The 53,644-nt window shown below is 69.8% G+C and carries 62 protein-coding genes, 1 other RNA gene and 1 riboswitch (1 of these 64 cut by a window edge); of the genes, 37 read left to right on the top strand and 26 right to left on the bottom strand.

Annotated features, from left to right (window positions below; genetic code table 11):
• From kynB to ACFVDI_RS16710, 5 genes are all read right to left on the bottom strand, one after another.
• Window positions 1–442 carry the 5' portion of an arylformamidase gene (gene kynB / locus ACFVDI_RS16730; protein WP_378906930.1) on the bottom strand. The gene continues 197 nt to the left of window position 1, outside the view, so the window shows 442 of its 639 coding nt (coding positions 1–442); it begins with the start codon at window positions 440–442; its stop codon lies beyond the left edge, outside the window.
• A 105-nt stretch (window positions 443–547) separates the two neighbouring features.
• Window positions 548–1,363 carry an alpha/beta fold hydrolase gene (locus ACFVDI_RS16725; RefSeq protein ID WP_378906928.1) on the bottom strand — a complete coding sequence of 272 codons (816 nt, stop codon included), beginning with the start codon at window positions 1,361–1,363 and terminating at the stop codon, window positions 548–550.
• Between the two features lie 38 nt (window positions 1,364–1,401).
• Window positions 1,402–2,676, bottom strand: a complete 1,275-nt coding sequence (locus ACFVDI_RS16720) for an RNA polymerase sigma factor (RefSeq protein ID WP_378906926.1) — start codon at window positions 2,674–2,676, stop codon at window positions 1,402–1,404.
• Window positions 2,673–3,032 (bottom strand): YciI family protein, encoded by a 360-nt coding sequence (locus ACFVDI_RS16715; RefSeq protein WP_378906924.1) that lies wholly within the window; start codon window positions 3,030–3,032, stop codon window positions 2,673–2,675. Before ACFVDI_RS16715 ends, ACFVDI_RS16720 begins: the two co-directional genes overlap by 4 nt.
• A 111-nt stretch (window positions 3,033–3,143) precedes the next feature.
• Complete coding sequence (locus tag ACFVDI_RS16710) at window positions 3,144–3,986, bottom strand: Ku protein (protein ID WP_378906922.1); 843 nt, start codon at window positions 3,984–3,986, stop codon at window positions 3,144–3,146.
• 121 nt (window positions 3,987–4,107) lie between these two features.
• On the opposite strand from ACFVDI_RS16710, the gene ACFVDI_RS16705 reads away from it, so the two are divergent.
• The 6 genes from ACFVDI_RS16705 to ACFVDI_RS16680 all read left to right on the top strand — a co-directional run bounded on the left by ACFVDI_RS16705 (window position 4,108) and on the right by ACFVDI_RS16680 (window position 9,998).
• Entirely contained in the window at window positions 4,108–5,088 is a 981-nt protein-coding gene (locus ACFVDI_RS16705; protein ID WP_378906920.1) for a DNA ligase, read from the top strand.
• Window positions 5,088–6,005: a non-homologous end-joining DNA ligase gene (gene ligD / locus ACFVDI_RS16700; RefSeq protein ID WP_378906918.1), complete on the top strand. Its 918-nt coding sequence runs from the start codon at window positions 5,088–5,090 to the stop codon at window positions 6,003–6,005. Before ACFVDI_RS16705 ends, ligD begins: the two co-directional genes overlap by 1 nt.
• Before the next feature lie 14 nt (window positions 6,006–6,019).
• Window positions 6,020–6,700: a response regulator transcription factor gene (locus ACFVDI_RS16695; protein ID WP_040755281.1), complete on the top strand. Its 681-nt coding sequence runs from the start codon at window positions 6,020–6,022 to the stop codon at window positions 6,698–6,700.
• A gap of 241 nt (window positions 6,701–6,941) precedes the next feature.
• Window positions 6,942–7,113: riboswitch (cyclic di-AMP (ydaO/yuaA leader) on the top strand.
• Window positions 7,114–7,118: 5 nt separating this feature from the next.
• Window positions 7,119–7,979, top strand: coding sequence for a C40 family peptidase (locus ACFVDI_RS16690; protein ID WP_378906916.1), 861 nt, complete (start codon window positions 7,119–7,121; stop codon window positions 7,977–7,979).
• Between the two features lie 152 nt (window positions 7,980–8,131).
• Entirely contained in the window at window positions 8,132–9,250 is a 1,119-nt protein-coding gene (prfB, locus tag ACFVDI_RS16685; RefSeq protein ID WP_008358700.1) for a peptide chain release factor 2, read from the top strand.
• A 4-nt stretch (window positions 9,251–9,254) separates the two neighbouring features.
• Window positions 9,255–9,998 carry an alpha/beta fold hydrolase gene (locus ACFVDI_RS16680; protein WP_378906913.1) on the top strand — a complete coding sequence of 248 codons (744 nt, stop codon included), beginning with the start codon at window positions 9,255–9,257 and terminating at the stop codon, window positions 9,996–9,998.
• Window positions 9,999–10,165: 167 nt separating this feature from the next.
• On the opposite strand, the gene ACFVDI_RS16675 is transcribed toward ACFVDI_RS16680, so the two are convergent.
• Window positions 10,166–10,783 carry a hypothetical protein gene (locus ACFVDI_RS16675; protein ID WP_378906911.1) on the bottom strand — a complete coding sequence of 206 codons (618 nt, stop codon included), beginning with the start codon at window positions 10,781–10,783 and terminating at the stop codon, window positions 10,166–10,168.
• A 74-nt stretch (window positions 10,784–10,857) separates the two neighbouring features.
• Here ACFVDI_RS16675 and ftsE point away from each other — a divergent pair, with 74 nt between their 5' ends.
• The 12 genes from ftsE to ACFVDI_RS16615 all read left to right on the top strand — a co-directional run bounded on the left by ftsE (window position 10,858) and on the right by ACFVDI_RS16615 (window position 21,642).
• A complete protein-coding gene (gene ftsE / locus ACFVDI_RS16670) occupies window positions 10,858–11,547 on the top strand; it encodes a cell division ATP-binding protein FtsE (RefSeq protein ID WP_189118118.1) in 690 nt (229 codons plus the stop codon).
• A 71-nt stretch (window positions 11,548–11,618) separates the two neighbouring features.
• The gene (gene ftsX / locus ACFVDI_RS16665) at window positions 11,619–12,527 is read left to right on the top strand and encodes a permease-like cell division protein FtsX (protein ID WP_378906909.1); all 909 of its coding nucleotides are present in this window, start codon (window positions 11,619–11,621) and stop codon (window positions 12,525–12,527) included.
• Between the two features lie 55 nt (window positions 12,528–12,582).
• The gene (locus tag ACFVDI_RS16660; RefSeq protein WP_378906907.1) at window positions 12,583–13,848 is read left to right on the top strand and encodes a peptidoglycan DD-metalloendopeptidase family protein; all 1,266 of its coding nucleotides are present in this window, start codon (window positions 12,583–12,585) and stop codon (window positions 13,846–13,848) included.
• 61 nt (window positions 13,849–13,909) lie between these two features.
• Window positions 13,910–14,389 carry an SsrA-binding protein SmpB gene (smpB, locus tag ACFVDI_RS16655; protein ID WP_045549823.1) on the top strand — a complete coding sequence of 160 codons (480 nt, stop codon included), beginning with the start codon at window positions 13,910–13,912 and terminating at the stop codon, window positions 14,387–14,389.
• 73 nt (window positions 14,390–14,462) lie between these two features.
• Window positions 14,463–14,833, top strand: a transfer-messenger RNA (tmRNA) gene (ssrA, locus tag ACFVDI_RS16650).
• Between the two features lie 306 nt (window positions 14,834–15,139).
• On the top strand, window positions 15,140–16,021 hold the full coding sequence (locus ACFVDI_RS16645) for a phenylalanine 4-monooxygenase (RefSeq protein WP_378906906.1): 882 nt from the start codon (window positions 15,140–15,142) through the stop codon (window positions 16,019–16,021).
• A gap of 36 nt (window positions 16,022–16,057) precedes the next feature.
• Complete coding sequence (locus tag ACFVDI_RS16640) at window positions 16,058–16,885, top strand: hypothetical protein (RefSeq protein WP_378906905.1); 828 nt, start codon at window positions 16,058–16,060, stop codon at window positions 16,883–16,885.
• A gap of 79 nt (window positions 16,886–16,964) precedes the next feature.
• Complete coding sequence (locus ACFVDI_RS16635; RefSeq protein WP_378906904.1) at window positions 16,965–17,372, top strand: HIT family protein; 408 nt, start codon at window positions 16,965–16,967, stop codon at window positions 17,370–17,372.
• Window positions 17,373–17,476: 104 nt separating this feature from the next.
• On the top strand, window positions 17,477–18,388 hold the full coding sequence (locus ACFVDI_RS16630) for a glycerophosphodiester phosphodiesterase (protein ID WP_378906903.1): 912 nt from the start codon (window positions 17,477–17,479) through the stop codon (window positions 18,386–18,388).
• Window positions 18,389–18,486: 98 nt separating this feature from the next.
• A complete protein-coding gene (locus tag ACFVDI_RS16625; RefSeq protein WP_378906902.1) occupies window positions 18,487–19,641 on the top strand; it encodes a glycerophosphodiester phosphodiesterase in 1,155 nt (384 codons plus the stop codon).
• A gap of 90 nt (window positions 19,642–19,731) precedes the next feature.
• Window positions 19,732–20,499: an SDR family NAD(P)-dependent oxidoreductase gene (locus ACFVDI_RS16620; protein ID WP_378906900.1), complete on the top strand. Its 768-nt coding sequence runs from the start codon at window positions 19,732–19,734 to the stop codon at window positions 20,497–20,499.
• Between the two features lie 99 nt (window positions 20,500–20,598).
• On the top strand, window positions 20,599–21,642 hold the full coding sequence (locus ACFVDI_RS16615) for a DUF3048 domain-containing protein (RefSeq protein WP_378906898.1): 1,044 nt from the start codon (window positions 20,599–20,601) through the stop codon (window positions 21,640–21,642).
• Window positions 21,643–21,655: 13 nt separating this feature from the next.
• Here the strand turns inward: ACFVDI_RS16615 and ACFVDI_RS16610 are convergent, their stop codons facing one another.
• On the bottom strand, window positions 21,656–22,345 hold the full coding sequence (locus ACFVDI_RS16610) for a TetR/AcrR family transcriptional regulator (RefSeq protein ID WP_378906896.1): 690 nt from the start codon (window positions 22,343–22,345) through the stop codon (window positions 21,656–21,658).
• A 125-nt stretch (window positions 22,346–22,470) separates the two neighbouring features.
• Between ACFVDI_RS16610 and ACFVDI_RS16605 the strand changes: the two genes are divergently transcribed.
• The 5 genes from ACFVDI_RS16605 (at window position 22,471) to ACFVDI_RS16585 (ending at window position 26,851) form a co-directional block, all read left to right on the top strand.
• Complete coding sequence (locus ACFVDI_RS16605; protein ID WP_378906894.1) at window positions 22,471–23,001, top strand: hypothetical protein; 531 nt, start codon at window positions 22,471–22,473, stop codon at window positions 22,999–23,001.
• 156 nt (window positions 23,002–23,157) lie between these two features.
• Window positions 23,158–23,724, top strand: coding sequence for a YqgE/AlgH family protein (locus tag ACFVDI_RS16600; protein WP_378906892.1), 567 nt, complete (start codon window positions 23,158–23,160; stop codon window positions 23,722–23,724).
• Window positions 23,725–23,745: 21 nt separating this feature from the next.
• Window positions 23,746–24,024, top strand: coding sequence for a DUF3039 domain-containing protein (locus ACFVDI_RS16595; protein ID WP_008358664.1), 279 nt, complete (start codon window positions 23,746–23,748; stop codon window positions 24,022–24,024).
• A gap of 79 nt (window positions 24,025–24,103) precedes the next feature.
• Window positions 24,104–25,885 carry a DEAD/DEAH box helicase gene (locus tag ACFVDI_RS16590; protein WP_378906890.1) on the top strand — a complete coding sequence of 594 codons (1,782 nt, stop codon included), beginning with the start codon at window positions 24,104–24,106 and terminating at the stop codon, window positions 25,883–25,885.
• Window positions 25,886–26,119: 234 nt separating this feature from the next.
• Entirely contained in the window at window positions 26,120–26,851 is a 732-nt protein-coding gene (locus ACFVDI_RS16585) for a copper homeostasis protein CutC (protein WP_378906888.1), read from the top strand.
• Here the strand turns inward: ACFVDI_RS16585 and ACFVDI_RS16580 are convergent.
• Window positions 26,848–27,351, bottom strand: coding sequence for a MarR family winged helix-turn-helix transcriptional regulator (locus tag ACFVDI_RS16580; protein ID WP_378906886.1), 504 nt, complete (start codon window positions 27,349–27,351; stop codon window positions 26,848–26,850). The genes ACFVDI_RS16585 and ACFVDI_RS16580 overlap by 4 nt on opposite strands.
• A 57-nt stretch (window positions 27,352–27,408) precedes the next feature.
• Between ACFVDI_RS16580 and ACFVDI_RS16575 the strand changes: the two genes are divergently transcribed.
• Window positions 27,409–27,948, top strand: coding sequence for a DUF1697 domain-containing protein (locus ACFVDI_RS16575; RefSeq protein ID WP_378906884.1), 540 nt, complete (start codon window positions 27,409–27,411; stop codon window positions 27,946–27,948).
• Between the two features lie 35 nt (window positions 27,949–27,983).
• On the opposite strand, the gene ACFVDI_RS16570 is transcribed toward ACFVDI_RS16575, so the two are convergent.
• From ACFVDI_RS16570 to ACFVDI_RS16550, 5 genes are all read right to left on the bottom strand, one after another.
• The gene (locus ACFVDI_RS16570) at window positions 27,984–28,727 is read right to left on the bottom strand and encodes a LuxR C-terminal-related transcriptional regulator (RefSeq protein ID WP_378906882.1); all 744 of its coding nucleotides are present in this window, start codon (window positions 28,725–28,727) and stop codon (window positions 27,984–27,986) included.
• Window positions 28,724–28,951: a hypothetical protein gene (locus ACFVDI_RS16565; protein ID WP_378906880.1), complete on the bottom strand. Its 228-nt coding sequence runs from the start codon at window positions 28,949–28,951 to the stop codon at window positions 28,724–28,726. Before ACFVDI_RS16565 ends, ACFVDI_RS16570 begins: the two co-directional genes overlap by 4 nt.
• Before the next feature lie 268 nt (window positions 28,952–29,219).
• Window positions 29,220–30,059 (bottom strand): SDR family oxidoreductase, encoded by an 840-nt coding sequence (locus ACFVDI_RS16560; RefSeq protein WP_378906878.1) that lies wholly within the window; start codon window positions 30,057–30,059, stop codon window positions 29,220–29,222.
• Window positions 30,056–31,537 (bottom strand): flavin-containing monooxygenase, encoded by a 1,482-nt coding sequence (locus ACFVDI_RS16555; protein ID WP_378906876.1) that lies wholly within the window; start codon window positions 31,535–31,537, stop codon window positions 30,056–30,058. The genes ACFVDI_RS16560 and ACFVDI_RS16555 overlap by 4 nt, the downstream gene beginning before the upstream one ends.
• Window positions 31,534–32,484: a patatin-like phospholipase family protein gene (locus ACFVDI_RS16550; protein WP_378906874.1), complete on the bottom strand. Its 951-nt coding sequence runs from the start codon at window positions 32,482–32,484 to the stop codon at window positions 31,534–31,536. Before ACFVDI_RS16550 ends, ACFVDI_RS16555 begins: the two co-directional genes overlap by 4 nt.
• Before the next feature lie 60 nt (window positions 32,485–32,544).
• On the opposite strand from ACFVDI_RS16550, the gene ACFVDI_RS16545 reads away from it, so the two are divergent.
• Entirely contained in the window at window positions 32,545–33,144 is a 600-nt protein-coding gene (locus ACFVDI_RS16545) for a TetR/AcrR family transcriptional regulator (RefSeq protein ID WP_378906872.1), read from the top strand.
• 8 nt (window positions 33,145–33,152) lie between these two features.
• Here the strand turns inward: ACFVDI_RS16545 and ACFVDI_RS16540 are convergent, their stop codons facing one another.
• The 3 genes from ACFVDI_RS16540 to ACFVDI_RS16530 all read right to left on the bottom strand — a co-directional run bounded on the left by ACFVDI_RS16540 (window position 33,153) and on the right by ACFVDI_RS16530 (window position 36,448).
• The gene (locus ACFVDI_RS16540) at window positions 33,153–34,397 is read right to left on the bottom strand and encodes an MFS transporter (RefSeq protein WP_378906870.1); all 1,245 of its coding nucleotides are present in this window, start codon (window positions 34,395–34,397) and stop codon (window positions 33,153–33,155) included.
• A gap of 55 nt (window positions 34,398–34,452) precedes the next feature.
• Window positions 34,453–35,028 carry an isochorismatase family protein gene (locus ACFVDI_RS16535; RefSeq protein WP_378906868.1) on the bottom strand — a complete coding sequence of 192 codons (576 nt, stop codon included), beginning with the start codon at window positions 35,026–35,028 and terminating at the stop codon, window positions 34,453–34,455.
• A 127-nt stretch (window positions 35,029–35,155) separates the two neighbouring features.
• Window positions 35,156–36,448 (bottom strand): nicotinate phosphoribosyltransferase, encoded by a 1,293-nt coding sequence (locus ACFVDI_RS16530; protein ID WP_378906866.1) that lies wholly within the window; start codon window positions 36,446–36,448, stop codon window positions 35,156–35,158.
• Between the two features lie 26 nt (window positions 36,449–36,474).
• Here ACFVDI_RS16530 and clpS point away from each other — a divergent pair, with 26 nt between their 5' ends.
• The 4 genes from clpS to ACFVDI_RS16510 all read left to right on the top strand — a co-directional run bounded on the left by clpS (window position 36,475) and on the right by ACFVDI_RS16510 (window position 38,199).
• Window positions 36,475–36,768 (top strand): ATP-dependent Clp protease adapter ClpS, encoded by a 294-nt coding sequence (gene clpS / locus ACFVDI_RS16525; RefSeq protein WP_378906864.1) that lies wholly within the window; start codon window positions 36,475–36,477, stop codon window positions 36,766–36,768.
• Complete coding sequence (locus tag ACFVDI_RS16520) at window positions 36,768–37,358, top strand: DUF2017 domain-containing protein (RefSeq protein ID WP_328531927.1); 591 nt, start codon at window positions 36,768–36,770, stop codon at window positions 37,356–37,358. The genes clpS and ACFVDI_RS16520 overlap by 1 nt, the downstream gene beginning before the upstream one ends.
• Window positions 37,359–37,462: 104 nt before the next feature.
• On the top strand, window positions 37,463–37,891 hold the full coding sequence (locus tag ACFVDI_RS16515) for a M67 family metallopeptidase (protein ID WP_328531926.1): 429 nt from the start codon (window positions 37,463–37,465) through the stop codon (window positions 37,889–37,891).
• Window positions 37,892–37,923: 32 nt separating this feature from the next.
• The gene (locus ACFVDI_RS16510) at window positions 37,924–38,199 is read left to right on the top strand and encodes a MoaD family protein (RefSeq protein ID WP_008358635.1); all 276 of its coding nucleotides are present in this window, start codon (window positions 37,924–37,926) and stop codon (window positions 38,197–38,199) included.
• 4 nt (window positions 38,200–38,203) lie between these two features.
• Here ACFVDI_RS16510 and ACFVDI_RS16505 read toward each other — a convergent pair whose 3' ends face one another.
• Genes ACFVDI_RS16505 through ACFVDI_RS16490 form a run of 4 tightly spaced genes read right to left on the bottom strand, consistent with a single transcriptional unit; the run spans window position 38,204 to window position 41,733 of the window.
• Complete coding sequence (locus tag ACFVDI_RS16505; protein ID WP_378906861.1) at window positions 38,204–38,833, bottom strand: response regulator; 630 nt, start codon at window positions 38,831–38,833, stop codon at window positions 38,204–38,206.
• A complete protein-coding gene (locus tag ACFVDI_RS16500; protein WP_378906859.1) occupies window positions 38,830–40,044 on the bottom strand; it encodes a sensor histidine kinase in 1,215 nt (404 codons plus the stop codon). Before ACFVDI_RS16500 ends, ACFVDI_RS16505 begins: the two co-directional genes overlap by 4 nt.
• A 13-nt stretch (window positions 40,045–40,057) precedes the next feature.
• Window positions 40,058–40,801 carry an ABC transporter permease gene (locus ACFVDI_RS16495; RefSeq protein ID WP_378906857.1) on the bottom strand — a complete coding sequence of 248 codons (744 nt, stop codon included), beginning with the start codon at window positions 40,799–40,801 and terminating at the stop codon, window positions 40,058–40,060.
• Window positions 40,798–41,733 carry an ABC transporter ATP-binding protein gene (locus tag ACFVDI_RS16490; RefSeq protein ID WP_378906855.1) on the bottom strand — a complete coding sequence of 312 codons (936 nt, stop codon included), beginning with the start codon at window positions 41,731–41,733 and terminating at the stop codon, window positions 40,798–40,800. The genes ACFVDI_RS16495 and ACFVDI_RS16490 overlap by 4 nt, the downstream gene beginning before the upstream one ends.
• Before the next feature lie 90 nt (window positions 41,734–41,823).
• Between ACFVDI_RS16490 and ACFVDI_RS16485 the strand changes: the two genes are divergently transcribed.
• Window positions 41,824–42,771, top strand: coding sequence for a PLP-dependent cysteine synthase family protein (locus tag ACFVDI_RS16485; protein ID WP_378906853.1), 948 nt, complete (start codon window positions 41,824–41,826; stop codon window positions 42,769–42,771).
• 108 nt (window positions 42,772–42,879) lie between these two features.
• On the opposite strand, the gene ACFVDI_RS16480 is transcribed toward ACFVDI_RS16485, so the two are convergent.
• From ACFVDI_RS16480 to ACFVDI_RS16465, 4 genes are all read right to left on the bottom strand, one after another.
• Window positions 42,880–43,224, bottom strand: coding sequence for a hypothetical protein (locus ACFVDI_RS16480; RefSeq protein ID WP_378906851.1), 345 nt, complete (start codon window positions 43,222–43,224; stop codon window positions 42,880–42,882).
• Between the two features lie 45 nt (window positions 43,225–43,269).
• Window positions 43,270–44,487 (bottom strand): FAD-dependent monooxygenase, encoded by a 1,218-nt coding sequence (locus tag ACFVDI_RS16475; RefSeq protein ID WP_378906849.1) that lies wholly within the window; start codon window positions 44,485–44,487, stop codon window positions 43,270–43,272.
• Window positions 44,488–44,561: 74 nt separating this feature from the next.
• Window positions 44,562–45,581 (bottom strand): alkaline phosphatase family protein, encoded by a 1,020-nt coding sequence (locus ACFVDI_RS16470; RefSeq protein WP_378906847.1) that lies wholly within the window; start codon window positions 45,579–45,581, stop codon window positions 44,562–44,564.
• Window positions 45,582–45,623: 42 nt separating this feature from the next.
• The gene (locus ACFVDI_RS16465; protein ID WP_378906845.1) at window positions 45,624–45,764 is read right to left on the bottom strand and encodes a hypothetical protein; all 141 of its coding nucleotides are present in this window, start codon (window positions 45,762–45,764) and stop codon (window positions 45,624–45,626) included.
• A gap of 118 nt (window positions 45,765–45,882) precedes the next feature.
• Here ACFVDI_RS16465 and murI point away from each other — a divergent pair, with 118 nt between their 5' ends.
• Window positions 45,883–46,740, top strand: coding sequence for a glutamate racemase (gene murI / locus ACFVDI_RS16460; RefSeq protein ID WP_378906843.1), 858 nt, complete (start codon window positions 45,883–45,885; stop codon window positions 46,738–46,740).
• A complete protein-coding gene (locus ACFVDI_RS16455) occupies window positions 46,737–47,507 on the top strand; it encodes an MBL fold metallo-hydrolase (protein ID WP_378906841.1) in 771 nt (256 codons plus the stop codon). The genes murI and ACFVDI_RS16455 overlap by 4 nt, the downstream gene beginning before the upstream one ends.
• A 97-nt stretch (window positions 47,508–47,604) precedes the next feature.
• On the opposite strand, the gene ACFVDI_RS16450 is transcribed toward ACFVDI_RS16455, so the two are convergent.
• Window positions 47,605–48,291 carry a response regulator gene (locus ACFVDI_RS16450; RefSeq protein ID WP_378906839.1) on the bottom strand — a complete coding sequence of 229 codons (687 nt, stop codon included), beginning with the start codon at window positions 48,289–48,291 and terminating at the stop codon, window positions 47,605–47,607.
• Window positions 48,288–49,451, bottom strand: coding sequence for a sensor histidine kinase (locus ACFVDI_RS16445; protein ID WP_378906837.1), 1,164 nt, complete (start codon window positions 49,449–49,451; stop codon window positions 48,288–48,290). The genes ACFVDI_RS16450 and ACFVDI_RS16445 overlap by 4 nt, the downstream gene beginning before the upstream one ends.
• Before the next feature lie 133 nt (window positions 49,452–49,584).
• Here ACFVDI_RS16445 and ACFVDI_RS16440 point away from each other — a divergent pair, with 133 nt between their 5' ends.
• The 5 genes from ACFVDI_RS16440 (at window position 49,585) to rdgB (ending at window position 53,524) form a co-directional block, all read left to right on the top strand.
• Window positions 49,585–50,514, top strand: a complete 930-nt coding sequence (locus tag ACFVDI_RS16440) for an ABC transporter ATP-binding protein (RefSeq protein ID WP_378906835.1) — start codon at window positions 49,585–49,587, stop codon at window positions 50,512–50,514.
• Complete coding sequence (locus tag ACFVDI_RS16435) at window positions 50,511–51,350, top strand: hypothetical protein (protein ID WP_378906833.1); 840 nt, start codon at window positions 50,511–50,513, stop codon at window positions 51,348–51,350. The genes ACFVDI_RS16440 and ACFVDI_RS16435 overlap by 4 nt, the downstream gene beginning before the upstream one ends.
• 73 nt (window positions 51,351–51,423) lie before the next feature.
• A complete protein-coding gene (locus ACFVDI_RS16430) occupies window positions 51,424–52,203 on the top strand; it encodes an SGNH/GDSL hydrolase family protein (RefSeq protein WP_378906831.1) in 780 nt (259 codons plus the stop codon).
• Window positions 52,204–52,212: 9 nt separating this feature from the next.
• Window positions 52,213–52,920 carry a ribonuclease PH gene (rph, locus tag ACFVDI_RS16425; protein WP_378906829.1) on the top strand — a complete coding sequence of 236 codons (708 nt, stop codon included), beginning with the start codon at window positions 52,213–52,215 and terminating at the stop codon, window positions 52,918–52,920.
• Window positions 52,910–53,524, top strand: a complete 615-nt coding sequence (gene rdgB / locus ACFVDI_RS16420; protein WP_378906827.1) for an RdgB/HAM1 family non-canonical purine NTP pyrophosphatase — start codon at window positions 52,910–52,912, stop codon at window positions 53,522–53,524. Before rph ends, rdgB begins: the two co-directional genes overlap by 11 nt.
• The last annotated feature ends 120 nt before the right edge of the window (window positions 53,525–53,644 follow it).

The following is a 53,644-nucleotide window of genomic DNA, read 5'->3' as shown; positions in this document are numbered from 1 at the left end:
GGTCCAGGCTGGCCGCGTCGGTGCCGACCAGCCGGACCCCGTTCGCGGCGAGCAGGTCGATCAACGCGGGGTCCAGCGCGCAGAAGTCGTCGTCCCAGGTCGTCGGCTGGGTGGCGTACGTCCGGAACAGCACGCGCGGCGGCAGGTCGGTGACGTCGACGTGATCGAGGGTGACCAGCGGGCGCACCCCGGACACGTCGATCACTCGGCACGGGCCGAGGAACGGCTCCAGCGGCATCTCGCCTGCGGGCGTGCCGCCGTCGGTGAAGTGCAGCGGTGCGTCCGCATGCGCCCCGACGTGCGCCGAGACCGAGATCTCGGCGACGTTCACCGGGCAGCCGGGGCCGATCCGGAACGTCCAGCCGACCTCGGTCGCGTGGTCGCCGGGGAAGACCGGCGAGTCGACGTGAACGGGTGGTGAGATGTCCCACAGTTGCGCCATGTTCCGCAGCCTAGACGACCTGATTTTCCGTCGACCCCGCGCGTCGTGACAGGTCATCCCGTCGAGTCGGCGCATCGTGACCGATAATCCCGCCGACTCGGCGTGTCAGGCGGTGAAGAACTCCGTCGCCACCGGAGCCAGAGCCGACGCCTTGACCATGTGGTTCTGCCCGTCGAGGACGACGTAGCGGCCGTCCGTAACGGCCTTGGCGATGGCCTGCTGGGCGTTGGTCATGTAGGCCGGGCTCTTGCTGCCGGCCGCCGACAGCACGGGGGCGGACACGTTCTTGAAGTAGCCGCCGGGCAGCGGGACGCCCTGCTGGAACGGCACGCACATGCCGAGGTCGTAGGTCAGCGTGTGGGCGACCGGGGTGAGCTTCTTGAAGGCCGGGGTCAGGCGCATGATCTTGACCGCGATCCACGGCATCCCGACCACGCGCATGAACCGCTCGATCGCGGCGGCCCGCCTGCCCTTCTCGATCAGCTTCTCGACCTGCTGCGCCAGGTCGGCGTCGTTGGGCCGGTGGGTGTCGTCGAGGATGAGGGGCGCCTCGTAGGCGACGATCTTGTCGATCGGAAGGCCGGCCCGGGCGCCCTCGAGGGCGAGGAAGGCGCCGGAGCTCAGGCCCAGCAGATGGGCGTGGCCGCCGGCAGCCTCGATCACCGCTCCGAGGTCGGCGACCTCCTGCTCGACCGCCTCCATGGTGCCGGCGGCAGCGGGCTTGGCGATGTTGCTGCCGCCCCGGCCGCGGCGGTCGTAGCGGTAGACGGTGAACCGGTCCGAGAGCGCGTCGGCCAGCTCCTTGGAGGGCCCGAAGTCGCGGTAGCACATCGCTCCGTCGACCAGGACGAGCGCCGGGCCGGTGCCGACGACGTCGTAGGCGATCGTGGTGCCGTCGGCGGAGAAGGTGGTCTTGGTCATCATGTCGCTCACTTCTGTCGCGGTGGTCGTCGAGATACTTACGCGTCGGACGAGGCCTCGGCTCTTCGACACGCGGCCGCACGTCTCTCGAGAAGCTCGCGTTCGCCGGCGTTGCCGGTCAGTGACGCCGCCTCGTCGAACGCCGCCGCGGCCTCGCGGTGGCGCCCGGCGCGCTGCAGCAGATCCCCGCGTACGCCGGCGAGAAGATGGGACCCCGCAAGAGCTCCTTCGGGAAGTGCCGCCAGGATCGCCAGCCCGGCGCCCGGACCGAAGGCCCGCCCGTGCGCGACGGCCCGGTTGACCTCGATGACGGCACCCGGGGCACCGGAGGCGAGGAGATCGTAGAGCCGGGCGATCTCGGCCCAGTCGGTGTCCTCGGCTCGCCGGGCGCGGCCGTGACAGGCGGCGATCATCGCCTGCACCAGATAGCTCCCGCCCGGGGTGCCGGAGGCGGCCAGCGCGGTGGCACGGTCGACTGCAGCCAGGCCACGACGCAGCAGCAGCTGGTCCCAGCGGGTCCGGTCCTGGTCCTCGAGAAGCACCGGGTGACCATCGGCGTCGGCCCGTGCCGCGAGCCGCGAGCCCTGGATCTCCAGCAGCCCCTGCAGCGCCTGCGCCTCGGGATCGCCCGGAGCGAGCGCGGCCAGCATCCGGGCCAGCCGCATTCCTTCCAGGCACAGCTCGGGGCGGGTCCACGACGGCCCCGACGTCGCCGCGTAGCCCTCGTTGAAGACCAGGTAGATCGTCTGCATGACCTCGCGCATACGAGCCGCCCGCTCCTCGCCCACCGGGAGCTCGAACGACGCCCCGACCTCGGTCAGGGTGCGCTTCGCCCGCGAGATCCGCTGCCCGACGGCCGACTCCTTGGCGAAGTACGCCCGGGCGATCTCGGCGGTCGTCAGTCCGCCGACGAGCCGCAGCGTCAGCACCGTGCGCGAGTCGGGCGCCAGCACGGGGTGGCAGGAGAGGAACATCAGCCGCAGGACGTCGTCCTCGATGTAATCGACCGCGGCGGCCAGGTCCGGCATCTCACCCTCCTCCAGTTCGTGTCCGAGCAGCGCCACCTTGCGGCGCAGCACCTCGTCGCGGCGGAACCCGTCGATCGCGCGCCGCTTCGCGATCGACATCAGCCAGGCTCCGGGGTTGCGAGGGATGCCCTCGTGCGGCCACTGCTCCAAGGCCGCGACGAGGGCATCCTGGGCGAGGTCCTCGGCCAGGTCGAGGTCGTGCGTCATCCGCGCCAGCCCAGCGAGGAGACGTACGGACTCGTTGCGCCAGACCGCGACGATCGCGTCCTCGGTAGTCGAGCTCATTCAGCCGGCGTCGGCGGACCGAACAGCGGCCGCATCTCCACGGCCACGTCCTGTCCCGGCCAGAGCTCCTCGTGGAGCTGGATCATCCGGCGCCCGAGCTCGATCGCCTCGTCCGGCGAGCGGACCTCGAAGAGCGAGAACCCGCCGGCGACCTCCTTGGCCTCGGCGAACGGGCCGTCGACGTGGGTCACCTCTCCGGCGGTCAGCCGGATCTCCACCGCTGGGCCGAGCCCGTCGGCATCGAGCAGGACGCCGTCGGCGTACTGCTGCTTGATCTCGGCCTCCACCGCCTCGATCAGTGCGGCCGGGGGCGGTCCCGCGTTGGGGTCCATCTTCACGAACATCATGTAGCGCATCTGCTTCTCCTTGCAGGTCGGCGACGCGTCCGTCGCGCGCCGTCGCCTACGCGTCGAGAAGAGCCTGCCGCTTTCGACACGGCCGCACCAGGAATTTCGGTAGGTGTTGCTCTAGGACGCCTTCGACTTCTTCTTCGGCTTTTCCCCGGCCTCCTCGGGGACCTCCTCGCCGCGCGACTTCTTCGCCGCGGCGACCGAGCGCTGCAGGGCGGCGAGCAGGTCGACGACCTCGCCGGAGGTCTTGGTGGAGGTGGGCGTCCGCTCGACCTCGCCACCCTCGATCTTGGCCTTCACCATCTCCTCGACGGCGCTGGCGTAGTCGTCGGAGAACTCCTCGGGGTGGAAGTCGCCCGCGAGCGTCTCGACGAGCATGTTGGCCATCTTGATCTCGGAGTCCTTGATCTCGCCGGCCTCGACCTTGAAGTCGGGCACCCGGATCTCGTCGGGCCACATCATCGTCTGCAGCACGATCACGTCGCCGTTGTCGGTCGGCCGCACCCGCAGCGCCGCGACCGTGGTGCGCTGGCGCAGCGCGACGGTCACCAGCGCGACCCGGTCGGCCTCCAGGAGCGCCTGGCGCAGCAGCGCGTAGGGCTTGATCCCGGTGTTCTCCGGCTCCAGGTAGTAGCTCTTCTCGAAGAGCATCGGGTCGATCTGGTCGCTCGGCACGAACTTCTCGACCGCGATCTCGCGCGAGGAGGTCGTCGGCAGGTTGGCGAAGTCGTCGTCGGTGAGCACGACCATCTCGCCGTCCTCGGTCTCATAGCCCTTCGCGATCTCGGAGTAGGGCACCTCCTCGCCGTCGATCGAGCAGATCCGCTGGTAGCGGATCCGGCCGCCGTCGGCCTGGTGCACCTGACGGAACGAGACGTCGTGGGACTCCGTCGCCGAATAGAGCTTCACAGGCACGCTGACCAGCCCGAACGAGACAGCGCCCTTCCAGATCGCACGCATGCGGACCCCTCGTCAGTCGGTAGGAACTCACCAAGTATCTGTCGGATCTGCCGATACCGGTACCCCATTCACCCACGTCAGAGCCGTCACGCACGTCCGGGAGATGAAGCAAGATGGGTTCATGCACTCGATGCTGCGTCCGATGCTGGCGACGCCCGGCAGCCACGTACCTCCGGGGGAGGAGTGGGTCCATGAGGTGAAGTGGGACGGCATCCGGCTCATCGGAGAGTCCGAGCAAGGACGTACGCAGACCCGACTGACCACGCGCAACGACAACGACGCGACCCCTGCCTGGCCCGAGATCGCGACGGGCCCGGAGCGCGACATCGTCGTCGACGGCGAGGTGATCGCGCTCAACGAGGCCGGGCTCCCCGACTTCCGGGTGCTGATGGACCGGATGCACAACCGTGACGTCCGCCGGGCGGCGCGGTTCGCGGAGCGGATCCCGGCGACCTACATGGTCTTCGATCTTCTCCGTCTCGACGGGCGGCTGCTCATCGACGAGCCCTGGACCGAGCGCCGCAAGGTGCTCGAGGCGGTCCACGCCGAGGGAGACCTGGGCTCGTGGCAGGTGCCCGCGACCTACGACGACGGCCACATGCTCCACGAGGTGACGAAGGCGCAGGGGCTGGAGGGCATCGTGTCCAAGCGGCGCGGGAGCCGCTACCGGCCCGGCGAGCGGAGCAAGGACTGGGTGAAGCTGGCCCACCGCTACCGGGCCTCGCTCGTGGTCGGCGGCTGGCGCCCGGAGGTCGGCACCGAGGGCGGCACCGAGCGTCTCGGCGCCCTGCTCGTCGGTCAGCCGACGCCGGACGGCCTGATCTACCGCGGGCGGGTCGGCAGCGGCATCACCGGCAAGCGGGCACAGCGCCTCGGGGAGCTGCTCCGCGAGAGCGACCGGAACCCCTTCGCCGGGCCCGACGTCGATCCCGACGGGGGAGTGCCGTCCGTGGACGCGCGCGGCACGCACTGGGTCGAGCCGCTCCTCGTCGTCGAGGTGGAGACCCACGGCACCGCGGTGGCGGCAGCGAGCTACAAGGGCCGGCTGCGGCAGCCGAGCTTCATCGGCATCCGCGAGGACATCGAGCCGGAGGATCTGTGATGGTCGACCGAGAAGAGGTACGCGTCGAGGTCGACGGCCGCGTCCTGACCCTGACCAGCCTGAGCAAGGTGCTCTACCCGCGCACCGGGATGACGAAGGGGGAGGTGCTCAACTACTACGCCCAGGTCGCGCCGGTTCTCCTTCCCCAGCTCGAGGATCGCGCGGTGACGAGGATCCGCTGGCCGCACGGCGTCGGGGACATGTCGTTCTTCGAGAAGAACGCCCCGGCCGGCACCCCGAGCTGGGTCCGCACGGTCACCGTCCCGACCACCGGCTCCCGCGCCGCCGATCACAAGGAAGGCACGCTGACCTTCCCGATCCTCGACAGCCTGGCGGCGCTCACCTGGGCCGCCAACCTCTCCGCGCTGGAGCTGCACGTCCACCAGTGGACCGTCGGTGCCGACGGCACCCCGGCCGGCGCCAACCGGATCGTGATCGACCTCGATCCCGGCGAGCCGGCCGGTCTCCAGGAGTGCTGCGAGGTGGCCCTGCTGGTGCGCGAAGCCCTCAGCGCCCGTGATCTCGCCGCGACGCCGGTGCTCAGCGGGAGCAAGGGAGTGCATCTGTACGCCGCCCTGCCGGAGCCCGTCGAGCCGGACGTCGCCACCGCGTTGGCCAAGGAGATCGCCGAGGACCTGCAGAAGGCCCATCCACGTAAAGTCACCGCAACGATGACCAAAAGTCGCAGGTCAGGCAAGGTTTTCCTGGACTGGTCACAGAACTCGGGATCGAAGACGACGATCTGTCCCTACTCGCTGCGGGGCAAGGAGATCCCCACGGTGGCGGCCCCGATCACGTGGGAGGAGGTCGCCGAAGGGGCGGAGGATCCGCTCGGTATCGATCAGCTCGGACCTAACGATGTGATCACGCGCTTATCTGAAAGGGGGGATCTCTTCACAAGCCCTACGGGGCTGTAACTATTGTTCTCTCCATGTCTAACTCCGTGCTCGTCGTAGAAGACCAAGAGGACATCGCCGCTCCGCTGGTGCGCACGCTCCAGCGAGAGGGTTACGACGTCACCTGGGTCGACTCCGGCAAGAAGGCGCTGGAGCTGCTCGCGCCCCCTTACGAGGCCGAGCTCGTGCTGCTCGACCTGGGCCTTCCCGACATGGACGGGCTCGAGGTCTGCAAGGCTGCGCGTGACAACGGCTACGAGGGCGGGATCATGATCCTCACCGCCCGTGACGCCGAGATCGACCTGGTGGTCGGCCTCGACGCCGGTGCCGACGACTACCTGGCCAAGCCGTTCGCGCTGGCCGTCCTGCAGGCCCGGGTCCGCGCGCTCCTGCGCCGCTCGGGCCCGGTCGAGCCCGGCGCCGACGACGACGCCCTGCGTATCGACGTCGCCGCTCACCGTGTCTACGCCGGCGAGCGCGAGGTGACGCTGACCGGCAAGGAGTTCGCGCTCCTGGCCGTGCTGGCCGCCTCCCGCGACAAGGTGGTCTCCCGCGACCGGCTGATGGCCGAGGTCTGGGACGAGAACTGGTACGGCTCGACCAAGACCCTCGACGTCACCGTCGGACGCCTGCGCCAGAAGCTCGAGGCGGCCGGCGTCCAGGAGAAGGTCGTCGCGGTCCGCGGAGTCGGGTTCCGGCTGGAAGCCGGAGAGTAGGCGCAGCCGACTCGAAACAGGGGAGAAACCGCAAGTTCGACACGGCGTCAAACCACTGTTCAGTGCGTGAGATGACTCACAAACGACGGCAAAAACACGCGTAACCACGCGGAATGTGCCCAAGATGCGAGCATTCGGGATTGGATCCGCTCCAGATCGCGTGTCACCTTGGTTGAGCCGTGCACAACGCACGACCGGCCCCGGTACACGCCGAATCCTGTCCCTCCGGACGCCGGCCCCTACTACTGAACCCCCTTACCCCTCACACTCAGCAGTACGTATGGGACAGGAGCGGGGGACCCAAGTTCCACGCGACTAACTCGGACGGTCGCTTGGGGTGAAGTCATCCACGGATGGCCGGGCACCTTTCAGCCCGAACCCGACAGCTCACCTCGCAGGCGTGGGAAGGAACTCACGCATGTCCAAGTCCGTATCTCGTCCTGCCCATCGAGGCACCGCGCGCCCGTTCCGGTCGCCGAACAGCTCGACCGCACGGACGATCGCAGGATCGCCCATCGACAAGCTCAGGACGACGCTCAGCGGCCACGGCAAGCTCGCCGGCCGCATCACCCTCGCCAGCGGCATCGCCGCCGGCGCCCTGGTGGCGGTCCCCGCCGCCAATGCCGCTCCGGTCTCCTCGCCGACGTCCGTCGAGTCGAGCGTCGAGTCGAGCGTCGAGTCCAGCGTCGAGTCGGCCAAGGTGGTGGAGGCTCCGACCCTGGAGGTCTCGGCCACCCCCGCGGCGATGCTCACCGACATCCAGCAGCTCGAAAGGGCTGTCGAGGTGCAGCAGCGCAAGGCCGAGGCCGCCCGCAAGGCCGCCGAGGCGAAGCGCAAGGCAGCGATCGCGGCCAAGAAGGCCGCGGAGGCGAAGAAGAGGGCCGAGGCGGAGGCCAAGGCCTTCGCCGCGAGCCAGCAGGGCAAGATCGAGCGGGCGATCAGCGTCGCCTCGGAGCAGATCGGCGACCCGTACGTCTGGGGTGCCACCGGTCCGAGCGCGTTCGACTGCTCCGGCCTGACGCAGTACGCCTTCAGCGCCGCCGGCATCGAGCTGCCCCGGGTCTCGCGGGACCAGGCCGCTGCGCTGCCGACGATCCCGAACGACCAGATCCAGCGCGGTGACCTGATGTTCTGGGGCAGCCCCGTCTACCACGTCGGCATCTTCCTGCGCTGGGAGAACGGCGAGGCGATCATGCTGCACGCCCCCAAGCCGGGTACGGCTGTTCGTGAGGAGGCTGCCTGGGACGGCTGGTTCGCCGGCTCGATCCACCAGGCCTGAACCTTCGCGGCTCAGTCTCGGGGCCCGTTCCGACGGGCCGACCCCCACATATCCCCCTGGCGCTCGCCCTCCGGTTCCCCTTGCCGGAGGGCGAGCGCATATGTGGGCCGGCGAATCGGGTGCTGCACCACGCGTCAAGTAACCTGTAAGACGTGGCAGGCCCCGAATTCGACACCGAGATCAAGCAGCTCCAGGCAACGATGCAGACCATCGGCCAGGTGCTGGACCTGGACGCGATGCGCAAGGAGATCGCCGACCTCGGCGAGCAGGTCGCCGCGCCCGACCTCTGGGACGATCAGGACAACGCCACCCGGGTCACCGGACGGCTCTCCCTGCTGCAGGGCGAGCTCAACAAGTTCACCGAGCTCAGCAGCCGCATCGAGGACCTCGAGCTGATGGTCGAGATGGCCCAGGAGGAGGGCGACGCCGACACGCTCGCCGAGTCCGAGGCCGAGCTGGGCCGGGTCAAGAAGGCCGTCGAGAGCCTGGAGATCCGCACCCTGCTCTCGGGGGAGTACGACTCCCGCGAGGCCCTGGTCACGATCCGCTCCGGCGCCGGTGGCGTCGACGCCGCCGACTTCGCCGAGATGCTGATGCGGATGTACGTCCGCTGGGCCGAGCGCAACAAGTACCCGGTCGAGGTCTTCGACACCTCCTACGCCGAGGAGGCCGGGCTGAAGTCCGCCACCTTCGCGATCCACGCCCCCTATGCCTACGGCACCCTCTCCGTCGAGGCCGGCACCCACCGCCTGGTGCGGATCAGCCCCTTCGACAACCAGGGCCGCCGCCAGACGTCCTTCGCCGCGGTCGAGGTCGTGCCCGTGCTCGAGCAGACCGACGAGATCGAGATCGACGAGAACGACATCAAGGTCGACGTCTACCGCTCCTCGGGCCCCGGTGGCCAGTCGGTCAACACGACCGACTCGGCGGTCCGGCTGACGCACATCCCCACCGGCACCGTGGTCTCCTGCCAGAACGAGAAGTCGCAGCTGCAGAACAAGGCCGCCGCGATGATCGTCCTCAAGGCCAAGCTGCTCGCGCTGAAGAAGGCCGAGGAGGAGGCGCAGCTCAAGGAGCTGAAGGGCGATGTCGCCGCGTCCTGGGGCGACCAGATGCGCAACTACGTCCTCAACCCCTACCAGATCGTCAAGGATCTGCGTACGACCTACGAGGTCGGCAACCCGCAGGCCGTCTTCGACGGGGACATCGACGGGTTCCTCGAGGCGGGCATCCGCTGGCGCCGGGGTGCCGAGAAGGCCGAGCAGAACTGAGCTGATGGCTGCGCGGACGCGCACCAGGCTTCCCCTTCCGGGCCGCGGGGCGACGTACGCCTATGACGTCTACGGTCCCGAGGACGGGGTGCCGATGGTGCTCTTGCACGAGCTCGGAGGCAGTGCGAAGCGGTGGCAGGAGGTTGTGCCGCCGTTCGCGGCCGAGCACCGGGTCCACGCCTTCGACATGCGTGGGCACGGGGACTCGGACTGGGCCTCCGACTACTCCCACCGGCTCATCGCCGACGACGTGATCGCGGCGATGGACTCGCTCGGGATCTCCGGTGCCGTGGTGATCGGGCACTCGACCGGTGGCAACGTCGCCCTCCTGCTCGCCATGCACCGGCCCGACCTGGTCTCCCGGCTGGTGATCGAGGACGTGGTGCCGCCAGCGCCGCGCAGGCGGAGGCTGCCCGGTCGCGCCACCAGGCCGATGCCCCACGACTGGGAGTGCATCGCGTCCCTGCTGGTCGAGGCGACGACGTACGATGCCTGGATGTGGGAGCAGCTCGAGCTGCTGCCCATGCCGACCCTGATCGTGGCCGGTGGCGGCAACAGCCACATCCCGCCGGCCGACCTGGAGAAGGTCGCTCGCCGGATCCCGGAGGCGGACCTGGTCCACTTCGACGTCGGCCACTTCGTGCACCGCAACCAGCCGCAGGAGTTCGCCGACACCGTCCTGGCGTGGCTCGCGTCGCGGTGCTGGATGCAACGCGTCCCGCGTCGCGGGTGGGATCCCCATCCCTAAGGACCCCACCCGCTCTCGCCAGCCGGCTCTGCTCTGACTCAGTGCCCGCGGCGGCGCACGCCGCCCGGTGAGGTGTCTACCCGGCCCGAGCGACTAAGTCGATTAAAGCACTCGACTTTAGGTCGATGCAAACGACGCTCCGCTCGACGCCTGATGAGCCCCTAGCGTCAGGCGGCGGCCGCGGTGGCGGTCACCAGGCACCAGCGCGACGCACGCTTCTGCAGCGCGGCGGTCGACTCGCCGACCTTGCCGGTGAGCTCGCAGGAGAGCCAGGCGTCACCGAAGAGCCCGCGGTAGACCACCTTCGGCTGCTTCTTCGCGTCGGTGCAGGTGAGGGCGACCGACGGCTTGCCGTACGCAGGGGTCGACGCGGCCTTGCAGCCCTTGGGCACGCTCTTGGTCATCTGAGTTGCCCAGTCGAGGGTGACCGGCGGGGCGAAGACCCAGGCGCGGGCCGAGGTGGCCGCGTCCTCCGGGCCGGTCCAGATGCAGCCGTACTCCTGGGCGACGTCGTTGACCTGGCCCGAGATGGCGGTCTGGTCACCGTCGCCGTAGGCCTTCTTCTCGGTGGCGGCGCCGCCGAGGGCCTCGGTCGCGTCCTCGGTCGGGACGCGGTCGCAGAACGCGCCGCGACGTACGTGCATCGTGGTGGTGTCGGCGGTGCTCAAGTCGCCCTTCACCTCGGGGGCTTCCGGCTCGTCGTCTTTCAGGGTGAGCACGCCGACCCCGACCGCGATCGCGGTGAGGACTACGGCACCGATGAGGATCCGGACTGCAGAGCGCACGCCGTCAGAGTACAGGGGCAGGTATGTCAGAGCCGAAGTGCTGAGCCCACCACCATTGCACTACCCTCGGTGCGGTGATCCGCTTCGAGAAGGTCAGCAAGGCCTATCCAGGGCAGGCCCGACCCGCCCTCAACAGCCTTTCGATCGACATCCAGAAGGGGGAGTTCGTCTTCCTTGTGGGGCAGTCGGGCTCGGGCAAGTCGACGGCGCTCAAGCTCATGCTGCGCGAGCAGCGGCCGACCACCGGCCGGGTCTACGTCGCCGGCAAGGAGATCAACCGGCTCGCCGGCTGGAAGGTGCCGCGGCTGCGCCGCCAGGTCGGCACGATCTTCCAGGACTTCCGCCTCCTCGCGAACAAGAACGTCGCCGAGAACGTCGCCTTCGCGATGCAGGTGACCGGCCACTCCAACCGCGAGATCCGCCAGCGCGTCCCGGAGACGCTCGAGCTGGTCGGTCTCGACGGCAAGGGCGACCGGATGCCCGACGAGCTCTCCGGTGGTGAGCAGCAGCGCGTGGCCGTCGCCCGCGCGTTCATCAACCGGCCGATGATCCTGATCGCCGATGAGCCGACCGGAAACCTCGACCCCGGCAACACCGTCGGCATCATGCGTCTGCTCGACCGCATCAACCGGTCGGGCACCACCATCGTGATGGCGACCCACGACGTCCAGATGGTCGACCAGATGCGCAAGCGCGTCATCGAGCTCGAGCACGGCCACCTCGTACGCGACCAGGTCCAGGGCGGCTACGGCGCCCAGTTCTGAGGCCTCAGCCCTCAGCCGGACCCGCTCGCCCGACCAGGCTCTACGACTAGAGAAAGTTTCCTCTACCCGCCATGCAGCTGCGTTATGTATTCACCGAGCTCCGCCAGGGGCTACGCCGCAACCTGTCCATGCACGTCGCGGTGGCCCTGACCCTGCTCGTCTCGCTCACCCTGGCCGGTGTCGGCCTGCTGCTGCGTGAGCAGGCCCAGCTGACCGAGGAGGTCTGGGGCGACGAGCTCCAGATCACCTTCTACATGTGCAACGGCGCCAACGACCGCAACCCGCAGTGCGCGGGCGCCGTCGACGACAGCCAGAAGAAGGTCATCACCGACGCCCTCGACGACAACAAGTACGTCGACAAGGTCGAGGAGGAGAGCCAGGCGCAGGCCTACGAGCGGCTGCAGGCTCTCGACGTCGAGGGCGTCAGCGGTCCCGACCCGGTGGTCAAGGCCGACGACATGTGGGAGTCCTACTGGGTCACGATGACCGACCCGCACCACTCCGCCGAGATCATCGAGGCCGTCGCCGGCCTGGACGGCATCGATCACGTCGGTGACGTCCACGAGGTCACCGGGCCGATCCTCGCCGCCGTCGACGGGCTGCAGAGCGCGGCGCTGGTCGGCGCGATCGTGCTGGTCATCGCGGCGCTGCTGCTGGTCGCCAACACCATCCGGCTGGCCGCCTTCGCCCGCCGCCGCGAGATCGGGATCATGCGGCTGGTCGGTGCCTCGACCCTCTACATCGCCCTCCCGTTCCTCCTCGAGTCGCTCGTGGTGGCCCTGGTCGGCATCGCGCTGTCCGGTGTCGCGCTGGCCTCGGTGATGTACTTCGGCGTCGAGCAGCGGCTCTCGTCCACCGCGGTGACCCAGTGGGTCGGCTGGGAGGAGTTCTTCAGCTCCTTCGCCATCGTCGCGATCCTCGGCATCCTGCTCACGCTGGTCCCGACACTCTTGCTCACGAGGAAATACATCAAGGTCTGATCCGGATCGCCTACCGTCTGTCGGTAACATTTCCCCACAGACCGAGGTTTGATCCGTGCGCGCCTTCCCCCGTGCCGGTCGGCTCGCTGCTGCGCTGAGCTGCGCAGTGGTGGCTACCGTCCTGCTCTCGCCCTCCCTGCCGTCCTCCGCGGACGAGCGGGACCGGCTCGAGCAGGAGCAGCGGGAGGTCCAGCGTGACCAGAAGGCCGCAGCCGAGGACCTGGAGCACTCCAGCGCTGGGCTGCGGGAGGCATCGGCGACGTACGCCGCGGCGCGGGAGAAGCTGGACCGGGCCCAGACCCGGCTCAACGAGCTCAACGCCCGGCTCGTCGAGGTGCAGGCCGCCCACACTCAGGTGAAGGCGGAGCTCGCCGAGCAGAAGGTACTCCTCGCGGCGGCGAAGAAGGAGCTCGCCGAGGGCCAGGCCGAGGTGAAGGCGCAGCGCGAGGAGATGCGCGACGAGATCCTCTCCCGGTTCACCGGGGGAGACCCACGCCTGGCGCAGGCCGCGGCCCTGCTCTCCGGCGGCTCGCTCGAGGACCTGATGCGTCAGCAGACGTACGTCGACGCGGCCAACGCGGGCCAGGACGCCACCCTCCAGCGGATGGAGGCGACCGAGACGATGCTCGTCGTCCGCGAGGCCGAGGTGCAGGAGGCGACCGACGCGGTCGCGGCCAAGGAGAAGAAGGCCCGAGAGCTGGTCGCCGAGGTCGACTCGGTCCGGGACCAGGCCGCTGCGGCCCACGCCGAGATGTCCACCCTGGCGGAGCGGGCGGCCGCCGCGAAGCGCTCGGCCGAGGCGGCCCGGGCGGCGGACGCCGCCGAGCTGCGCAAGCTGGAGGCGGAGGAGTCGGCGCTGCGTACGAAGATCCGGTCGCTGGCATCGGCCGGATCCGGCACCGACCGCAACGTCGGCTCGGTCGGCGGCCTCTTCGGGCCCCCGGTGACCGACACCTACATCACCTCGCCCTACGGGATCCGCAAGCACCCGATCTACGGCTACGTCGCCCTTCACAACGGCACCGACTACCACGCGCCCTGCGGGCGGCCGCTGCTCGCCATCGAGTCCGGGCAGATCATCTCCACCTCCTACTCGAGTGTGTGGGGCAACCGCCTGCACCTCTACCTGGGCAAGGTCAACGGGCATTCCTACACCGCCGTCTACAACCACATCTCGAGCTACGCGAGGCGCTCGGGGAGCGTGGGGCGCGGTGAGACCGTGGCGTACGCGGGGACCACGGGCTGGTCCACGGGCTGTCACCTGCACTTCACCGTCCTGCGTGACGGGACCCCGGTCGACCCGGTGCCATTGCTGGGCTGATTCGGGCGGCTGAGGCCTAAACGTTTCGCGGTCATGACCTCCTGCCTGAGAGAATGGAGGAATGGCGAAGGAGCAGGGGCGCAAGATGATCGCGCAGAACAAGAAGGCGCGACACGACTACCACATCGAGGACACCTACGAGGCCGGCATGGTCCTGCAGGGCACCGAGGTGAAGTCGCTGCGTGAGGGTCGCGCGTCCCTGGTCGACGGCTTCGTCGACATCGACCGCGGCGAGGCCTGGATCCACGGGATCCACATCCCCGAATACCTCAACGGCACCTGGACCAACCACTCCGCCCGCCGCAAGCGCAAGCTGCTTCTCCACCGCGCCGAGATCGACAAGATCGAGCGCAAGGTCGCCGAGAAGGGCCTCACCGTCGTCCCCCTCGCCCTCTACTTCCTCAACGGCCGCGCCAAGGTCGAGATCGGCGTCGCCAAGGGCAAGAAGTCGTGGGACAAGCGCAACACCATCGCCGAGCGTACGGCCAAGCGGGAGGCCGAGGTCGAGGTCGGGCGCAAGCTCAAGGGGATGAAGGGATAACCGAGTGGGGAATGTCTGCAGGGGACTGTAGTGTTGTCCTGTTGCCAGCATCGCTGGCATTGAAAACTCAAAAGGGGCTGATCGGTTTCGACTTGGGACGTTGCTCCCAGGGGAAGCGGGTCGAGGAGCCAGCGTCATCTCGTAAACGATCGCTGGAAACCAATAACTGCCAACGCTAAGCGCAGTTCCTTCGCTCTCGCCGCCTGACGCGGTGATCGAAGCGTCTGACCGAGTATCCGTCTCCGGCTCGGATCCAGGCGTCATCTAGGAGACTCACCTCATGCACATGCCGACGGGGCATGAGGGACATCTAGTCGGCTGAGCCTGTCGGGGACGTGTCTGCGTCGAGCCCCGGGGATGAGAGAACGCCACCCACAGACTGCACCCGGAGAAGACCTGGCACGGCGCTCGAGGACCGGGGTTCGATTCCCCGCAGCTCCACTCGATCGAGGGCGGCGTGTGCTCGCGGAAAGCGCGAGCCACGTCGCTCTCGTCATTTGCCCGCGCTTCGCGCGGAGGCGGGGGCTTCGCCACCCGCACCCCCATGTCGTGTGGCGCGTTGCTGGAGCGTCGCGGCGGGGATGTCCCCGCACCCCTCGGGTCGCGCGTGGTCGGTTGGTTGCGCGTGCTCGGTGTTTCCTCGTACTGCCTCTTCAGAACGTAAGACTTCCTGCTGTTCATCTCCCTGGCAGGAGGCCTTTCCTGGCGTGCGCGATAGGGTTGTGAGGCGTACGTCACATGGAGGTAAGGATGTTCGAGGAAGGACAGCTCTACTCGCCCGTCACCGTGGGCGAGGACGGGCAGGTCGAGGTGCATCTGGGGGACAACCACCCCGGGTTCGCAGACCAGGAATACCGGGCTCGACGCAGCGAGATCGCTGGCGCGGCGCTCGGTTGGAAGCCGGGGCAGCCGGTGCCCCGGATCGACTACACCGAGACGGAGAACGAGATCTGGCGGACGGTGTGCCGGGAGATCGCACCGCTGCACGCGAAGTACGCCTGCCGCAACTACATCGCGGCGGTCGAGGCCCTGAACCTCCCCCAGGACCGGGTGCCACAGCTCGACGAGGTCTCGGCGGGTCTGAAGCCGCTGACCGGGTTCGAGTACGTCCCGGCCGCGGGGATCGTCCCGCTGGAGGAGTTCTACGGGAGCCTGGCCGACGGTCAGTTCCACTCGACGCAGTATCTGCGTCACCACGCCGTGCCGCTCTACACCCCGGAGCCCGACATCATCCACGAGGTGATCGGCCACGGGAACCTCCTCGCCGACCCGCAGGTCGCCGAGGTCAAGCGGCTCGCCGGGGCGGCCGCGCGGCGCGTGGAGACCAGGGAGGCGCTCCAGGTCGTCGCCGACGTCTTCTGGTTCACGATCGAGTTCGGCGTGCTCCACGAGGACGGTGACATCAAGGCTTACGGGGCCGGGCTGCTCTCCTCCTACGGCGAGATCGAGGAGATGCACGAGGTGGAGGTGCGTCCGATCGACTTCGCTCAGATGGCGACCGTCGACTACGACATCACCCACTACCAGCCGGTGCTCTTCGCGGCGAAGTCGTTCAGCCACATGGTCGACGAGGTCGGCAACTTCTTCGCGACCTGCGACGACGACACGCCACAGCGTCTCGGCGCCGCCTAGACAGATCCGGCCACGTCCGAGGGTTAGCCTCGGACGATGATCGACGGCTACCGAAACCGCGCGCTGGAGGTGGCGCTCGCCGCCACCGACGCCGACGCGGTCGGTGCCGCGCTGCGTACGGGGCAGGTTGTCGTTCCCCAGCTCGACGAGGCCCGGATCAGGGTCTTCCCCGGGGACCGCGGCAACCGGCCACCGTACGAGGCGATGCTCTTCTCCTCCCAGGAGGCGTTGGAGACGTTCCTCGCCGAGGACACGCGCCGGCGCGCCCAGCTGCGCAACGCCGACGGCCTGCGTGACTTCCTGACCGCCAACATCGAGGAGATCGCGTACGTCACCTTCGACCCGGCCGGGCCGAACCGGTTCCGCCTGGGCATCAAGGACGTGCTCAAGACGCTCGGTCCCAAGCCGCACGTCGACCTGCGGCTGCCGAAGGCGCAGGAGTGGTACGTCGTGGACATGTCCGACGAGGACGTACGCGACTACCAGCTCGCCGACCTCACCGACAAGGTCCTCCCGAAGGTGCAGCGGTCCAGGAACGAGCAGCCCGACTGGGCCCGGTGGATGAACGCGGCCAAGGAGGCGGCCGCCCAGCAGGGCGCCGCGTTCCTGGCCTTCTGGCTGCAGCGCGTCGGGCGGCGCCCGGCCGGGCTGGCGGTCGCGCTCAGCCGGCCGGCACCGTTCGGGATGGTGCGGCATCCGTTGCAGGCCGAGACCACGACGGTGGGGGAGCGGTGGGTGGCCTCGCCCGACCGGCTCTACGAGTCGCGGCTGATCTACTCATTCCCGCACCCCGACCTCGCCGACCTGGTCCTGCCGACCGTCGACCTCGTGGTCGCGACGCTGTCGTGGGGTGACGAGTCGTGAGCGAGCGCCAGCGAGCGAACCATGGGATCTTCACGCCGCCGCGTCCGTACGATGGCGCTTGCGCAACGGAGGTGGCGGCGTGAGCTGTGTCTTCTGCGATGTCGTCGCCGGTGACCTGGAGGCCGAGGTGGTCTTCGAGGACGACGGCTTCCTGGCCTTCCTCGACCACCGCCCGGTGCAGAAGGGCCACATCCTGATGGTGCCCAGGCAGCACCTCGCGACCCTCCTCGATCTCCCGCCCGACCTGCACGGAGGCTTCGTCGCGAACGCCCAGCGCCTGGCCGCCGCGGTCGTCGAGGGCCTCGGTGCGCAGGGCAGCTTCGTGGCGGTCAACAACGTGGTCAGCCAGTCGGTGCCTCACCTGCATCTCCACGTCGTCCCGCGCAGCCGCGGCGACGGGCTCAAGGGCTTCTTCTGGCCGCGTCACAAGTACGCATCCGGTGAGCAGAAGGAGTACGCCGACCGGCTCCGCGCCGTGCTGGGCTGAGTTCACCGAGGCGTACGGCTCCGGCCATCAATCAGTCGGGGCGCGGTCGGCGGAGGCCGATTCACTCGAGATCAGTCGTCATCCACTGATCTCGGGAGTGCGCCATGTCGCTGTCGTCCGTCGCGTCCAAGACCTTCACTTCAACGCTGGCCGGCGTGGCACTGGCCGCAGGCACGATGCTCGCTCCGGTGGCGGTCAACGCCGTCGAGGCCCACCGGGCCGAGGACATCACCGTCACCGCCCACCGCGGCGCGAGTGCGTACGCCCCCGAGAACACCCTCGCCGCCTTCGCGGTCGGCATCGAGCAGGGCGCCGACTGGATCGAGTCGGACGTGCAGGCCACCAAGGACGGTGAGCTCGTGCTGATGCACGACACCACCCTGTCGCGCACCACCGACGTCGAGCAGCGCTTCCCCGGCCGCTCGCCGTGGAACGTCAAGGACTTCACCCTCGCCGAGATCAGGACCCTCGATGCCGGCTCCTGGTTCGGCGAGAGGTACGCCGGTGAACCGGTGCCGACGCTGAAGGAGATGGTCGCCCAGGTGCGGCCGTCGCGGTCCGGGATCCTGATGGAGCTCAAGTCGCCCGGGCTCTACCCGGGCATCGAGAAGAAGGTGGCCGCCGAGCTCGACTCCTTCCCGGGCTACGTCGACTCCGCCGTCGCCGCCGGCCGGCTCGCCGTGCAGAGCTTCGACTTCGGGGCGATGAAGACCTACAAGAGCATCCAGCCCGAGGTGCCGGTCGGTCTGCTCGGCACCCCGGCCTACGCCGACCTGGACAGCTACACCTGGGCCGACCAGATCAACCCGCACCACGGTTCCTTCGACGCCGGCTACGTCGCCCGGGTCCACAGGCTCGGGATGGACATCCACTCCTGGACGGTCGACGACGCCGCCACGATGAGCTCCGTCCTCGACCGTGGTGTCGACGGCATCATCACCAACAACCCCGACGTCCTCCAGGACGTGATCGCGGAGCGGCGTACGCCTGAGCTGGGCGGTCGAGACGCCGCCTGAGCCGCCGACAGATCGTCACGCGGCGTTCACCGCACACCGGCCGCAGCGACTCCCGGGGCCGGTGTGATCGGGTCATGAACACGCCGAACCCCACTCGCATGCGTACTCTCGCGCTCGCTGCCGCCGCGGCGCTCGCCACCGGGACCGTCCTGGTCTCGAACCCCGCCTCGGCGGCGGCCACCGCCACCGCCGCCCAGACCGCCCAGACCGCCAAGGCGGCCAATGCGGCCAAGCACCACCACGCCGAGCCGATCGTCTTCGGCCACCGCGGTGCCTCCGGCTACCGGCCCGAGCACACCCTCGCGGCGTACGACCTGGCCATCCAGCAGGGTGCCGACTTCATCGAGCCCGACGTGGTCTCGACCAAGGACGGCGTGCTCGTCGCCCGCCACGAGAACGAGATCTCCGGCACCACCGACGTCGCCGACCACCCCGAGTTCGCCGGGCGGAAGACGACCAAGACCATCGACGGCAAGGCGTTGACCGGCTGGTTCACCGAGGACTTCACCCTCGCCGAGCTGAAGACGCTGCGGGCCAAGGAGCGCATCCCGGGCGACCGCCCGGCCAACACCGCCTACGACGGCCTCTACGAGGTGCCGACCCTCGACGAGGTGCTCGACCTGATCGACGCCAAGGAGGCCGAGACGGGCCGCACCATCGGCGTCGCCCCGGAGACCAAGCACCCGACGTACTTCGACTCCATCGGCCTCTCGCTCGAGGAGCCGCTCGCGAAGAGCCTCGAGAGCCACGGGCTCGGCGGCAAGCGCGCCGCGGCGGTGATCCAGTCCTTCGAGATCAGCAACCTCGAGGACCTCAACCGCATGGTCGACACGCCGCTGGTGCAGCTGATCGACTTCGGCGGGGCGCCCTACGACCAGGTCGTCGCCGGGACCGGTGTGACCAACGACTTCCTGGTCACCGACAAGGGTCTGCGCAGCATCAAGAAGTACGCCGACCAGGTGGCGCCGTACAAGTTCTACTTCATCCCGCGCAATCCCGACGGCACCCTGGGTGAGGCCACCGACCTCGCCGACCGCGCCCACCGCATCGGGCTGCCGACCGTCATCTGGACCATGCGCGCCGAGAACAAGAACCTCCCCACCGAGTGCCGCATCGGCACCGACCCGATCGCGATCGGTGACCTCGGCTGCGAGGTCGGCCCCTACCTCGACGCCGGTGTCGACGCGTTCTTCACCGACCACCCCGACCTGGGTGTGGCCGCACGCGACGCCTGGGTTGCTACCAATCAGTAGACACCTCGCGACATCACGTACGGCCCTCGCTACAGTCGGCGGGGGCCGCACGTGTTCGTGGGGCCGGTCACAACCAAAGGAGCTTGAGTCATGGGTCGTTTCGACGGACGCGTCGCAGTCATCACCGGTGCGGCGCGAGGGATCGGTTTCGGAGTCGCCACGCGTTTCGCCGAGGAGGGCGCCTCGGTCGCGATCATCGACCTCGACGAGGCCGCCGCCGCTGAGGCCGCCGCCAAGCTCCCGCTGGCCGAGGGCGCGAAGTCGGTCGGTATCGGGGCCAACGTCGCCAAGGCCGAGGACGCCGAGGCCGCGATCGCGCGCGTCGTCGAGGAGCTCGGCGGCCTGCACATCCTGATGAACAACGCCGGCATCACCCGCGACAACCTGCTCTTCAAGATGACCGAGGACGACTGGGACCTGGTCATGAACGTCCACCTCAAGGGTCACTTCCTGATGAGCAAGGCCGCGCAGGCGGTCTTCGTGAAGCAGAAGTACGGCAAGATCATCAACGTCTCCTCCACCTCGGCCCTCGGCAACCGCGGCCAGGCCAACTACTCGGCGGCCAAGATGGGCGTGCAGGGCTTCACCCGCACCCTCGCCATCGAGCTGGGCCCCTACGGCGTCAACGTGAACGCCATCGCGCCGGGCTTCATCGCCACCGAGATGACCGACCAGACCGCGGCCCGCCTCGGCCTCGACGTCGACGAGTTCCGCAGGCTCTCGGCCGAGGCCAACCCGGTCAAGCGCGTCGGCGAGCCCGGCGACATCGCCGCCGCCGCTGCCTTCCTGGCCAGCGACGAGGCCTCCTACATCACCGGCCAGACCCTCTATGTGGACGGCGGCGCCACGGTGGCCTGATCTGGTCAAGGACCGAACCCCGGGCGCGCCTCGCTCGGATGCAACGATTACCGTCTGTCACTCGTCTTGGTACTGAGCCGATGCAGATGGAGATTGATGATGCGTACGTCCCGCCCGGGGTTCCTCCTGCGATCAGTGGCAACGCTGGCCGCCGCGGGTCTGGTCCTGACCGGCTGTGGCTCCTCGGAGGAGGAGCCCAAGGAGACGAAGCCGTCGCCGTCCGCGCCGGCTGAGCCCGATCACGAGCCGCTGACCGGTGTCGAGCTCCCCGAGGGGCAGAGCGCCGCGCGCAAGCACCCCGCTTACATCGTCAAGATCGACAACACCTCGGCCAGCGACCCGCAGTACGGCGTGGCCAAGGCGGACATGGTCGTCCAGGAGCTGGTCGAGGGTGGCGTGACCCGGCTGGCGGTCGCCTACTACTCCCAGCTTCCGAAGGAGGCAGGTCCGGTCCGTTCGATGCGGGCCACCGACGCGGGGATCGCCGCGCCGATCGGTGCCAAGATCCTGACCAGTGGCGCGGCCCCCTACACCTTCGCGCAGCTGAAGAAGCACGACATCTCCTGGATCGACATGTCCACCCCCTACGTCGTACGCGACACCAGCAAGCCCCACGACTTCCTGCACAGCGTGGTCGGCAAGGTCGCCAAGGTCGGGAAGGCCGCCGAGAAGAAGGGCAAGGCCAAACGGCCCAGCGACTTCATGCCCTGGGGCGACGCGACCACCAAGCTGGCCGGTGGAAAGCCGGCCAAGGCCGTCGACGTGAAGTTCTCCCGGGCGCGCACGGACAACTGGATCTTCAAGGGCGGCAAGTACCGCCTGCAGAACAACTACATGGCGAAGAACGGCCAGTTCCTGGCCGACACCGTCGTGGTCGCGCAGACCAAGACCACCATCGCCCCCTACAAGGACCCGGGCGGCGCGATCGTGCCCGTCTCCCACTTCACCGGCCGCGGCAAGGCGTGGATCCTGCGCGAGGGCCAGATCGTCGAGGCGACCTGGGTGAAGAAGGGTGAGAAGGGCGCGGTCACCTTCACCGACGCGCAGGGCGCCGCGATCGAGATCCCGCCGGGCAAGGTCTGGCTGGACCTGATCCCGAAGGGCAACGGCCAGGTCGAGGCCGGGGGCGTGACCGTCAGGTAGGGCGTGGCTGCGCTCAGCGCATGTCCTCGACCTTGACGCCCTGCTTCGCCAGGGTCTGGACCCCGGTCAGCAGGTAGGTCACGGCCAGTTCGATGCGCTCGGCCGCGTCCTCGGGGTTGCTGGCCTCGGTCACGGACTCGCCGGCGGCCGACATCGCCCCGAAGAAGAGCCGGGCGAAGGTGGCGACCATCTCGTCGTCGACGGTCCGGTCGCCGGCGCGCAGGACGGCGGCGACGATGTCCTCGACGACGGTGAACGTGGAGCGCTCCTCCTGCTCACGGTAGCGCTGGTAGCCGAGGACGGCAGGCCCCTCCTGCACCACGATGCGGCGGTAGGTCGGCTGCTGGACGGCCTCCAGGAACGTGCGCAGCCCGGCCCGGGCCTGCTCCCACGGGTCCTTCGACTCGCGCATGGCGGCGTCGATGCTCTGCGCCGTCGCGGCCTCGACCTTCTCGAAGACGACCTCGTAGAGCGCCTGCTTGCCGCTGAAGTGGTGATAGAGCGCGCCCTTGGTGACCTCGGCGCCGGCGACGATGGCGTCCAGGGACGTGCTCGCGTAGCCGTGCTCGGTGAAGAGCTCCTCGGCGACCTCGACGAGCGTCTTCTTGGTCGATGCGGAGAACTGCTGCCTCCGTGACATCCCCGGCACCGACGGAAGCGGGGGAACCTTGGGGACGAGCTTGCTCACGGACGACTTTGCCACCCACCCACTCTAACGGCCGTGTCAGGAATCACCGTCCCGGCTATTGGCCATACCGTCGGTATGGCCAATACTATGAGTACGTACTCACGGTATGTGAGTGCCTACCTTCCGCAAGGAGCCGACAAATGAGCTGGACCAGCCATCACAAGCGCGGGGAGATCCTCCGCGGCGTGGTCGCCGCCGTCGATGAGCGTCGAGACGGCCTGCTGCCCATGGATCTTCCTGGCGTCACCGAAACCTTCACCGACGAGCTCGACCTGCTCGCCGCCCTGCAGCTGCGCTGGCACACCCGCCTGTCCGGCCGCATCGAGACCGAGCTCGCCAACCAGCCGATGGACCTCGAGGATGCCGTCGTCAGGGCCTGGCACGGTGCCGCCGATGACCTTCCGGGCATCCGCACGGTGCTCGACCGCTACCACGCGCTTCCGGTCGACGACGCGATGGCCACAGCGCTCGCCAAGTCGCAGACCAAGGAGCACCTGACCCTGGCCGTCATGGCGGGCAAGGGCGCGTTCGCCGACGCCGAGTGCGTCCGCCTCGGCTCGATGATCGAGGCGCGGGCTCGCGCCGAGTACGAGCCGGCCACCGAGGTCGTCGAGCGAGGCCCCTTCTCCGGTCTCGTCGACATGTTCCGGGCGGTCCGCTCGGTGGCCTGAGGCTGCGTACGGACCTATCGAGCCAGGCTCCGGGCGCCGGCGCGCTCCCTCCCGCGGATCTCCCTTCCGCAACTCCCTTGCGCCGGCCCCGGAGCCTTCGTCTTTGTTGGTTTCCTGTTGCGCCTGACGTGCCCGGGGTGATGCGATCATGGCGTCATGACGGAGCAGAAGGACGTACGCGCCGGGCGGCTGCTGGTAGCCACCCCGGAGCTTCGCGACCCCAACTTCGTCGACACCGTCGTGCTGCTGATCGAGGTCAACGACGACGGTGCGCTGGGCGTGGTGCTGAACCGGCCCTCGCCGGTCCCGGTCGCCGAGGTGCTGCATCCGTGGGCGTCGTCGGTGGCCGTTCCCGACGTTCTCTTCCAGGGCGGCCCGGTGAGCAAGGACTCCGCGATCGCGGTCGCGCTCCTCGTCGACTCCGACGACCCGCCGCTGGGTTTTCGGCCGGTGGTGGGGCGCCTCGGGCTCCTCGATCTCGACACCCCTGTCGAGCTCGTCGACGGCACTCTGTCGCGGCTGCGCATCTTCGCCGGCTACGCCGGCTGGGGTGCCGCTCAGCTCGAGGGCGAGGTCGAGGAAGGGTCTTGGTACGTCGTCGACAGCGAGCCCTACGACTCCTTCCTCGACGACGTGAGCTCGATGTGGTCCGCGGTGCTCCGCCGCCAGCCCGGTGAGCTGGCCTTCCACGCCACACGCCCGCCCGATCCGGAACTCAACTAGAGGACCAGTAGACTGGCGGTCATGGGCATCCTGGGATTCGGCACGAAAGAAGCCGTCAAGGAACGGGAGGACGTTCGTCATCAAGACGTCCCCACCGAGGAGGGTGACCACGACCGCTACTCCCACTACGTGGAGAAGGACAAGCTGACCGAGGCGATGGTCATGGGCACTCCCGTGGTCGCGCTGTGCGGCAAGGTGTGGGTGCCGAGCCGTGACGGGTCCAAGTTCCCGGTCTGCCCCGACTGCAAGGAGATCTTCGAGGGGATGCCGCCGGGCGGTGGCGAGGGCGACGACGAATGAGCGAGCGTAAGCGAGCGAGCCATCGATTCAACACGTCGTCGGGTGCGTATTCTGGCGCCTGCGCTACGGACTCGGCGACGTGAGTAGCGCCGATCTTCCCGGCGCTCTCACACCCGCGTGGCCCAACAAGGCCGCCTGGGGCACTGCGCCCAAGCTTCGTGCTTGGCAGCAGGAGGCGCTGAACGCCTACCTCTCCGACCATCCCCGTGACTTCCTCGCCGTGGCGACGCCCGGCGCCGGCAAGACGACCTTCGCGCTGACGGTCGCCGCCGAGCTGCTCGGCCGCAGGTTGGTCGACCGGGTGACCATCGTGGCCCCCACCGAGCACCTCAAGGTCCAGTGGGCCGAGGCGGCCGCGCGGGCGGGCATCCCGATCGACCCGACCTACTCCGCCGGCCAGGGCAAGACCTCGGCCGACTACGTCGGGATCGCGGTGACGTACGCCGGGGTGGCGGTCAACCCGCTCGCGATGCGGATCCGCACCGAGCGGTTCAAGACGCTGGTGATCCTGGACGAGGTCCACCACGCCGGTGACGCGCTCTCCTGGGGTGACGGGGTCCGGGAGGCCTTCGAGCCGGCCGCGCGGCGGCTGGCGCTGACCGGGACGCCGTTCCGCTCCGACACCAACCCGATCCCGTTCGTCACCTACGCACCCGGCGAGGACGGGATCCCGCGCTCGGCGGCCGACTACACCTACGGCTACGCCGAGGCGCTGCGTGACCACGTGGTCCGGCCGGTGCTGTTCATGGCCTACTCGGGACAGATGCAGTGGCGCACCCGCGCCGGTGACGAGATCGCCGCCCACCTCGGTGAGCCGCTGACCAAGGACCTGACCTCGCAAGCGCTGCGCACCGCGCTCGACCCGGCCGGATCCTGGATCCCGTCGGTGCTCGCGGCCGCAGACAAGCGGCTGACCGAGGTGCGGCGCCACGTACCCGACGCGGGTGGGCTCGTGATCGCGACCGACCAGGACTCGGCGCGTTCCTACGCCAAGACGATCAAGTCGATCACGGGGGAGTCGGCCACCGTCGTCCTCTCCGACGAGAAGGCCGGCTCGAAGAAGATCGCCAAGTTCTCCGAGTCCGACGACCGCTGGATGGTCGCGGTCCGGATGGTCTCCGAGGGCGTCGACGTGCCCCGGCTCGCGGTCGGGGTCTACGCCACGACCACCTCCACGCCGCTCTTCTTCGCGCAGGCGGTGGGCCGCTTCGTACGTGCTCGTACGCGGGGTGAGACCGCCTCCGTCTTCCTGCCGTCGGTGCCCAACCTGCTCGGCTTCGCCTCCGAGCTGGAGCTGCAGCGCGACCATGTGCTCGGCAAGAAGGTCACCAGCGAGGACGACATCTTCGCGGCGGAGGACGCGCTGATGGCGGCGGCCAACGCCGAGGAGGGCGCCTCCGAGGAGGAGCTCGGAGCCTGGGAGGCCATGGGTTCGGAGGCGCGCTTCGACCGGGTGCTGTTCGACGGCGGCGAGTTCGGCCACTCCGGCGAGGTGCACGTCGGCTCGGAGGAGGAGATGGACTTCCTCGGCATCCCTGGGCTTCTCGACGCCGACCAGATGAAGACGCTGCTCCAGCAGCGGCAGAGCGACCGAGCCCGCAAGCAGAAGTCGGCCTCGGGTCCGGTGGCCGCCGACGAGCCCGTCGCCGCGGTCGCCGCCCACGAGCAGCTGGCCGTGCTCCGGCGTGAGCTCAACGGCCTGGTCGCCGCCTGGCACCACCGCACCAAGACGCCCCACGGTGTCACCCACAACCGGCTCCGGAAGGAGTGCGGCGGCCCGCCCGCCGCGGTCGCCAACGCCGACCAGCTGAAGGCCCGCATCGACACCCTGCGTGACTGGGCGGCACGAGGCTCCGCCTGACCCGCCGAGTCGGCTCATCCCGACCGAGATTCCGGCCGAGTCGGCTCGAACTGACGAGAAGTCACGCCGAGTCGGCCCGTTACGACGAGCCGACTCGGCGGCGATCTGTGTTAGGACGAGCCGACTCGGCGGGTGCACACTGTCTGCCGTGAGAACTGGAGCTCCGCGGGTGCCGGCGATGCAGGCGCGCGGCATCCCGTCGGCCGTGCTCGTCCCGATGTCGGGGGCGGCGCGATGACCGCGCTCGAGATCGCGGTGACCTCGATGGACGGCGCGCTCGCCGCGCGAGCGGCCGGGGCGACCCGGGTCGAGCTCTGCACCGCGCTCGAGGTCGGTGGCGTCACCCCGTCGCAGGGACTGGTCGAGAGTGTGCTCGACGCGGTCGGCGGCACCGACGCCGACGACGGCTGGCAGGGCGTCCACGTGCTCGTCCGGCCGCGGCCGGGAGGATTCGGCTTCTCCTTGGCGGAGCGCCACCTGCTGGAGCGAGAGGCCGAGATGATCCTGGCGGCCGGGGCCGACGGGATCGTGATCGGCGCGCTCACTCCGCACGGGGAGCCCGACGTCGAGGTGGTCCGAGGCCTGGCCGATGCTGCCGCTGCGTACGAGGCGACGGTGACGTTCCACCGGGCCATCGACCTCAGCACCGACCCGGTCGCGGCGATCCGGTCGCTGGACGGTGTGGTCGACCGGGTGCTCACCTCGGGCGGTGCGCCGGCCGCCGCCGCGGGCGCCGCGACGATCGCCGAGATGGTCGCGGTAGGCGGGCCGGACGTACTGGCCGGGGGCGGGGTGACCGTCGACGCGATCGCGGCGCTGGCCGCGCTCGGGGTCGAGGGTGTGCACCTGTCCGCCAAGCGCCGGGTCGCGACCGCCGGCCGGGTGGCGCCGGGCGTCGCCGACGACGGTGGTCACTGGGTGACCGATCCCGATGTGGTCGCGGCTGCGGCCGCCGCGCTCGCCTAGGCTGGAGTGTCGCCCTCGACCAGGTCGCGCAGGACCGAGACGGCGGCCTCGAGGTCGGCCTCGGTGCGGTGACGCGACTCCAGCCGCTCGGCGATGAGATGTGAGATGCGCTCGCGCACCTCGGCCAGATCGGCCCGGCCGGCGTCGGTGAGCGTGACCAGGCTCGCCCGCGCATCGGCGGGGTTGGGCTCCTTGCTGACCAGGCCGGTCTCCACCAGCTGGGCGATCTGCGCCGACATGGTCGGCTGGGAGCAGCCGTCGGCGCGGGCCAGGTCGGTGATGCCGAGCGGCCCGATGGCGTCGAGGATGGTCAGGACGCGGACGCTGGCCGGAAGGTCGAGCGCGCGGCGCACGAGGCGCATCAGGCGCGCCGCGTAGACCACCAGGTCGCTGGAGAGGTCCAGGGTCTTGGCCGAAGCGGAGCCCGAGGCGGTCCGGGGCGCCGAAGCGGAGCCCGAGGTGCTCGGGGCCGCTGTGGGAAGCAGCTGCTGTGAAGGCATCGGTCGGATTCCAGGGTTGGGGTTGCGGCGCGGTGAACGGGTGGAGACTATCTGAGAATGACAATGGAGCGGCACACCTGGATCGCGTTCCTGCGCGCCATCAACCTGGGCGCGACGCGAAAGTTCCCCAAGCAGGCGATCAAGGCCGCGGTCGTCAGGGCAGGCGGAACCGACGTCGAGACCTACATCAACACGGGCAACGTACGCTTCGACCACCCCGTCAGCGACCGGGCCGAGATGGAGGCGATCCTGGAGGAGGCCTTCGCCGCCGACCGCTTCTTCGAGGTGCCGACGATCTGCACCACACCCGCCGAGCTGAAGGTGATCGCCAACGACGCCGCGGCGGTCGGGATGGGCCACGAGGGCAGGCAGTTCGTGTTCCTGTGCAAGGAGCACAGCGACCCCAGCTCTCGCGAGGCGCTGGTCGCCCGGGCGGGCGAGGGCGAGCGGGTCTACGTCATCGGTCGCGCGGTGCACCTGCTCACCGAGAGCTTCCAGCAGACGAAGATCACCAACGCCGTCGTCGAGCGTCACATCGCCATCAGCACCAACCGCAACCTCAACGTGATCCGCACGCTCGCCGACCGCTGGGGCTGAGCCCCGATCAACCGCTCGTCACGAGCGGTGATCCATCATCCTGCTTCCGGTAGCCGACGAGCCTGAAGGGCGCGAGCCCTGGGTGGCTGCCAGCCCAGGCGATGGGCGGCGCCGACCGCAGCGAGCTGCGAAGAGACTCCGAGCTTCGCCAGGATGGACTTGACCTGGGTGCGGACCGTGGCAGGTGAGACCACGTTGCGAGCGGCGATCTGGGACACGGTGAGCCCGTTCCTGAGCTGCTCCAGGACCTCTGCCTCGCGGGAGGAGAGGCGTTCGAAGCGCTCGTGGAGCCCGGCCAGCTCGAGATCGCGACGCACGGCGTGCGCGATGAGCTGTTCGCGCTCCTGTACGTCGAGAACGCGAAGTCCGTTCGTCAGGCGCCGCACGATCGAGATGAGATCGTTGAGGGGCCGCGACTTGGACACCACCACCCGCGCACCCCGGCGCAGCGCCTGTCCCCAACAGGCTGGGTCGGCGGTCGAGGTCAGGACGACCACGTCGATCCCGGCGCGCGTCAGCGGGGCGATCGTCGCCAGCCACGGATCACCTGCGTCCAGCGTCGTGCCGAGGATCACGATGCTCGCACGAGTGCGCACGACCTGTGCGGTGAGTGCCGTCGCGCTCGCGTGATCGGGAAGCGAAGGCAGGAGGCGAGCGTCGAAGCGATGCCTGGAGAGCGCCAGCTCGAGAGATTCGCCGACCACCGGGTGCGGCTCCACGATGGCCACGCGGTGGCTCACCTTCGTCCGCTGCGGACGAGAGGTCGCTGTGATCGTCATGGCTCGACCCGCTCCTTCCGGGCGCCGGCGTTGGTTGCCTCGTGATGGCTGATGGCCAGGTTCAACGTGGCCAGCGCACGCAGCTCGGCCAGCGAGGCCCGCTCGATGCCGGCCAGGCGCAGGCGGGCTCGCGCTTCCCGCAGGGCCCGGACATCTCCCACCTGGTTCGCCACGCGTACGGCTGCGGACAGCGGCGTCCACGACGGCGCTCGTACCTCGCGCATCACCGTGAGGAGAGCCCACTGCGGGGAGCCGGCCGGAAGCAGCCGGGCAACCCGGCGCTGACTCAGGTTCCGTGTCGATGTGCCGGTCTGCACAGCCTTGGCATGCTGCCTCATCAACTGCACCCGATCGGCCTCATCGATGGATCGGGCTCTGCCTGGGCTGTCGATCGTGGGGGTGGTTGTCATGGTGACAATCCTGTTGTCGTCGAGCGCCCGTGTGACCGTTCTCAAGACCCGACCTCCAGGACCAAAGGCCCGGCTTGATCTCCTACTGCGCCTCGATGCGATCGAGGTAGGTGCGGCGTACGTCGTCGTCGACGCGGGTGATCGCGGCGTCGTCGCGCACGGCGCGGCGGATCAGGCGCATCGCCCGCTCGGGGACGAGCGGGGCGCCGATGGCGGCGAGGCCGACGTAGGAGGGGACGGCGATCTCGGCCGAGCGGGTGCGGACCGACCTCACGACCGCGGCGGCGATGTCCTCGGGGTCGACGGCCGGGAGGACGCCGAGGTCGATGCCCGAGGAGAGCTCGGTGCGTACCGCGCTGGGCAGCACGGTGGTGAGCGAGACCCCGGTGCCGTCGATCTCGAGCCGGGTGGCGGCGCTGAGGCCGACGACGGCGTACTTGCTGGCGTTGTAGACCGCCAGGCCCTTGAGCGGGAACTTGCCCGCCAGCGAGGCGACGTTGACGACGTGTCCGCGGCCGCGCGCGATCATCCCTGGCAGCACCAGCCGCATGCCGTGGATCACTCCGTAGACGTTGACGTCCATGGTCAGCCGGTCGATCCGGTCCTCCTGCTCGAGGAAGGCGCCGTTGGGCATGACTCCGGCGTTGTTGACCAGGACGTCGACCGGCCTGCCGTGCGCCTGCTCCGCGGCGGCGAGGAAGTCTGCGTAGGACTGTTTGTCGGTGACGTCGAGCCGGTGGCTGCTCGCGCCCTCGCCGAGCTGTGCCGCCGCCTCCCGCGCCAGTGCGTCGTCGAGGTCGCCGAGCGCGACCCGCGCCCCGGCCGCGACGAACTCCTTCGCCGTGGCGAGGCCGATGCCCCGAGCGGCGCCGGTGATGACGACCGAGGCGCCGTCGAGGTCGATCCTGGGGTAGCGCGTCACGCGGGGACCTCCGTGGTCTCGTCGATCTCGATCCGAAAGTCGGCGGGGTCGAAGCGGCTGATCCGGCGGACCAGCTCTCCGGTCGACCAGGGCCAGGAGAAGCTGTTGCGGCCGTTGGCGTCGATGAAGTAGCTGTGGCACGAGGCGCCGCTGTAGGCGGTGCCGGCAAGAGCGGCCTGCACCTCCGCGACGTACGCGGCCTGCGCCTGTGGGGTGACGTCGAGCTGCGTCCAGCCCTGTGCGCGGGCGGTGGTGATGGCGTCGGTGATCATCGCGACCTGCGACTCGGCGACGGCGAAGGCCGAGCCGTGGCCGGTGCCGAGGCTCGGGCCGAGCACCACGAACGCGTTGGGGAACCCGGCGACCGAGGTGCCCTGGTAGGCCTCGGGGGAGCCGGACCAGTGCTCGGCGAGCGTGCGGCCGTCGACTCCCCGGACCAGGTCGGCGACCGGCATGTCGAGGATGTGGAAGCCGGTGCCGAGGATGATCGCGTCGACCTCGGCCACGCTGCCGTCGGAGCCGAACACGCTCGTGCCCTCGACCCGGTCGACGCCGGTCGCGTGCACCTCGACGTTCGGCTTCGTCAGTGTCTGGAGGTAGTTGTTGGAGAAGAGGATCCGCTTGCAGCCGAGCAGGTAGTCGGGCGTCAGCTTGGCCCGCAGCTCCTTGTCCCGGACGGCTGCCCGCAGGTAGGCCTCACCGATCTTCTGCAGCCCGTGCATCAGCGGCCTGGGGTGGTGGAAGGCGACGCCGACGGTCTCCATCGCGGCGTACTCGACGGCGCCGAGCGCCTTCTCGAAGAAGGGGACGTTGCGCTTGACCCACTTCTCCGCCTCCGGCACCGGGTGGTCGACCTTGGGCAGGACCCAGTGGGCGGTGCGCTGGAAGAGGTGCAGATCGGCGACCTGCTTCTGGATCTGGGGTACGAACTGGACGGCCGACGCACCGGTGCCGATGACGGCGACCCGCTTGCCGTCGAGGTCGAAGTCGTGGTTCCACCGCGCCGAGTGCCAGACCTCGCCTGGAAAGCCGGCCAGGCCGGGCAGGTCCGGGATCTTCGGCTCGTTCCAGGGACCGGCGGCCGCGACCAGGAAGCGCGCGGTGAGCCCGCCGGAGCTGGTCTCCAGGTGCCATTGTGCGGACTCGTTGCTCCAGTCGGCACCCAAGACCTCCACGCCGAACCGGGTGATGTCCTCGAGGCCGCGGTCGCGGGCGACGCGGTCGATGTAGGCGAGGATCTCCGGCTGGTTGCCGTAGACCCGCGACCAGTCGCTGTTGGGGGCGAAGGAGAACGAGTAGAGATTGGACGGTACGTCGCAGGCGCATCCCGGATAGGTGTTGGCCCGCCAGGTGCCGCCGTAGGTGTCGGCCTTCTCCAGGATGACGACGTCCTCGACCCCCGCCTCGCGCAGCTTGATCGCCGCGGCGATGCCGGAGATGCCCGCGCCGATGACGACGACCTCGTGATGCCTGCTCATGCTCTTTCTCCTGTGAGCGTGGCCGCGAGGCGGCCGGGAACGTGTCGGCGGGCCGCGGCGAGGGTGGCCTCGCGGCGGCCGAGGTCCATGAAGTTGGGGCCCATGGCGGCCAACTCCGCAGGCCCGGGCTCGACCCGGATCACCCGCACCCCGGCCTCGCGGAGGCGAGCGACCTCGCGGTCGAGCACGGCGGTCATCTGGGAGCGCAGCAGGCGCTCGACCCGGGCGCGTCCGCGAGCGGGGACGCCGCCCTCGGTGGTCATCGGGGCGACCACCACGACCTCGTCGACCGCTGGACCGGTGGCGCGGTCGAGGAGGAGGTCGGCCGAGACGGAGGAGACCGCGCCGCCGTCGAGGTAGCTGCGGCCGGCGATCTCGACCGGCGGGAACCAGCCGGGGATCGCCCACGACGCCGCGACGGCCGCGCCGAGGGAGGCCGTGGGGGCGCTGGAAGACCCGAACGCCACCCTCTCGCCGGTCGCCGCGTCGGCCGCGACCAGCCAGGTCGCGGGATGGTCGACCCAGCCGTCGGGACCGGCCAGCGCATCGCCGTACTCCCTCAGCCAGCCGGCATCCCCGCGTCCGCGGGGGAGCACCCCGGCCAGCGCGCTGTAGGCCGAGCGGCGGGAGAGTCCGGGGCGGACCAGACCGAGTGCGGGCAGCGCGGGAGCGGGGATCGGCGGCACCTTGCCGGGGTGGACGGCGACGTGGGCGGCCAGGACCGGGTCGGCGCCCGGGATTCCGTCGAGAGCGTCGAGCAGGTCCTGCGGCGTACGGCCGGATCCGAGGGCGGCGACGATCTCGGAGCCTGCGGAGGTGCCGATCAGGACATCGGCCGTACGGGCGTCCCAGTCGAGGGCGTCCTCGAGGGTGCGGAGGGCGACGGCCGTCCAGGCGAACCCGAGGGTGCCGCCACAGCCGATGGCGAGTGCGCGTCGGAGCGTCATGTTTCGGATACTAATGGTATTTGAATACCGGCGGTAGGTCAGACTGATAGGATTTGCCTCGTGGGCCGGATAACGCGCAAGGAGTCGCACGCGCAGACGCGGGAGCGACTCGTCCAGACCGCACACCGTCTGTTCCTCTCGGACGGCTACAACGCCACCTCGCTCGACAAGGTCGCCACCGAGGCGGGCTTCTCGAAGGGCGCCGTCTACTCGAACTTCGCGACCAAGCACGATCTGGGCCTCGCCGTGCTCGACGTGATCCACCAGGAGCGGGCGCTCTCGCTGGCGAGCGCCGTCAGTGGGGTCGAGACCGTCGAGGGCCGGATCGACGCCTTCGCGGGGTGGGCCGAGGCCAACATCGGTGACGTCGGCTGGACCGCGCTCGAGGTCGAGTTCGCGACCAGCACTCGTCGCGTACCAGGGGTGAGCCAGCAGCTCGCCAACAGGCGCCGTGAGCTCACCGCAGCCGTCGCCGCCCTCATCGAGCAGCAGGCAGACGACCTCGGTCTGACGCTGCCCTCACCGGCCGAGGACGCCGCCGTCCAGCTGCTCTCGCTCGGCATCGGGCTGGGCGTGCAGCGCGCCTTCGACCCCGGCCTGTCCGTCGCCAGCCTGGTCGACCTGCTGCGGTCGCTGCTGGAGAGCGCGAAAGCCTCCTAGGGCGTCACCTAGTGGGCCGGGGCGCCGTTGCGCTCGGCCGAGGGGAAGGACACCCGGTTCAGGCCGCGTACGGCAGGGCTCAGCAGTGTCGCCAGCGAGATCACCACGTAGGCGATGCCGGCGATCGCGAGCACGTTCTCGATCCCGTACGCAGCCGCCAGCGGCCCCATCGCCAGCTGCCCGACGGGGATGGCGATGTAGGTGCCGAGCTGGTCGTAGGAGGACGCGCGGGAGAGCAGCTCGCTGGGGACGTTCTCCTGCATCGACAGCTGCCAGCCGAGACTGAAGACCTGGATGCCGGCGCCGGAGAGGGTGGCTGCGGGGAGCAGCACGCCGAGGTCGGTGGAGAACCCGAGGGCGGCGATCGGCAGTCCGAACAGGGCCATGCCGATCATGCCGTAGAACAGCGGCCGCTCGAGCCGGACCTTCATCAGCACGAGCGTCGCGGCGAGCACGCCGATGCCCTGGAAGGTGAGGAGGAGACCCCAGCCGCCCGCGCCCAGCGACGATCCCTCCGCCCGCTGCGGACCCAGGGTGAGGAGACCGCCTTCGTAGAGCGCGTTGAGCATGGTCGCGGCGCCGACGCAGAGCCACAGCCAGCTCGTGGTGCGGAAGTAGTCCCAGCCCAGGCGTAGGTCGCCGATGACCGAGGCCTTGCTGACCGTGCCGTTGAGCTTGACCGGCAGCAACAGCAGCGCTGCGATGATCCAGGTGGCGGCATCGAGGGCGAGCGCCCAGCCCGCGCCGACGCTGAGGACGAGCAGGCCGGCGGTGCCGGGGCCCGCGACCGCGACGACCGCCTTGGTCAGCGACATCAGCACGTTGGCCTCCTGCAGCATGGTGCGCGGCACCACGAGCGGGATGATGCCCTGCTGGGCGGGCAGGCCGGCGGCCGAGACGATGCCGTTGAGCGCGGAGAGCACGATCAGGTGCCACAGCTCGGCGACGCCGGCGATGACCAGGACGGCGACCGCCGCCTGGCTCAGGCCGGAGACCAGGTTGGAGGCGAACAGGGTCCGAGCCCGGCCCATCCGATCGGCGAGCACGCCACCGATGAGCATGAAGATGATCATCGGGATGGTGCGGGCGGCGAGGACCGCGCCGATCGCGATCGGCGCGTCGCTCACCTCCAGGACGGCGAATGCCAAGGCGACAGGGGCCATGAAGTTGCCCGCGAGGTTGATCGAGCGGGACGCGAAGAACCAGCGGAAGTGGGGTTCACGAAGTGGGGCTGTCGCCGAGATCCGAGCCATTCGAGAGACAATAGACCTTCAGGGGATTTCTATCTGCTGAAAATTCCCATTTCTGTCACAAGACCGTTACCCCCGCCGCTCGCATCTCCTCGATCGCGGCCGTGGTGGAGGAGGCCGCCACTCCGGCGGCCAGGTCGGAGAGCAGCCTGGTGTGCAATCCGGCCGCCCGTGCGTCGAGCGCGGTGGCACGTACGCAGTAGTCGGTCGCCAGCCCGCACACGTCGACCTCCTCGACGCCCTGGGCGCGGAGCCAGTCGATCAGGGTGGCGCCGCCGGTGGACGCGCCCTCGAAGCCGGAGTAGGCGGCTGCGTACTCGCCCTTGCGGAAGATCTCGTCGAAGGTGACCGGGTCGAGGTTGGGGTGGAAGGCCTCGCCGTCGGTGCCGACCACGCAGTGCGCCGGCCAGGAGTTGACGTAGTCCGGCGGGTTGCCGAAGTGGTCGCCCGGGTCGATGTGGTGGTCCTTGGTGGCCACGACCAGCCCGTAGGTCTGCTCCGGCTCCTTGCTGGCCGCCCGCTCGCGCAGCAGCTGACCGATGTCGTAGGCAACTCGGGCCCCGCCGTCGACCGGCAGGGACCCGCCCTCGCAGAAGTCGTTCTGTACGTCGACCACGATCAGTGCACGCGTCATGTTTGCCAGCGTAGACGGTGGCGGTCCGGCTAGGTATGCAGCCGAACCGTCACATCCCTAGCGGAGTTCCACGTGGGATGTGACGGTTGGTCTGCATACCTAGACGAACATCCGGCCGGGCGCGCCATCAGATGAACTGCGTGGGGATCGCGGGATCGCCCTTGAGGAGCGAGTGGGCGATGACGGGGAGCTCGGCGACGGAGGCCTGGTGGCGGTCGCGAGCCGCGTCGAGGGGCTCGCGACCGACGATCTCGCCCTTGCGTACGAGCTGGGTGAGGAGGGGACGGTCGTTGCTGTCACCCTGAGGAGGCGTGCCGATGCCGATCACCTCGGCGTCGGCGACGTCATTGCGGTTGCGGCGGCGCAGGGCGTACTTCCGGCCCCCGATCGAGGTCTTCGCGGCGCTCTTCTTGGCCACCGGCTCCAGCTCGCCCGAGGCGCCCTCGCGGGCCACCAGCTTGTAGACGAACCCGGCGGTGGGGTGGCCGGAGCCGGTGACCAGCTGGGTGCCGACGCCGTAGCCGTCGACCGGGGCGGCCGCGAGCCCGGCGATGGCGTACTCGTCGAGGTCGCTGGTGACGATGATCTTCGTCTCGGTGGCGCCGAGGTCGTCGAGCTGGCGGCGTACGTCATGGGCGAGGAGTCCGAGGTCGCCGGAGTCGATCCGCACCGCACCGAGCTCGGGGCCGGCGATCTCGACCGCCTTCGCCACCGCCTCGGCGATGTCGTAGGTGTCCACCAGGAGCGTGGTGCCCGTGCCGAGCGAGGCGACCTGCGCCCGGAAGGCCTGCTCCTCGGTGTCGTGCAGGAGCGTGAAGGCGTGCGCGGAGGTCCCGGTCGTCGGCACCCCGAAACGGGCCCGGGCGGCCAGGTTGGAGGTGGCGGTGAATCCGGCCACGTAGGCCGCGCGGGCGGCGGCGATCGCCGCCCCCTCGTGGGTGCGCCGCGAGCCCATCTCGATGCACGGGCGCTCACCGGCCGCAAGCGTCATCCGGGACGCAGCGGTGGCGATGGCCGAGTCATGGTTGTAGATCGAGAGCAGCACCGTCTCCAGGACGACCGCCTCGGCGAAGCTGGCCTCGACCACGAGCAGCGGCGACTGTGGGAAGAAAGTCTCGCCCTCGGCGTACCCCCAGATGTCGCCGGTGAAACGGTAGCCGGCCAGCCATTCCAGGGTCGGGCCGTCGACGACACCCTCGAGCACCGCCAGCTGCTCGGAGTCGAAGCGGAACGCCTCGATGGCGTCGAGCGCCCTGCCGACCCCGGCCACCACGCCGTAGCGCCGCCCACCGGCCAGGCGCCGGGGGAACAGCTCGAAGACGGCTCGGCGCTCCGAGGTGCCCGCCTTCAGGGCGGCCTGGAGCATGGTCAGCTCGTAGTGATCTGTCAGGAGCGCGGTCGAGTCCGCTGTCGAGTCCACGAGCACATCGTGGCACGATGGTTCTCATGAGCGCGCCAAGCCCTGTGGAGCTCGACGAGCCCGAGGTCAACGATCTGGTAGCGCCCGCGACCCCGTGGGTGACCATCGTCTGGAACGACCCGGTCAACCTGATGTCCTACGTCACCTTCGTCTTCCAGAAGTACTTCGGCTACTCCAAGAAGAAGTCGGAGAAGCTGATGATGGAGGTGCACAACGACGGCAAGTCGGCCGTCTCCACCGGCTCGCGCGAGGAGATGGAGCGCGACGTGCAGGCGATGCACGAGTACGGACTGTGGGCGACGCTGGAGAAGCAGGATTGATGGGCGGGTTCAGCTACCACCGCCGCAGCAAGCAGATCATCGCGACCTTCTCCGGGTTCGAGGCCGACCTGCTCCGGTCGCTGGCCTCCCAGCTCGTGGAGCTGTTGCGCAACGAGGTCGCCGCACCGGCCGAGAGCGATGATCCGCTGGAGGCGCTGCTCGACTTCTCGGGACCGACCACGGAGCCCGAGGACCCGGTGCTGAAGCGGCTCTTCCCCTCGGCCTACGGCGACGACGCCGAGGCGGCCGGCGAGTTCCGGCGGTTCACCGAGGGCGGGCTGCGCGACGGCAAGGCGCGGGCCGCCTCCACGATCATCGACTCGCTCGAGGAGGCCGGGCTCCCGCCCGAGCTCGACGAGAACGGGCTGGTCATCGACGTCGAGCTCTCCATCGGCGACGCCGAGGCGTGGATGCGGTCCTTCACCGACATCCGGCTGGCGCTCGCGACCCGGCTCGGCGTCGAGGAGGGCGACGAGGACTTCTGGGACTCGCTGCCCGAGGACGACCCCGCCGGCCAGGTCTACGGGATCTACCAGTGGGTCGGGATCCTCCAGGAGACCATCGTCGAGGCGCTGGTCACCGCGAGCTGAGCGGTTTCCGGTCCGGGCCCATACCAACGCGGAGTGGTTCCGCCAACCATGTCCGCACCCTGGGCAAAGGACGTTTCCCGGCTCGTGCCGCCTAGGCTGATCCTGTGCTGACCATCGACCAGGCGACGTACGACGCGATCGTCGCCCACGCGAAGCGCGACCATCCCGACGAGGCGTGCGGGATCGTCGCGGGCCCTGAGGGGTCCGACCGGCCCGAGCGGTTCATCGAGATGATCAACGCCGCGGGCTCGCCGACCTTCTACGAGTTCGACTCGACGGATCTGCTCCAGCTCTACAAGGAGATGGACGCGAACGACGAGGAGCCGGTGGTCGTCTACCACTCCCACACGGCCACCGAGGCCTACCCGTCCCGCACCGACATCGGGCTGGCGATGGAGCCGAACGCTCACTACGTGCTGGTCAGCACTCGCGAGCACGGAAATGACGAGGGTCCGGTCGAGTTCCGGTCCTATCGAATCGTCGACGGCAACGTCACCGAGGAAGAAATCAGCATCGTCCCGACGTTGTCGTGACGCGCAACACCTACATCTAGGAGAACGAACCCATGGCCATCGAGGTCAAGATCCCGACCATCCTCCGCACCTACACCGCCGGTGAGAAGGCAGTCAGCGCCGAGGGCAAGACCCTGAGTGCGCTCATCGACGACCTCGAGGCGAACCACTCCGGTATCAAGGAGCGCCTCATCGACAACGGCGACCTGCGCCGTTTCGTCAACGTCTACATCAACGACGAGGACGTACGCTTCATCGGCGGTCTCGACGCCGAGCTCAAGGACGGCGACCAGGTCGTCGTGCTGCCTGCGGTCGCCGGCGGCTGCTGACCTCTCACCCCAGAATGCCGCGGTCGTACGCTCGTGCGACCGCGGCTGCTCTGTCTGTGACCCCGAGCTTGTCGAAGATGTGACCCAGGTGGGTCTTGACCGTCGCCTCGCTGACGAAGAGCGTGGCGGCGATCGCGCGGTTGGTGGTGCCGCGGGCGACCAGGGTGAGCACCTCGCGCTCGCGCGGGCTGAGCTGCACCGACGGACCGGGTGAACGGAGCCGGGAGGCGAGCCGGGTCGCGACCGCGGGGGAGAGGACGGTCTCGCCCGCCGCGGTCGCCCGGACGGCTGCGACCAGGTCCGGCGTCGGGGCGTCCTTGAGCAGGTAGCCGGTCGCGCCCGCCTCGATCGCGGCGACCACGTCGGAGTCGGTGTCGAACGTCGTCAGGACCAGTACGCCGGCCCGTGACTCCCGCGCCCGGAGCCGCTCGATCACCTCGACCCCGCCGGTGCCCGGCATCCGCAGGTCGAGCACGAGCACGTCCGGGTCGAGCTCCGTCACGAGAGCCAGGGCCTCCGCCCCGTCGCCGGCCTGACCGACCACCTCGAAGCCCTGCGCGCGGAGCACCCCGACCACCCCGTCGCGTACGACGGGGTGGTCGTCGGCGACGACGATCCGGATCGGTTCACTCATGCTGGTCCTCGGGAGAGAGCGGGGATGCTGGCGGAGACGGCGGTGCCGGAGCCAGGGGCGGACTCCAGGGTGAAGGTGCCGGTCAGGCGTCGGGCGCGGTCGCGCATCACGCCGAGCCCGAACGCGGAGGGCCGGCGCGGAGCGTCGGGATCGAAGCCGGCGCCGTCGTCGCGTACGTCGAGGATGACCTCGGACCCGTCGAAGGTGAGGGTCACTCCGACCCGCGAGGCCGAGGCGTGCTTGGCGACGTTGGCCAGGGCCTCCTGGGCGATCCGCAGCAGCGTGGCCTCGACCTCGGGGTGCAGTGCGGTGGCGTCGCCGACGACGACGAAAGAGGCCTCGACCCCGTGGTCGTCGCGCCAGCCCGCAACCAGGCCCGCGAGCGCGTCGGCGAGGCCGGCGCCGGCCAGCTCCGCCGGGGTGAGGTCCTGCACGGACCGGCGGGCCTCGACCAGCGCGGCGCGGGCCATCTCGGTGGCTCGGGTCACCCGGCGGCGTACGTCCTCGGCATCCGCGGAGCCCTGGGCGGCCTGGAGCTGGGCGACGACCCCGGCCAGGGACTGGGCGATGGTGTCGTGGATCTCCCGGGCCAGGCGCTCGCGCTCGTCGCGTACGCCGGTCTGCCGCGACTGCGCGACGAGCTGCTCCTGCAGACGCGCGTTCTCCGCGAGGGCATGCTCCAGGCGGACGATCGTGTCGGCCCGTGCCTGGCTGACGGCGTCGAGGTGCATGCTGTAGCGGGCCATCAGGGTCGCGAGCCCGAAGTTGACGACGAAGAGCGCGGGCAGCGCCGCGCTCTGCCAGGGACTGTCGTACGGCGGTGGGCCACCGGTCTGACCGGTGGCCATGATCAGGGAGGTGGCCGCCATCGCGACCCATCTCCAGCGGCCGCGGAAGGACTCGAAGGCGTCCAGGAAGCCGATCCAGGCGAAGATGCAGAAGAGCGGATGGATGACGGTGAGGGCGCCGGCCAGCAGGGCGCGACCGACGTAGCCGACCGGATGCGGGCGGTCGTCGACGTACATCCACCGCCAGATCCAGACCGCGGTCACCGCCACCAGCACGCCGAAGGTCACCCGCATGCCGACCGATCGCGGCCCCATCTCCGAGAAGGTGGCCACACTGATGACCGTGGCGAGTGCGAGCAGCACGAAGGGCAGCGCCTTGAGGTTGCGCTCCCAGAGCCGCTCGGGCTCGACGGCCGACGTCATGTGCAGGACCTTCTCATTCCCAGCGGAAGGCGCGCACGGCAATCAGGTACAGAACGACCGTCCAGCCACCCATCACCGCCAGGTCAGCCAGAGCGGGGAACGACCCGCCGGCGGCGTCGTTGAGCGCGTTGGAGGCCGCGCCGTAGGGCGTGAGGGAGACGATGTCGCGGACCGTGCCGCTGAAGGACTCGACCGGGACATAGACCCCGGCGGTGAACATCGACGGGAAGAAGACGACCATCCCCACGACCTGTCCCGTCTTCGCGTTGGGGGAGACCGCGGTGATCGCGGCGCCGATCCCCAGCGAGACGGCCAGCGCCAGGACGTAGGCGACCACGTAGCCGACCAGCGATCCCGGCAGCGGCGTCCCGAACGCCACCCGGCCGAGGACGATCACGATCACCGAGGAGGCCGCGACCGCGACGGCGTGCACCAGCACCTGGCCGAGCAGGATCGAGACCGGGCGGGCAGGCGTGGTGCCGAGCCGTCGCAGGACCCCGCTCTCGCGGTAGCCGGTCAGCGTGGGCGGCATCGTCATGATCGCCGCCATGATCATCGAGAGCAGCACCGTGACGGGTACGTAGAGATCGATCAGGCTGCGGCCACCGAGGTCGGTGCTGTCCTCGCGGAAGCTCGGGATCAGCCCGAGCACCCCGAGCAGCAGGCTCGGGAACAGGATGATCCAGAACAGCGAGAGTCGCTCGCGGGCGAAGAGTCGGGACTCCGTACGGATCACGGCAACGGTCGGACTGGTCATCGGAGCGCCTCCTGGCGAGCGTCTGTTTCGGTGAGGTCGAGGTAGGCGGCATCGAGGGTGCCCGCGGCGATCCGGAGCCGCAGCGGCGTCACCCCCTGCGTACGCAGTGCCTCGATGACCGCGAGCGCGACCCCGTCGGCGCCCTCGACGGTGACGGTGCCGTTCTCGCTGTGCGCGGCGGTGACGCCGTCGAGCTCGCGCAGGGCGGCCAGGTCGATCGCGACCGGGGCCTCGAAGGTGGTGATGGTGGCGGCGGAGGCCGCGTCGATGAGCCCCGCCGGGGTGTCCAGCGCCCGGATCCGGCCGGCGTCGACAATGGCGATCCGGTCGCAGAGGGTCTGGGCCTCCTCCATGGAGTGCGTCACGAGCAGGACGGTCACGCCCCGGTCGCGTACGTCCCTCACCAGGTCCCACACCTCGCGACGGGCCCGCGGGTCGAGGCCGGTGGTGAGCTCGTCGAGCACGACGACCCGCGGCCGACCGATCAGCGCCAGCGCGATCGAGAGCCGCTGCTGCTGGCCGCCGGAGAGGTTCTCGAACCGCTGCCGCAGGTGAGCCCCGAGCCCGAGCCGCTCGGCCAGCGGCGCCCACGGCTCCGGGTCGGGGTAGAAGGCGCTCCACAGCTCCAGTGCCTCCTGGACCGTGATCTTCGGCTGCAGCTTGGCCTCCTGCAGCTGTACGCCGAGCACCTCCGTCACCGCCGCCCGGTCCGTCCACGGGTCGATGCCGTGGACCCGGATCCGGCCCTGGTCGCCGACCCGCAGCCCGGCGATCGACTCGACGGTCGTGCTCTTGCCCGCCCCGTTGGGCCCGAGGATCCCGAAGATCTCACCCTCGTGGACGCGCAGGCTGATCTCGTCGACCGCCACCTTGTCGCCGTACGTCTTGCGCAGGCCGTCCACGACGACCGCTGGTTCTCGCTCCTGATGCATATCCTCAGCCTGGTCGGTGACGCGGTCTCACGGATCGGGCGATCGGCGCGAGTACGCGTCAGCCGATCGGTTGATGCGACGATGGACCTCATGCGCTACGACAACCTGCTGGCGTCGGTCGGTGGCACTCCACTGGTGGGCCTGCCCCGCCTCTCGCCCTCGCCCGACGTACGTCTGTGGGCCAAGCTCGAGGACCGGAACCCCACCGGCTCGATCAAGGACCGCCCGGCCCTTCGCATGGTCGAGGAGGCCGAGAAGGACGGCAGGCTCCGCCCGGGCTGCACGATCCTCGAGCCGACCTCCGGCAACACCGGCATCTCGCTGGCCATGGCGGCCAAGCTCAAGGGCTACCGGATCGTGTGCGTGATGCCCGAGAACACGAGTGAGGAGCGGCGGCAGCTGCTGCGGATGTGGGGCGCCGAGATCGTCTCCTCACCGGCCGCGGGCGGTTCCAACGAGGCCGTCCGGGTCGCCAAGCGCCTGGCCGCCGAGCACCCCGACTGGGAGATGCTCTACCAGTACGGCAACACCGCCAACGCGCTCGCGCACGAGGAGGGCACCGGCCCCGAGCTGCTCGCCGACCTCCCCTCGATCACCCACTTCGTCGCCGGGCTCGGCACCACCGGCACGCTGATGGGCGTCGGTCGCTACTTCCGTGCCGCCAAGCCGGAGGTACGCATCGTGGCCGCTGAGCCGCGCTACGGCGAGCTCGTCTACGGCCTGCGCAACCTCGACGAGGGCTTCGTCCCCGAGCTCTACGACGCCTCGCTGATCGACGCCCGCTTCTCGGTGGGTCCCCGCGACGCCGTCCGGCGCGTGCGTGAGCTGTTGGAGCTGGAGGGCATCTTCTCCGGCATCTCCACCGGCGCGATCCTCCACGCCGCTCTCGCCCAGGCCGCGAAGTCCCTCAAGGCCGGCGAGAAGGCCGACATCGCCTTCGTCGTCGCCGATGGTGGCTGGAAGTACCTCTCCACCGGGGCGTACGAAGGCACCATCGACGAGGCCGAGGAGGGCCTCGAGGGTCAGCTCTGGGCGTGACGTCGGTCCTGCCGGGGTAGTCCAGGGAGTTTCCGTCGCTCTACTGGTCAGTAACGGACGGAAACTCCCTGGACTACCCACCTTCTCCCACAGTCGCCTAGGTGCACGTCAGCGGCAGAAGGCGTAGACGACGAGGCCGTGGTCCTCGCCGGAGAAGACCTGGTCGAGGGCCTTGCCGGTGAGGTGGGAGTCGACGTAGCGCGGGGCGGGGCCGGTGGCGACGATGGCGTGGCCGGGAAGTCTGCCGGTCATGTCCCGCGGAGCCTCGGCGCTCCAGCAGTCGTGCTTCTGGATGAGAGCCGCGGGGCTGCCGGGGGCGAGCGGGCGTCCGGAGCCGAGTCCGCCGGACTCCGAGGCGGAGCCGAGCTGCACCAGCGCCACGGCGACGGCCGATGCGTACATCGCCCAGATGCCGAGCGCCACGAAGCCCTTGCGTCCAAGGATGGCTCTCACTCCTGGGCAACGCGGCAGCGGCCCGCGGAGTTACGGGCCGCGGAGCTACGGGGCCATGTCGGCCACGTCGTGCTCGTGGATCCAGGCGAGATGGCGCTCGTACGCATCGGGCGACCCGAGCCGCTTGTTGCGGGCCTGAGCGCGTGGACCGTCGGGGAGGTGGAGGACGTCGGCAGCGGCCACGGAGGCGGCCTGGATCCGGCGGACGCGGTCGCGGCGGCGTAGCTCGTAGGTCGTGCGGGCTCGGTCCCAGTCCTCGTCGGAGGCGAGGCAGTCGGCGAGGACCGTCGCGTCCTCGATCGCCTGGGCGGCACCCTGAGCGTGGTGGGGGAGGATCAGGTGGGCGGCGTCGCCGAGCAGCGTGACCCGGCCGCGCGACCAGGTGGTCAGGGGCGGCCGGTGGAAGAGCCCCCAACGCTCGGAGGCGGTCGCCGCGGAGATCATCTGGACGACGGCGGGATGCCAGCCGGCGTAGGCGTGGATGTGCTCGTCAGGGTCGGCCGGCCACGACCACGAGTCCGGCGCCCAGGGTCCCAGCTGCCGCTTGACCAGCAGGAACGCGTGGTCGTCGGCGCCCACCGGATGATGCATCAGGTGGCCGTCGGCTCCCGTCCACAGCTGCAGGCGGTCGGGGTCGGGGAGCAGGGTGAGCTGCGAGCGCGGGACGCTCCCGCGCCAGGCCACGCATCCGGAGAACTGGGCGTCGTCGTAGCCGACGACGTGCTCGCGCAGGATGGATCCGGCGCCGTCGGCCCCGACGACGAGGTCGGCCTCGACCGGCTCACCTCCGGCGAGCTCCAGCCTCGCCGGCCCGTCGCCGTCGGAGATGCCGATCAGGCGGTGGCCGGGGCGCAGCCCGTCGGTGCCGAGTGCCTCGCGCAGGAGGGCCAGCAGGTCGGCGTGGCGGATGCCGTAGCAGGGTGCGCCGCAGCGGGCGGCGTACTCGGTGGCCGAGAGCACCCGACCGATCGCGGCACCGGTGTGGCCGTCGCGCCAGGCCAGGCCGTCGACGCTCGCCGATGCCTCCCCGAGACCGGGCTCGAGGCCGAGGCGCTCCAGGAGCCTGGTCGCGTTGGCGGTGAGCAGCACGGCGTCGCCGGTCGAGTGCAGGTCGGTCGCGGCCTCGTACACCTCGACGTCGATCTCCCGGCGGCGCAGCTCGAGGGCGAGGGTCAGGCCACCGATGCCGGCGCCGACGATCGTGACCCGTCGGGCCCGACGGTCCCGGCGTAGAGCTGCCCGAGCGATCCGGCTGACTGACATCGCGCGCTCCTTCGGGAGATTACGTTCGAAACGTACCTCAGGGCCCGGTGTGCGCGCGGATGGTTACGAGAACGTCATTTGACGTCCAGCGTCTGGTCCTTGCCGATGTCGCTGGTCTCGATGGGGCCGAGGCCGAGGAGATCCAGGGCCAGGTTGCCGAGATCGGCGTTGCGTACGGGCTGCGGGCCCTCGTAGTCGGGGCGGTCCTTGCCCGGATCGCGGTAGTCGTCGGCGTTGAGCTCGTAGAGATCCGTGCCGGCGCCGGCGTCGGGGCCCCACACGATGAACGGGATCCGGTAGTTCTCGTAGACCTTCTCGGAGTGGTTGGTGATGCCGGGCTTGAAGCCATGGTCGGCGGTGAGGATCACGTCGAGGTCCTTCTTCAGCCCGGCGTCGGCGTCGACGACCTCGAGGAGCTCGCCGACCTGCTCGTCGGAGTCCGCAACGGCGTCCAGGTACTCGGGCGACATCCCGCCCGACTTGTGCCCGACGACGTCGGGAAGCGAGAGATGTACGAAGGTGAGGTCCCGCTGCTCCTCGGCCAGGTCCTCGGCAGCCTCCGGGACGAGCTTGTCGTGGTCGTCGATCGGCACGTACAGATCGATGTCGTCCTCCCAGGCCCGCTGCCACAGCTCGAACTTCTGCTTGGTCACGAAGACGCCGGTGCTGAGTCCGGCCTCGTGGGCGACCGTGAACACCGACTCCTCGTCCGGCGCGATCGACCTCGACGGGTCACCGACGTTCCAGGTGACGCCGTGGCCGCCGTCGTCGGCGGCGATCGGATCGCCGGTGACCATGCCGGTGTGGTTGGGCAGGGTGATGTTCTTCTCGTAGGCCGTGCGGGCGTTGAGGGTCGAGGAACCCTCCTCGACCAGCCGGTGGATGTTCGGCGTCCTCGCCGGGCCGAGCTTGGCCAGCGCATCCGGGTTCAGCCCGTCGATCGAGATCGCGAGCACCTTCCGGTCGGCCTGGGCGGGCTGCCGCTCCGCTCGGTCGCCGCCGTCGCCGTCACGGCCGGGCAGCGCGGTGAACGCGACGACGAGCACGACGACGACGAAGATGCCGACGGAGACGAGAGGGAAGAGGCGACGCACCGGCACACCCTAAGTGAACCCGATGGCGCCCCGGGCGAACGCTCAGCGAATGTCTAGTGACTGAGTTGAGTTCAGTGTGCTGCCCGGGATCGGGCCCAGGCCGAGCAGGTCGAGGGCCAGGTTGCCGAGGTCGCCGTTGCGGATCGGGACGACCATCGGCAGCGAGCGCCGAGGAATCGTCATAACCGGACGTTAACAACACTGATCCGCACTGCTCATGAACGTGAGATGGATCTCGGGTATGTCTCGAGTGACCCCCAGCACTGCGAATACACGGCGTTTGGGCCTAGCCTTGACGATCGTGCAGTCCATCTCGTCCGTGGGTTCGCCCTCGCCCCTGGGTTCAGCCCAGCCCGACCGCGACGCCCCGATCGGGATCTTCGACTCAGGCTTCGGCGGTCTCACCGTGGCTCGGTCGGTGATCGACCAGCTCGCCCACGAGTCGATCCTCTACGTCGGCGACACCGCCCGCGCTCCCTACGGACCCAAGCCGATCGCCGAGGTGCGCGAGTACGCCCTCGAGTGCCTCGACCATCTCGTCGAGCAGGGTGTGAAGGCCCTGGTGATCGCGTGCAACTCGGCCTCGGCGGCGATGCTGCGCGACGCCCGCGAGCGCTACAAGCCGCTGCCCGTCGTCGAGGTGATCCTGCCGGCGACGCGTCGCGCCGTCGCGGCCTCCCGCACCGGCCGCATCGGGGTCATCTGCACCCACGCGACCGCCGAGTCGATGGCCTACGAAGACGCCTTCGCCGCGGCGCCCCACGTCTCGCTGCACACCCGGGCATGCCCCCAGTTCGTGCCGTTCGTCGAGGCCGGTGTCACCGGCGGCGAGGAGCTCCTGGCCGCCGCGCACGAGTATCTGGACCCGCTGACCAGCGCCGGGGTCGACACGCTGATCCTCGGGTGCACCCACTATCCGCTCCTGACTGGTGTGATCTCCTATGTGATGGGCGACAACGTGACGCTGGTCAGCAGCGCCGAGGAGTCTGCGAAGGACGTCTACCGCGTCCTGGCCGAGAACGACCTCATGCGCGAGGGCGGCGAGCCGACCTACACGTTCCTCACCACCGGCAACCCCGCCGAGTTCAAGGCGATCGGCGCCCGCTTCCTCGGGCCGGAGCTCGCGGCGGCCCAGCAGTTCGCCGGAGGGATGGGATGACCTCCGGGATGCGGCTGACCATCATCGGGTGCTCGGGCTCCTATCCTGGGCCCGACAGCCCCGCCTCCTGCTATCTCGTCGAGGCCGACGACTCCGAGGGGCGGACCTGGCGGATCGTGCTCGACATGGGCAACGGCGCGCTCGGGGTGCTGCAGCGCTACGTCGACCCGCTGCTGATCGACGCGGTCCTCCTCTCCCACCTGCACGCCGACCACTGCGTCGACATGACCTCCTACTACGTGCTCCGCAAGTGGCATCCGACCGGCCCGCAGCCGCCCATCCCGGTCTACGGCCCCAAGGGCACCGGCCGGCGCCTGGCGAAGGCCTACGACCTGCCCAAGCGCCCCGGGATGCGCGAGGAGTTCGCGTTCTCGACCTACACCGGCGCGATCCATCTCGGTCCGTTCGTGATCACCCCGACGGCGGTGGAGCATCCGGTCGATGCGTACGGGCTGCGGATCGAGGCGCACGGCAAGGTCCTCGCCTACAGCGGCGACACCGCCGAGACCGAGGCGCTCCTCGACATCGCCACCGACGCCGACCTGTTCCTGTGCGAGGCGGCCTTCCGCGACGGCGTCGAGAACCCTCCCGGGGTGCACATCACCGGCGTCCATGCGGGGGAGTACGCCACCAAGGCGCATGTGAAGAAGCTGGTCGTCACCCACGTCCCGCCCTGGCACGACTCCGCCGACGCGCTCCGCGAGGCGCGTTCGGCGTACGAGGGGCCGACTGAGCTGGCGGCGACGGGGTCGATCTACGAGATCTGACCGCCCTCGCTGGTCGAGCCGCGAGCGAAGCGAGCGTGTCGAGACCAACACTCCGCCTAGCGGCTCCGGCGGCTCGACCAGCGGTTCGGCCGGCGGCTCAGACCAGGCCGGCGTCGTGGACGGTGATCGCGATCTGCACGCGGTTGGTGGCGCCGAGCTTGTCGAACAGGCGCGACACGTGCGCCTTGACGGTCGGGATCGAGAGGTAGAGCTCCTTGGCGATCTCGGCGTTGCTCAGCCCGCGCCCGACGGCCAGCGCGACCTCGTGCTCGCGCTCGGTGAGCGCCTCGAGGCGGCGGCTGGCGGCAGCCGCGCGGTCGCCCGTGGGCTCGGCGCGGAGCCGGGTGATCAGCGTGCGGGTGGCCTTGGGGGAGAGGATCGGCTCGCCGGCCGCGACCGCGCGGATCGCCGCGACGATCTCGGGCGGCGGGGTGTCCTTGAGGAGGAACCCCTCGGCGCCCGCGGCGAGCGCGTCCACGACGTACTCGTCGGCGCCGAAGGTGGTCAGCACGATCACCCGCGGGGGCCTGGCATCTGCCAGGACCCGACGGGTCGCGTCGAGCCCGTTGATCCGCGGCATCCGGATGTCCATCAGCACCACGTCAGGGGCGGACGTACGCACCAGAGCGAGGGCCTCCTGGCCGTCGGTCGCCTCGCCGACGACCTCGATGTCGGCCTGGCCGCCGAGCATCAGCCCGAGGGCCGAGCGCACGAGCGGGTCGTCGTCGACGATCCCGACCTTGATCTTCACGGGAGTCTCTGGGCTGGTCCCTGGGCTGCTCACTGGCCCCACGGTAGCCACGCTTCGAGAATGAAGACATCCTTTTCCGTACGGTGCGTGAGGCGCCCGCCCGCGAGGTCGACGCGTTCGGTGAGCCCGACCAGACCGAGGCCGGCACCCGGAGTGTTCGAGTCGAAGCCGAGCCGGTTCCGCAGTCGCACGTCGATGCCGTGCTCCTCGGACCCGCTCAGCGCGATCTCGAGCAGGGCACCAGGGGCGTGCTTGCGGGCGTTGGTGATGCCCTCCTGCACGACCCGGTAGATCGACCGCCCGACCGTCTCCGGCGGCGAGCCCTCGACGTCGTCGTCGAAGGTGATGTTCATGCCACCCGTGCGAGCCTCCTCGACGAGGCGGCCGAGATCGGCGTAGGTCGGCTGGGGCGCGGTCTCGGGGTCCTCGCCGTTGCCACGGAGCACGCCGAGAACGGTCCGGAGGTCCTCGAGGGCCCGGTGGGCGCCCTCGCGGATGGTGCCGACCTCGGCCCGGACCTGGTCGGCGGAGAGGTCCTCGCGGTAGGCGAGCGCCCCGGCCTGCATGGAGATGTGGGAGATGCGGTGGGCGAGCACGTCGTGCATCTCGCGGGCGATCCGCCGGCGCTCGGTCTCGCGGGCCTGGGAGACGCGCAGCGCCTGCTCGGCCTCGGCGGTCTCGGCGCGGAGCCGGAGGGTGGCGATCAGCTCGCGTCGGGAGCCGATGTACATGCCCCAGGCGACCATCGCCGCGATGATCGCCACGCTGACACCGACGTTGATGCCCCACAGCGCGAACCCCGTCGGTCCGGCCGATGGGGTGGCGGTGTCCATCACCGCGAGCCAGAACATCCCGGCCGCGAAGCTGAGCAGCGACATCGGGATGATCTCGCGCCAGCGCCGCCGGGTCGCCAGCGAGACCAGGGCGAGCGCGGACGCGCCGGCGGCGAGGATCGAGAACGCGCTGGCGATGGTGACGACGGTGACGATCGTGACGGGCCAGCGACGCCGCCAGAAGACCAGGACCAGGCTGCCGACGCCGAGGGCGAGGTCGAGCGCGAACCGCCAGTCCGGCCAGCCGCCGACGCTGCTGCTCAGCCCGAGGGCACTGATGCCCAGCGCGGCGAGATAGCGCCAGACGTGTCCCCACAGGCTCAGGCGTGGCTGATAGTCGTCCGGGGAACGTTGCTGCACGGCGTACACGTTAATGAACCGAAGCCCGACGGACCCGATGCCGCGGTTGCGACCGGCCCCATACTTTCGTCGGGTCGCAGGTCATCCGTATGTCCGATGCAGTCCGCGCGGGAAGCACGGCAGGATGTGGGCCATGATCAAAGTCGAAGGACTGACGAGGGTCTACGGGACCTTCACCGCGGTCGACGACGTGTCGTTCACCGCCGAGGCCGGCAAAGTCACCGGCTTCCTCGGCCCGAACGGCGCGGGCAAGTCGACCACCATGCGCATCATGGTCGGCCTGACCAACCCCACCAAGGGTCGGGCAACGATCGACGGCAGCCTCTATGCCGACCTCCCCAACCCGGGCCGCCACGTCGGTGTGCTGCTCGACGCCAGCGCTCAGCACGACGGCCGCACCGGCCGCGAGGTGCTCACGCTCGCCGCGATGACGATGGGCCTGCCCAAGTCGCGCGTCGACGAGATGCTCGAGCTGGTCTCGCTGACGCCGTCGGAGGCCAAGCGCCGGATCAAGAACTACTCCCTGGGCATGAAGCAGCGCCTCGGCATCGCGCACGCGCTGATCGGCGACCCCAAGGTCCTGATCCTGGACGAGCCGGCCAACGGCCTCGACCCGGCCGGTATCCGCTGGATGCGTGGCCTGCTGAAGGAGTACGCCGACCGCGGCGGCACCGTCCTGCTCTCCTCCCACCTGCTGCACGAGGTCGAGCAGATCGCCGACGAGCTGATCCTCATCGGCAACGGCCGCATCGTGGCCGAGGGCACCAAGGACACGATCCTGGCCAGCCAGGGGACCGCCGGCCAGTCGCTGGTCACCTCCCTGGACAACGAGGCGCTCACCGTCGCGCTGAAGGCCAAGGGCTACAGCGTCGAGCCGCTCGGCACCGGCATGCGCGTCTCGGCCGCACCGGCCGAGGTGGGCAAGGCTGCCCTGGAGTCCAACGTCGTGCTCACCGACCTGCGTGACGGCGGCGCCGGCCTCGAGGACATCTTCCTGCAGCTCACTGCTGAAACCCAGCGCGAGAACGTCGCCCAGATCCACGCCGAAGGAGTCTCCGCATGAGCGCCGTATCCGTCGCGCCGTCGACCCCGCTGCCCACGGCCACCAAGGTGCCGTTCGGCCGGCTCCTGCTGGTCGAGTGGCGCAAGATGACCGACACCCGGGCCGGGCGTGCCCTGCTGATCATCTCGGCGGGCATGCTGCTGCTCGCCATGGGCATCGTGGTCCTGGTGGCCGCGCTCAACGACAACTTCTCGCTCGGGCTCTCGGCCTGGTCCTCGATCCTGACGATCCCGCTCTCGCTGCTCACCCCGGTGCTGGCGATCATCATCGTCACCCAGGAGTGGGGCCAGCGCACCAACATGGTGACCTTCAGCCTGGAGCCGAGCCGGCTTCGGGTGATGGCGGCCAAGCTGGTCGCGGTCGTCGCGTTCGCCCTCGCGCTGATCGCGGTCGCGCTGCTGTGCGGCATCGTCGGCAACGCCCTCGCCGCCGCGGTCGGCGGCTACGACGCGAGCTGGTCCATCGACGGCCAGGTCCTGGGCTGGTCCATCGCGCAGCAGCTGCTCTACTTCGTGAGCGCCTTCGGCATCGCGATGTGCCTGCTCAGCACGCCGTTCTCGATCGTGGTCGTCTACGTCGACCAGCTGCTCCTGCCGCTGATGGTCTGGTCCACGCTCTACTTCATCTTCGACTGGGCCGCCGACCTGATCCCGTTCATCGACATGGGCTACGCGATGGGGCCGTTCATGGGCGCCGGCGGCATGATGCCGGACGGGACCCAGCTCCCCGACCCGGGCACGCAGGAGGTGCTCGCGCTCATCTGCAGCATCTTCCTGTGGGTGGTCGTCCCGGTCGTGCTGGGTGCCTACCGGGTGCTCAAGTCCGAGGTGAAGTAGTTCACCGGACCGTTCGCGACACGACACGCGGGGGTGGGTGCTTCGGCACCCGCCCCCGTCACCGTTGTCGGACGTGGGCACCTACCTGCGTTACGCTGCGCTGGGCGACAGCGCCACCGTTGGGCTCGGCGACCCGACCGTCGAGGGTTGGCGAGGATGGGCTCGGCTGCTCGCCGAGGCTCTGGGACAGACGTACGACATCTCCTTCTGCACCACCGCGGTGATCGGCGCGACCTCGACCGTGGTGGTCGAGCAGCAGCTCGCCGACGCGGTGGCGCACCGGCCCGACGTGGCCTCGCTGATCGTCGGGGTCAACGACGTGATGCGCTCGACGTGGGACACGACGAGACTCCGGAACGACCTGATGACCTGCGCCGACGCGCTCACGAGCCAGGGTGCGCTGCTGATGACGGCACGCTTCCACGACCACTCGGTGATGTGGCCGATGCCGGGCTGGATGAAGCGGTCGATCCAGCGGCGTACGGCCGACCTCAACGCCATCTGGGACGAGGTCCATGCCACCTACGGTGGCCTGCGGCTCGACCTGGGGGCCGTTCCCGACCTGCACGAACGGCGCTTCTGGGCCGCCGACCGGCTGCATCCCTCCGAGCTCGGCCACCGGCGGATGGCCCGTGCGTTCGGGGAGCAGCTGGTGGCGTACGGCTTCTCCTTCGAGCCGCCCTCGCTGGAGCCGGGCGGCGGGCTGCCGACCAGCTGGCGGCAGGATCTGGCCTGGATGGCCGGTGAGGGAGTGCCGTGGATGGGTCGGCGGGCGCGGGATCTGGGGCCGTGGGTCGTGCGCCGGGCCTGGGCGCGACCCAGCGGTGAACCCGAGCGGGAGAGCGTTGCATAGGGTGGTCTCGTGACCACACGAGCTGACGGGCGCGCCGACGACGAGCTGCGCCCCATCAAGATCACCCGCAACTGGCTCGACCACGCGGCCGGTTCCGTCCTCATCGAGTTCGGCAAGACCCGTGTCCTGTGCGCCGCCTCGGCCTCCGAGGGTGTGCCGCGCTGGCGCAAGGGCTCCGGGCTGGGCTGGGTGACGGCGGAGTACGCGATGCTGCCCGCCGCCACCCACGAGCGCTCCTCGCGCGAGTCGGTGAAGGGCAGGATCGGCGGACGTACGCACGAGATCTCCCGCCTGGTCGGGCGCTCGCTGCGCGCCGTCATCGACTACAAGGCGCTGGGCGAGAACACCATCAACATCGACTGCGACGTGCTGCAGGCCGACGGTGGCACGCGCACCGCGGCGATCACCGGCGCCTATGTCGCGCTCGCCGACGCGGTCGCCTCGCTGGGTGTCTCGAAGGCGCTGACCGGCTCCGTCGCCGCGATCTCGGTCGGGATCATCGACGGTGTGCCGCGGCTCGACCTGCCCTACGAGGAGGACGTCCGCGCCGAGACCGACATGAACATCGTGATGACCGGCGAGGGCAAGTTCGTCGAGGTGCAGGGCACCGCCGAGGGCGTCGCCTTCGACCGCACCGAGCTCGACGCGCTGCTCGCGCTGGGCGAGAAGGGCTGCGCCGACCTGACCAAGCTGCAGGAGAGCGCACTTGCCGGCTGAGCCCAAGGTCCACGTCGCCTCGCGCAACGCCAAGAAGCTGGGGGAGATGTTCCGGATCCTCTCGCCGCTGGTGCCAGGGGTCTCGGTCGTCGGCCTCGACGACGTCACCCACTACGACGAGCCGGTCGAGGACGCCCCCGACTTCGAGGGCAACGCGTTGATCAAGGCCCGGGCCGGGTTCAAGGCCACCGGGCTGCCGACCGTGGCCGACGACTCCGGGCTCTGCGTCGACGCGCTCAACGGGATGCCCGGTGTGCTCTCGGCTCGATGGGGCGGGCCCCCGAAGTCCGACTCCCGCAACAACGAGCTGCTCCTCGCTCAGCTCTCCGACGTCCCCGACGAGCGCCGTGGCGCCCACTTCGCCTGCGCCATCGCCTTCGTCTGGTCCGGCGGTGAGCTGGTGGTGGAGGGCCGCATGGACGGCCGGATCATCCGTGAGGTCCGCGGTGACGGCGGCTTCGGCTACGACGTCCTGTTCGTCGCGGTCGACACCGAGGACGGACGTACGTCGGCCGAGCTGTCGATCGAGGAGAAGGACGCCATCTCCCACCGCGGCCGTGCGCTTCGCGAGATCGCCCCGCAGATCGCGACGCTGCTGGGCTGAGCACCCGCCAGGAGCGCTGCCGCGAGGGAAGCGCCGAGGCAGCCGGGGCTTTTGCCGCGAGGGCGGGAAAATGCCCCCGCGGCCCGCGCGTCATAAGCGCACAAACCCCCCCAGGCGGCG

It is taken from the genome of Nocardioides sp. NPDC057767 (genome assembly GCF_042798275.1).
Lineage (GTDB): Bacteria > Actinomycetota > Actinomycetes > Propionibacteriales > Nocardioidaceae > Nocardioides.
This window is presented reverse-complemented; position numbering and strand designations above follow the sequence as displayed.

What these genes read in the sequence shown, in the direction of transcription:
- ACFVDI_RS16540 (WP_378906870.1), bottom strand. Translation starts at nt 34,397, where the DNA reads ATGGCTCGGATCTCGGCGACAGCCCCACTTCGTGAACCCCACTTCCGC.
- ACFVDI_RS16570 (WP_378906882.1), bottom strand. Translation starts at nt 28,727, where the DNA reads ATGACGATCACAGCGACCTCTCGTCCGCAGCGGACGAAGGTGAGCCAC.
- ACFVDI_RS16565 (WP_378906880.1), bottom strand. Translation starts at nt 28,951, where the DNA reads ATGCGCGAGGTACGAGCGCCGTCGTGGACGCCGCTGTCCGCAGCCGTA.
- ACFVDI_RS16720 (WP_378906926.1), bottom strand. Translation starts at nt 2,676, where the DNA reads ATGAGCTCGACTACCGAGGACGCGATCGTCGCGGTCTGGCGCAACGAG.
- ACFVDI_RS16625 (WP_378906902.1), top strand. Translation starts at nt 18,487, where the DNA reads ATGCGTACTCTCGCGCTCGCTGCCGCCGCGGCGCTCGCCACCGGGACC.
- ACFVDI_RS16705 (WP_378906920.1), top strand. Translation starts at nt 4,108, where the DNA reads ATGCACTCGATGCTGCGTCCGATGCTGGCGACGCCCGGCAGCCACGTA.
- ACFVDI_RS16680 (WP_378906913.1), top strand. Translation starts at nt 9,255, where the DNA reads ATGGCTGCGCGGACGCGCACCAGGCTTCCCCTTCCGGGCCGCGGGGCG.
- ACFVDI_RS16535 (WP_378906868.1), bottom strand. Translation starts at nt 35,028, where the DNA reads ATGACGCGTGCACTGATCGTGGTCGACGTACAGAACGACTTCTGCGAG.
- ACFVDI_RS16455 (WP_378906841.1), top strand. Translation starts at nt 46,737, where the DNA reads ATGACCTCCGGGATGCGGCTGACCATCATCGGGTGCTCGGGCTCCTAT.
- ACFVDI_RS16435 (WP_378906833.1), top strand. Translation starts at nt 50,511, where the DNA reads ATGAGCGCCGTATCCGTCGCGCCGTCGACCCCGCTGCCCACGGCCACC.
- ACFVDI_RS16605 (WP_378906894.1), top strand. Translation starts at nt 22,471, where the DNA reads ATGAGCTGGACCAGCCATCACAAGCGCGGGGAGATCCTCCGCGGCGTG.
- ACFVDI_RS16630 (WP_378906903.1), top strand. Translation starts at nt 17,477, where the DNA reads ATGTCGCTGTCGTCCGTCGCGTCCAAGACCTTCACTTCAACGCTGGCC.
- ACFVDI_RS16510 (WP_008358635.1), top strand. Translation starts at nt 37,924, where the DNA reads ATGGCCATCGAGGTCAAGATCCCGACCATCCTCCGCACCTACACCGCC.
- ligD (WP_378906918.1), top strand. Translation starts at nt 5,088, where the DNA reads ATGGTCGACCGAGAAGAGGTACGCGTCGAGGTCGACGGCCGCGTCCTG.
- ACFVDI_RS16500 (WP_378906859.1), bottom strand. Translation starts at nt 40,044, where the DNA reads ATGACGTCGGCCGTCGAGCCCGAGCGGCTCTGGGAGCGCAACCTCAAG.
- ACFVDI_RS16520 (WP_328531927.1), top strand. Translation starts at nt 36,768, where the DNA reads ATGGGCGGGTTCAGCTACCACCGCCGCAGCAAGCAGATCATCGCGACC.
- ACFVDI_RS16440 (WP_378906835.1), top strand. Translation starts at nt 49,585, where the DNA reads ATGATCAAAGTCGAAGGACTGACGAGGGTCTACGGGACCTTCACCGCG.
- ACFVDI_RS16475 (WP_378906849.1), bottom strand. Translation starts at nt 44,487, where the DNA reads ATGTCAGTCAGCCGGATCGCTCGGGCAGCTCTACGCCGGGACCGTCGG.
- ftsX (WP_378906909.1), top strand. Translation starts at nt 11,619, where the DNA reads ATGCAGCTGCGTTATGTATTCACCGAGCTCCGCCAGGGGCTACGCCGC.
- ACFVDI_RS16495 (WP_378906857.1), bottom strand. Translation starts at nt 40,801, where the DNA reads ATGACCAGTCCGACCGTTGCCGTGATCCGTACGGAGTCCCGACTCTTC.
- ACFVDI_RS16710 (WP_378906922.1), bottom strand. Translation starts at nt 3,986, where the DNA reads ATGCGTGCGATCTGGAAGGGCGCTGTCTCGTTCGGGCTGGTCAGCGTG.
- ACFVDI_RS16505 (WP_378906861.1), bottom strand. Translation starts at nt 38,833, where the DNA reads ATGAGTGAACCGATCCGGATCGTCGTCGCCGACGACCACCCCGTCGTA.
- ACFVDI_RS16555 (WP_378906876.1), bottom strand. Translation starts at nt 31,537, where the DNA reads ATGAGCAGGCATCACGAGGTCGTCGTCATCGGCGCGGGCATCTCCGGC.
- ACFVDI_RS16490 (WP_378906855.1), bottom strand. Translation starts at nt 41,733, where the DNA reads ATGCATCAGGAGCGAGAACCAGCGGTCGTCGTGGACGGCCTGCGCAAG.
- ACFVDI_RS16465 (WP_378906845.1), bottom strand. Translation starts at nt 45,764, where the DNA reads ATGACGATTCCTCGGCGCTCGCTGCCGATGGTCGTCCCGATCCGCAAC.
- ACFVDI_RS16725 (WP_378906928.1), bottom strand. Translation starts at nt 1,363, where the DNA reads ATGACCAAGACCACCTTCTCCGCCGACGGCACCACGATCGCCTACGAC.
- clpS (WP_378906864.1), top strand. Translation starts at nt 36,475, where the DNA reads ATGAGCGCGCCAAGCCCTGTGGAGCTCGACGAGCCCGAGGTCAACGAT.
- ACFVDI_RS16595 (WP_008358664.1), top strand. Translation starts at nt 23,746, where the DNA reads ATGGGCATCCTGGGATTCGGCACGAAAGAAGCCGTCAAGGAACGGGAG.
- ACFVDI_RS16585 (WP_378906888.1), top strand. Translation starts at nt 26,120, where the DNA reads ATGACCGCGCTCGAGATCGCGGTGACCTCGATGGACGGCGCGCTCGCC.
- ACFVDI_RS16600 (WP_378906892.1), top strand. Translation starts at nt 23,158, where the DNA reads ATGACGGAGCAGAAGGACGTACGCGCCGGGCGGCTGCTGGTAGCCACC.
- smpB (WP_045549823.1), top strand. Translation starts at nt 13,910, where the DNA reads ATGGCGAAGGAGCAGGGGCGCAAGATGATCGCGCAGAACAAGAAGGCG.
- ACFVDI_RS16485 (WP_378906853.1), top strand. Translation starts at nt 41,824, where the DNA reads ATGCGCTACGACAACCTGCTGGCGTCGGTCGGTGGCACTCCACTGGTG.
- ACFVDI_RS16615 (WP_378906898.1), top strand. Translation starts at nt 20,599, where the DNA reads ATGCGTACGTCCCGCCCGGGGTTCCTCCTGCGATCAGTGGCAACGCTG.
- ACFVDI_RS16640 (WP_378906905.1), top strand. Translation starts at nt 16,058, where the DNA reads ATGATCGACGGCTACCGAAACCGCGCGCTGGAGGTGGCGCTCGCCGCC.
- ACFVDI_RS16715 (WP_378906924.1), bottom strand. Translation starts at nt 3,032, where the DNA reads ATGCGCTACATGATGTTCGTGAAGATGGACCCCAACGCGGGACCGCCC.
- ACFVDI_RS16695 (WP_040755281.1), top strand. Translation starts at nt 6,020, where the DNA reads ATGTCTAACTCCGTGCTCGTCGTAGAAGACCAAGAGGACATCGCCGCT.
- ACFVDI_RS16620 (WP_378906900.1), top strand. Translation starts at nt 19,732, where the DNA reads ATGGGTCGTTTCGACGGACGCGTCGCAGTCATCACCGGTGCGGCGCGA.
- ACFVDI_RS16645 (WP_378906906.1), top strand. Translation starts at nt 15,140, where the DNA reads ATGTTCGAGGAAGGACAGCTCTACTCGCCCGTCACCGTGGGCGAGGAC.
- ACFVDI_RS16690 (WP_378906916.1), top strand. Translation starts at nt 7,119, where the DNA reads ATGTCCAAGTCCGTATCTCGTCCTGCCCATCGAGGCACCGCGCGCCCG.
- ACFVDI_RS16575 (WP_378906884.1), top strand. Translation starts at nt 27,409, where the DNA reads ATGACAATGGAGCGGCACACCTGGATCGCGTTCCTGCGCGCCATCAAC.
- ACFVDI_RS16580 (WP_378906886.1), bottom strand. Translation starts at nt 27,351, where the DNA reads ATGCCTTCACAGCAGCTGCTTCCCACAGCGGCCCCGAGCACCTCGGGC.
- ACFVDI_RS16550 (WP_378906874.1), bottom strand. Translation starts at nt 32,484, where the DNA reads ATGACGCTCCGACGCGCACTCGCCATCGGCTGTGGCGGCACCCTCGGG.